Below are 49,286 nucleotides of genomic sequence, written 5' to 3'. Positions count from 1 at the left end.
CGCTATAGCGCTATAGTAGCGCTATAGCGACAATTCAGATCCGGGAAGTTCCCGAAGACGCGTACGAGGTGATTCGCAAGCGCGCTCGCGTCGCGGGCCGTTCCATCCAGTCCTACATGCGCGACTGGGTGATCGACTTCGCGAGCCGTCCTACTGCGGCAGAGGCGCTCGCCGCCATGGAAGCCGCGCGCGACGAAAGTAACACGCCAGGGGCGACCGTGGCGTCGATCCTGGCGGACCTGGCCGCGGACCGTCGTTGAACGACTACGTCATCGACGCGTCGGCGCTAGTGCTGGCCTTAGTCGGCAAGAATGCGGCTGCCGACGCGCTGCGGATGCAGCTGCCCGCGATGCGGCGGCACGCACCACACTTGATCGATGCCGAGGTCGGCAACGTGCTGCGCCGGACTGAACTCGTCGGACAAGACTCCGCATAGCGTTGTGCCGTGACTGCGGTGTGCGCTGTCGCCGGTTCGATCGCCGTGCGCCTACTCGGCTGTTCCGGCCCGGATGTGACGGGTCGCGCGGCAGACATCCCACGAGACCTGGCCGCCAGGCTCGCACCAGATCGCGCGGTGCCGGCGGCTAGGGTAAGCGCCGTGGCCGAGATTGCGCCGCTGCGCGTGCAGCTAATCGCCAAGACCGACTTCTTGGCGCTGCCGGACGTGCCCTGGACAACCGAGGCTGACGGGGGTTCTGCGCTAGTGGAGTTCGCCGGCCGAGCGTGTTACCAGAGCTGGTCCAAGCCCAACCCCCGGACCGCGACCAACGCTGGCTACATCAAACACATCATCGACGTCGGGCACTTTTCGGTGCTCGAGCACGCGAGCGTGTCGTTTTACGTCACCGGCATCTCGCGATCATGCACCCATGAGCTGATCCGACACCGGCATTTCTCCTACTCGCAGTTGTCGCAGCGCTATGTACCGGAAACCGCCGCGCACGTAGTTGTGCCACCGGGAATGGAGGACGATTCCGAACTACAGCAGATCCTGACCGCTGCGGCAGACGCCAGCCGGGCCACCTACATCGAGTTGCTGGCTAAGCTGGAAGCCAAGTTCGCCGACCAATCCAATGCGGTGTTGCGACGCAAGCAGGCGCGCCAGGCCGCTCGCGCCGTGCTGCCCAATGCCACCGAAACCCGCATTGTTGTGACCGGCAACTACCGTGCTTGGCGACACTTCATCGCCATGCGGGCCACCGAGCACGCCGACGTGGAGATCCGGCGCCTGGCCATCGAATGCCTGCGCCAGCTTGCCGACGTCGCACCCGCGGTGTTCGCCGACTTTGAGGTAACGACCCTGGCTGACGGCAGCGAGGTCGCGACGAGTCCGCTAGCGACCGAAGCCTAGGCTTCGGCCCGTCGATGTTCGCCCAGATCGACGTTTTGCCGACTCTCTCTCGCGCTTTGTCTGCAAAACGTCGATGTCGGCTTGACTGGGACTAGTTCACGGTCCCACGAGCGTCCGGAGGAACACGTGGCGCTGCCAAAGAGGTTGGTAGCGACAGGTAACCTTGGGAACCGTGAGCTCCGTCGGATTCGACGCCCCCGCGCGCCTGGGAACATTGCTGACCGCGATGGTTACACCGTTCGGCGCCGACGGCTCCCTGGACACCGCCACCGCGGCACGTCTGGCAAACCGCCTGGTGGACCAGGGGTGCGACGGCCTCGTCGTCTCGGGCACCACCGGCGAGTCGCCGACCACCACCGACGCCGAGAAGCTTGAGCTGTTGCGTGTCGCGCTGGAGGCAGTGGGCGACCGGGCCCGGGTCATCGCCGGCGCCGGTACCTACGACACCGCGCACAGCATCCGGCTGGCCAAATCCTGCGCTACCGAAGGCGCACACGGGCTGCTGGTGGTCACCCCGTACTACTCCAAGCCGCCGCAGGCCGGCCTGCTGGCACACTTCACTGCCGTCGCCGATGCGACCGAGCTGCCGATACTGCTCTACGACATTCCTGGGCGCTCGGGGGTGCCGATCGAGCCCGTCACCCTCCGGGCGCTGGCCGCCCATCCCAACATCGTCGGAGTCAAGGACGCCAAGGCCGACCTGCCCAGCAGCGCCCAGATCATGGCTGAAACCGGACTGGCCTATTATTCCGGAGATGACGCGCTCAACCTGCCCTGGCTGGCCATGGGTGCCATCGGTTTTGTCAGTGTGATCGGTCATCTGGCCGCTGGTCAGCTTCGAGAGTTGTTGTCCGCCTTCCAATCCGGCGACATCGCCACCGCCCGGAAGATCAACACCGCGGTGAGCCCGCTGTACCAGGCGATGAGCCGACTGGGCGGAGTGACATTGTCCAAGGCGGGACTGCGGCTGCAGGGCATCGACGCCGGCGAGCCCCGGCTGCCGCAGCTGGCCGCAACCCCAGAGCAGATCGACGCGCTGGCCGCCGACATGCGCGCGGCATCGGTCCTTCGGTGAGCCCCGGGTGAGTTTCAGGTGAACGAACACCTTCGCCCGCCAGGGCCTTTGACCGCGGGAGGGCTGCGGGTCACCGCGCTGGGCGGCGTCAACGAAATCGGCCGCAACATGACGGTTTTCGAACATCTGGGCCGGCTGCTGATCATCGACTGCGGGGTGCTATTCCCCAACCACGACGAGCCCGGCGTCGACCTGATCCTGCCTGATCTGCGTCATATCGAAGACCGGCTCGATGACATCGAGGGGCTGGTGCTGACCCACGCACATGAGGACCACATCGGGGCAATCCCGTTTCTGCTCAAGCTGCGCCCCGATATTCCCGTCGTCGGCTCCAAGTTCACCTTGGCACTGGTCGCCGCGAAATGTCGTGAGCATCGCATTAAACCGGTGCTCGTGCAGGTCGCCGAAGGGCAATCCAGCCGGCACGGCGTCTTCGAGTGCGAGTACTTCGCCGTCAACCACTCCGTCCCCGACGCGCTGGCTATCGCCGTCTACACCGGCGCGGGAACCGTCCTGCACACCGGCGATATCAAACTCGATCAACTACCGCTTGACGGACGTCCTACCGACTTGCCGGGCATGTCACGACTTGGCGACGCCGGCGTCGATCTGCTGTTGTGCGATTCAACCAATGCCGAGATTCCCGGTGTCGGACCATCGGAAAGCGAAGTGGGCCCCGCGCTACACCGGTTGATCCGAGGCGCCGCGGGACGCGTCATCGTGGCATGCTTCGCCTCCAATGTGGATCGGGTACAGCAGATCATCGATGCGGCAGTGGCATTGGGCCGGCGGGTATCGTTCGTGGGGCGATCCATGGTGCGCAATATGGGGATCGCCAGGGAATTAGGCTTCTTGCGGGTGGCCGACTCCGACCTGATCGACATCGCCGCCGCCGAGATGATGCCGCCCGACCAGGTAGTGCTCATCACCACCGGCACCCAAGGCGAGCCGATGTCGGCCCTGTCCCGGATGTCGCGCGGCGAGCATCGCAGCATCACGCTCACCTCAGGTGATCTGATCGTGTTGTCCTCATCGCTGATTCCGGGCAACGAGGAGGCGGTTTACGGCGTCATCGATGCGCTGGCCAAGATCGGAGCCCGCGTTGTCACCAATGCCCAAGCGCGGGTGCATGTTTCCGGCCACGCATGCGCCGGTGAGCTGCTTTTCCTGTACAACGGGGTGCGGCCGCGCCACGTGATGCCGGTCCATGGGACCTGGCGAATGTTGCGCGTCAACGCCAAGTTGGCTGCTAGCACCGGAGTGCCGGTGGAATCAATCTTGTTGGCTGAGAACGGTGTCAGCGTCGACTTGGTCGCCGGAAAAGCGTCGATTGCCGGCGCCGTCCCGGTCGGCAAGATGTTCGTCGACGGCTTGATCACCGGTGACGTCGGTGAAATCACTTTGGGTGAACGGCTCATCCTGTCGTCCGGCTTTGTCGCAGTGACCGTCGTGGTCCAGCGTGGCACCGGGCGTCCGGTCGTTGCGCCACACCTGCAGTCGCGTGGCTTCTCCGAAGATCCCAAGGCGCTGGAACCCGCTGTCCGCAAGGTCGAAGCGGAGCTGGAATCGCTGGTTGCCGCCAATATCACTGACCCGATCCGGATCGCGCAGGGTGTGCGTCGCACGGTCGGCAAATGGGTGGGCGAAGTTTACCGCCGCCAGCCCATGATCGTGCCCACAGTCATCGAAGTCTGATTCGGCGGCACCGAGACGCGCCCGGAGATTGCTTCACCATGTGCCGTGAGCGTGCCGGAATCCGCGGCGCGAACGCCGTCGCGGCAAGCGATGGAACATAAACGGGCGCCGGCAGTCGCAGCGAAGCGCTGATATGGACCTGCGTTAGGGGGTTTCGGTTGCCATTGCGGGTACCTACGGCGGATGACGCTGGACCACTAGACAATCGGCTCGCGTTCAACGATCAAGCGAAGTGTGTCGCTATGCGCTCAACTGTCTCGTCGGACATCGATATCGCTACCTGCGCCCGTCCGCACGCTGAGTTGATCGATTGGGCGGATGAAGGCGCACCGTTACCTGTCGATCCGGAACGTGGGCCGGGTTGGGTTGCGGATGCGGGCCGCGGATACACTGAAAGACTTCGATGACCGGCGTGCGCGGCTAGGAAGACTGCCCGTCCGATCGGTTGACTGCTGCTGGCGCATCGGAGATCTTCTCGGCGTAGGCCAACCATTCAATCTGCGAGGCCTTGAGTTTGCGGCCGGTGGGCTCGACGTAGCGTTGCACTAGCTCGGCGGGCCCGGCCTGTTCCAATAGCCGCCACCCGTACTGGGCGAGAAACTCCGAGACCTCCTCGGGCAGCAACCCGAAGTGCCACAGTTGACGCCGTCGTCGGACTGAGCGGTAGAGCATCCGGGTGCCATACCGATTCGCTCCGTCGATGAAATCGCGGCGGACGTAGGTGAACACCAAGCGACTGCCCACACCCGCCGCGCGCAAACCCTCCAGAGTTCGCCGGACGCCACGTTCGGTCAGGTATTGGGTGAGGCCCTCGCAGACGAAGAAGGCGCGGTAATCGGGCAGATAACCGTGCTCGGCCAGCGCGGTGAGCAGGTCGTCGTGCTCGAAATCCAAAGCCACCAGCCGAACCGACAACGGCAGCTCACCGAGCACCCGGCGCACCGTCTTGGCCTTCCGGGCGATATTGACCGGCAGGTCCACCTCGAAAATCGGAATGCGGACCTGCCGAGTCAATCGGTAGGCGCGGGTGTCCAACCCAGCGCCGAGGATGACAATCGTGTCTACGTCGTCGAGCGCTTCGGCCAGTTTGTCGCCGATGAATCGCTTGCGGCAGACGAGGTTCGCCCACAGCCCGCGGCCGGCCCACTCCGACACGTTGATCAGCCGGCGCCTGACCGCCGCGGGCCTGGTGGCACCCACGAACCAGCGCAGCGGCCGGGGCAAGAACGAGTCGGCAAGGTCGTCGTCCACCAGGCGCGCATCGGCTGGCTCGTTCTGTTCGACAGCCGACAGCACCATCGGGCCTAAAGCGGTCCGGGCGGCGGGATTTCGAGCCATCAGCTACCTCTTTTTCGCAAAGCCCGCATCGGCTGGCGAGACGCCCCGCCGATCAAGGCGATTCGGCCTTCCGCGGCTGGCCCATCAAGGGCGAAGCTGCCCTTTGCCAGGTTCGCCCGCGGGGATCGGCTGCAGCATCTTGATGTCGGGTGCTCCTACCAGGTGCTCGCCGACCGCTGTAAACATCCTGGTGACCGCCGGCGCCGTGCCGTGAACCTTGAGCGCTTTGGCGTCGGCCCATTGCTCCACGAACACAAACGTTTCGCCCATCTGGTGCAGCGAGTACAGCTCACAACCAGGTTCGGCGTGCACCTCTGCGACGGTGGTGGTGAGGATGTCGCGGACCGTCTCGACCGCCTCGGGCTTGACGGTCAGCGTGGCGACGACAACGACGGGCATGCTAGGCCTCCTACTGGCTCCGACGCATTTGGTGGGTGGCATGACCTTCGTCACCTGCTCGCCACCCTACCTACGCCTGCCGACACCCAGCCGGCAACATGGCCGCCGAAGCTGGCGTTACCAGTGTGGCATGTGGTGCACAAGATGTGGTTGGGACTAGGCTTGCCGGCATGGCCAATAGGACCGTCGCCCGCTCCGGAACCCGAACGAGCAGGTCGAAAGCCACTTCGCGGGGCGCGGCCCGAAGTGGGAGATCGAGCGCCCCAAGAAAGACATCCGGCAAGCCGGTCAATCGGGCAAGTAGGCCTGCCCGGCGGCGTAATCAAGCCCTGCTGGTCGCTGCCGGGCTTACCGTCGGCCGGGCCATGCGCGCCACCTGGATGATGGTTGCCAAAGGTACCGGCGGGGCGGCGCGGTCGATCGGGCGCGCGCGTGACATCGAGCCGGGACATCGCCGGGACGGTTTAGCGCTGGTCCTGCTGGGCCTTGCCGTGATCGTTGCCGCCGGTTCGTGGTTTCACGCCGCCCGACCCGTGGGTGCGTGGGTCGATGCGGTGCTGCGGACGTTCATCGGATCGGCCGTCGTGCTGCTGCCGATCGTGCTCGCCGCCACAGCGATCGTGCTGATGCGGACCCAACCCAACCCCGAAACTCGGCCACGGCTGATCCTTGGAACCAGCCTGATCGTCTCGTCCTTCCTGGGGCTGCGGCACCTGTGGGCCGGTTCGCCGGAAACCCCCGCGTCGCGCCAGCACGCGGCGGGATTCATCGGTTTCGCGATCGGCGGGCCGTTGGCCGACGGGTTGACCGCGTGGATCGCCGCGCCGTTACTGTTCATCGGCGCACTATTCGGACTGTTGCTGCTGACCGGAACCACCATCCGCGAGGTACCCGACGCCCTGCGCGCCATGTTCGGCACCCGGATATTGCAGCGTGACTACCACGACGATGCCGACGAGGACTATCACGATTTCGCTGGCGACGACGCAGACACGGTCGAGGTCGCGCGCGAGGACTATTCCGATGGCTACTACGACGAGGCGCCGCCGGGCCCCCAGCACCAGGCGCCGGTGTGGTCGCCAGCCGGCGACGACGAACCGACCATTCCTGACCCCGTCTTGGCACCCAGCTCCGCTCGACGGAGCCGCGGCTCCCGGGCCGTGAAGCAGAACACCCAAGCCCTGGACCGCGTCGTGGAAGGTCCCTACACACTGCCCTCGTTGGAGCTGCTGGTGGCCGGCGATCCACCCAAGAAGCGAAGTGCCGCCAACAACCACATGGCCGCCGCGATCGGCGAGGTGCTCAACCAGTTCAAGGTCGACGCGGCCGTCACCGGGTGCACCCGCGGCCCCACCGTCACCCGCTACGAGGTGGAGCTGGGTCCCGGCGTCAAGGTAGAGAAGATCACCGCGTTGCAGAAAAACATCGCATACGTGGTGGCCACCGAGAGTGTGCGGATGCTGGCGCCGATTCCGGGCAAGTCGGCCGTCGGCATCGAGGTGCCCAACACCGACCGCGAAATGGTGCGGCTGGCCGACGTGCTCACCGCGCCGTCGACCCGTCGCGACCATCACCCGCTGGTGATCGGGCTGGGCAAGGACATCGAAGGCGATTTCATCTCCGCCAACCTGGCCAAGATGCCGCATCTGCTGGTGGCGGGCTCCACCGGATCTGGCAAGTCCAGCTTCGTCAACTCCATGCTGATTTCGCTGTTGACCCGAGCCACCCCGGAAGAAGTCAGGATGATCCTGATCGACCCCAAAATGGTGGAGCTCACGCCCTATGAAGGCATCCCGCACCTAATCACGCCGATCATCACCCAACCCAAGAAGGCCGCAGCCGCGCTGGCGTGGCTGGTCGAGGAAATGGAGCAGCGCTATCAGGACATGCAGGCGTCGCGGGTGCGCCACATCGACGACTTCAACGAGAAGGTGCGAACCGGGGCAATCACGGCACCCTTGGGCAGCCAGCGGGTGTATCAGCCCTACCCCTACGTCGTCGCGATCGTCGACGAGCTGGCCGACCTGATGATGACCGCGCCGCGCGACGTCGAGGACGCCATCGTCCGGATCACCCAGAAGGCCCGCGCGGCCGGCATCCACCTGGTGCTGGCCACCCAGCGGCCGTCCGTTGACGTGGTCACCGGGCTGATCAAGACCAACGTGCCGTCGCGGCTGGCGTTTGCGACATCGTCGCTCACCGACAGCCGGGTGATCCTCGATCAGGCGGGTGCGGAAAAGCTGATCGGCATGGGCGACGGCTTGTTCCTACCGATGGGCGCGAGCAAACCGATCCGCCTGCAAGGCGCCTACATCACTGACGAGGAGATCCAGGCCGTCGTCGCCTCGTGCAAAGAGCAGGCCGAGCCGGAGTACACCGAGGGTGTCACGACCGCCAAGCCCACCGGGGAACGCGCCGACTCGGATGGTCGGGACCCAGATATTGGCGATGACATGGACGTCTTCCTGCAAGCCGTGGAGCTGGTGGTGTCTAGCCAGTTCGGCTCCACTTCGATGTTGCAGCGCAAGCTGCGGGTCGGGTTCGCCAAAGCCGGCCGGTTGATGGACCTGATGGAGACCCGCGGCATCGTGGGTCCCAGCGAGGGTTCCAAGGCTCGGGAGGTGCTGGTCAAGTCCGACGAGCTGGCGGGAACGCTGGCGTTGATCCGGGGCGGGGCCGCGAGCGTCGACGACGTCGACGAGCAGACGTAGACTCGTCCGATTTTCCGGCGTGTCGGAGGATTCTGTGTCTGCTCGCCCGGCCGAAGCTAGAGCTAGAGCACAAGCAGCATCCGCGAGTTACCCAAGATGTTGGGCTTGACGTAGCTTAGGTCGAGGAATTCCGCGACACCGATGTCGTAGGAGCGGCACATCTCCTCGAACACCTCCGCGGTAACCGGCGTGCCTTCGATTTCGGTGAAGCCGTGCTGGGCAAAGAATGCGGTCTCAAAAGTCAACACGAACACCCGTTCCAGCTGTAGTTCCCGCGCAACCTCGAGCAGCCGATCGACGATCGCATGGCCAATGCCGTTGCCGGTCACTGTGGGGTCGACTGCGACGGTACGGATTTCACCCAGATCCGACCACAACACGTGCAACGCGCCGCAGCCCACCACGTCTCCCGGGACGTCGGGCTGTTCGGCCACCCAAAATTCTTGCACCGCTTCATAAAGCGTTACCAGGTTCTTTTCCAGCAGGATCTTTCCTGCATAGGTGTCGACGAGTTTCTTGATCGCAGGCACGTCGGACGTCCGGGCGCGCCGGACTACCGGTCGGAAATCTCGTGGACTTTCGGTCACGTGGGAACAGTATCGGGTGGGCTGGTCAACCGTTATTCTGTTGCCGTGTCAGGGCAGCCGCAAACAGGTCAGGTACCAGGAACTGCCCGTATCGCCAACCTCGCGAATATTCTGACCGGCCTGCGACTGGTGTTGGTTCCGATATTCTTGTATGCCCTGTTCTACGACGGCGGCCACCATACGACTGCCCGAGTAGTGGCATGGGCGATATTCGCGGTTGCCAGCATTACCGATCGGTTCGATGGGCTACTGGCCCGCAACTACGGCATGGCCACGGAATTCGGCGCATTCGTCGATCCGATTGCCGACAAGACTCTGATCGGAGCAGCGCTGATCGGCTTGTCGATGTTGGGCGATGTGCCCTGGTGGGTCACGATATTGATCCTGACGCGCGAACTCGGGGTGACGGTGTTGCGGCTGGCTGTGATTCGCCACGGCGTCATTCCTGCGAGTCGGGGCGGCAAGCTCAAGACGGTCGTGCAGGCGGTGGCGATCGGCTTGTACGTATTGCCGCTCTCCGGCCCGCTACATGTGGCGGCGGTAGTGATCATGGCCGCAGCCATCGTGCTCACCGTGGTGACCGGTATCGATTACGTGGCATCGACAGTCAAGGAAATTCACTGGGCGAACCGCGGGTCGTAATGCACGGGAACCACACCACCCGGCTCGGCGTTGAGCTAAAGACCACTGCTTGTTGACGAGGTGTCTGCGCGTGACCGGGGTGAAGGAGAGAGCACGATGACATCATTGGTTCGCGAAGTCGTCGGCGACGTGTTGCGCGGCGCTCGGACTTCGCAGGGCCGGACGCTGCGGGAGGTGTCCGATTCGGCTCGCGTAAGCCTGGGCTACCTATCGGAAGTCGAACGTGGTCGCAAGGAGCCCTCCAGCGAGTTGCTCAACGCTATTTGCGAGGCGTTACATGTCCCGCTGTCGGAGGTACTCATCGTCGCGGGTGAACGGATGGCCCGCCAGGAACGCGGGACAGCCGCGGCCGTATCAACTGGGGACGTCATCGACCCCAGCACCAAGGTCGTCATCCCTCCTGTTGCGTCGCTGGCGGTGGCCTGACCAAACGGGGGGCCAAACCGAGCGCCGGCCGGTTACCCAACCATGGGGTGGGTAGATCGACAGTGACCCGATAAATTGAGCGGCAGGGCAAGCGGTGTGGGCTACACGGGGCCCATCCGGCACACAACGAAACGAAAGCGGAGCTAACCGATGGCCAATCCGTTCGTCAAGGCGTGGAAGTACCTGATGGCGCTGTTTAGTTCCAAGGTCGACGAGTACGCCGACCCCAAAGTGCAAATCCAGCAAGCCATCGAGGAAGCGCAGCGCACCCATCAAGCGCTGACCCAACAGGCGGCGCAAGTGATCGGCAACCAGCGGCAACTGGAGATGCGGCTCAATCGGCAGCTCGCCGACATCGAAAAGCTCCAGGTCAATGTGCGTCAAGCGCTGACCTTGGCCGACCAGGCCCTCGCGGCCGGAGACGGCGCCAAAGCAACCGAATACAACAACGCCGCCGAGGCGTTCGCCGCTCAGCTGGTAACCGCCGAGCAGAGCGTCGAAGACCTCAAGGCGCTACATGACCAGGCGCTGAGTGCGGCGGCTCAGGCCAAAAAAGCGGTCGAACAGAACTCCATGGTGCTGCAGCAGAAGATTGCGGAACGCACCAAGCTGCTCAGCCAGCTCGAGCAGGCGAAGATGCAGGAGCAGGTCAGTGCATCGCTGCGGTCGATGAGCGAGCTCGCCGCGCCGGGCAATGTTCCCAGCCTCGATGAGGTGCGCGACAAGATAGAACGCCGCTACGCCACCGCTCTAGGTCAGGCCGAGCTTGCCCAAAGCTCAGTGCAGGGCCGCATGCTCGAAGTCCAGCAGGCCGGCGTGCAGATGGCGGGTCATTCCCGGCTAGAGCAGATCCGGGCGTCCATGCGGGGAGAAGCTTTGCCCGCCGGCGGCGCGACCACTCCAGGCGTTACCCCGGCCAGCGAGACCGGTGGCCAGATTACCGAGAAACCGTTTGGGCAGCAGTAAGGCAGCAGATGGCGGTGAAGTCGATTCAACGTGGGCAGTGGCGTGCATTGCTGCAGCGTGGATTCGACATCGTCGCCGATTTTACCGACTTCGCTGCCCAGCAGATCAGCGCCGCGACCGACCCGCGGGCCCGGTTGCTGCGCCGGCGCCGACGGGCGTTGCGGTGGGCGCTGATCTTCAGCGCCGGGTGCGTGTTCTGGGCAGGGGTAACCGCGGTGCTGGCGGCTTGGGGTTGGTTCGCGTTGCTGCTGCAGATCACCGGTGCCGTTGCGGTGGTGCAGGTCATCCCCGCGACGTTGTTGTTTTTCCGCTATCACTGGCTGAGGTCCGAGCCGCTGCCGGCGCAGCGCCCGGGTAACACTCGCCGGCTGCCACCGCCCGGTTCGGCGGCCAGACCTGCGATGTCCGCGCTGGGAGCCTCAGAACGCGGGTTCTTTTCGCTGTTGGGCGTGCTGGAGCGAGGGGCCATGCTGCCGGCCGAGGAGATCCGCGACTTGACGGCCGCCGCTCAGCAGACCTCGGCGGCGATGGCAGCCACAGCTGCCGAGGTGGTGTCGATGGAGCGGGCGGCGCAACACTCGGCAGCATCACGGTCGTATCTGGTGCCCACGATCAACGCGTTCACCGCGCAGCTGAGCGCCGGCGTCCGCCAGTACAACGAAATAGTCACCGCCGCAGCGCAATTGGTCTCATCAGCTAACGGCGGCGCGGTGGGTGAGGCGGCGGCGCAACAGCGCTACCGTGCCGAGCTGGTCGGTGCCACCGATCGTTTGGTCGGGTGGGCGCAGGCGTTCGACGAACTTGGCGGATTGCCACGCCGTTGAGCTGTCCGCTCGTTACATTGTTGCTTTCAGCGACGGGATCACCAGGGACGCCAGGCCGCGCAACAGAGCCTTTGTCATGTCGTAGAAATCGAAATAGTCGCGCCAGAGCGTGATTTTGCCGTTGCGCACCTCGAACACGCCGCACACCCAGAACTGCAGCCGCAGCGGGCCGAAGATCAGCGCGTCGGTGCGTTCAGTGAGTACCGCGGCGCCGTCGGCGGCAATGCGGTGGATCTTGACCTCGAACCCGAGGCGCCTTTCCATCTTGCGGAGCAGCCTCACGGTTCTGTGGCCGCCGCGGATCCGCGAAAATCCGACGTTCTCGTAGACGAGGTTGTCGTCCAGGACCGCAGCTACGGTGTCGAAGTCCGCATTCTGCAGCGCGTTCAGGAAATTCTCGACCGTGCGGGTGTTATCGGCGGTGGTGTGGGTCAGCTCGGTCATGCTTGCCAGCGTAGGCGAGTGTGGCCGGGTGGCGCTGTGGCAGGGTAGGGCGGGTGCGCGTCGCCGTGGTTGCTGGGCCGGATCCCGGACACTCGTTTCCGGCGATTGCGCTGTGCCAACGCCTGCAGGCAGCCGGCGATACGCCGACGTTGTTCACCGGGGTGGATTGGTTGGATACTGCCCGGGCGGCCGGAGTCGACGCACTCGAGCTGGACGGGTTGGCGGCCACCGACGACGACCTCGACGCCGGTGCCAGGATTCACCGGCGAGCCGCTCAGATGGCGGTGCTTAATGCCCCGGCGCTGCATGCCCTGGCTCCCGATCTGGTGGTCTCCGACGTGATCACCGCATGTGGTGGTATGGCCGCCGAGCTGTTGGGGATTCCCTGGATCGAGCTCAATCCGCACCCGTTGTACCTGCCGTCCAAGGGTCTGCCGCCGATTGGCAGCGGCTTGGCAGCGGGCACGGGCATTCGCGGCCGGCTGCGCGATGCCACCATGCGGGCGCTGACGGCACGGTCTTGGCGTGCGGGGCTGCGTCAGCGTGCGGCCGTCCGGGTCGAGATCGGACTGCCGGCCCGCGACCCTGGGCCGCTGCGGCGGCTGATCGCCACGCTTCCCGCCCTGGAAGTTCCGCGTCCGGACTGGCCGCCGGAGGCCGTCGTGGTAGGACCGTTGCATTTCGAGCCGACCGATCGGGTAATGACGATCCCGACCGGTCCCGGGCCCGTGCTAGTCGTCGCGCCGTCCACCGCGGCGACCGGAGCGGCCGGGCTGGCGGAGATGGCGCTGCAATGCCTGACGCCGGGTGAGACGGTGCCGCCGGGGTCTCGTGTGGTGGTCTCCCGGCTGGGCGGCGAGGACCTAGCGGTGCCGTCCTGGGCCGTGGTCGGACTGGGCAGCCAGACCGAACTCTTGACCCACGCCGATGTGGTGATCTGCGGCGGCGGTCACGGGATGGTAGCCAAGACACTGCTGGCCGCGGTGCCGCTGGTGGTGGTTCCCGGCGGTGGAGACCAGTGGGAGATCGCCAACCGAGTGGTACGGCAGGGTAGCGCGCGACTGATTCGCCCGTTGACCGCCGATGCGCTGGTGGCAGCAGTGAACGAGGTGTTGTCGTCGCCGCGCTACGGCGCGGCCGCACAGCAGGCTGCGGCCAGCATCGCCGGAGTTGCCGATCCGGTGCAGGTGTGTCATGAAGCGCTCATTTCGGCGCGGTGACTGGCTGGGTATGTTGGCTGGCGTGCGGCGAACGGAGTTCCACGATCGGGTCACCCTTCGATTCGGCGTTGCTTACGGCGCCTCGGTGCTGGTGGACCACGTGTTGAGCGGCTTCGGTGGCCGTACCGCAGCCCAGGCGATCGAGGACGGAGTCGACCCCCGTGACGTGTGGCGGGCGCTGTGTGCGGACTTCGACGTTCCGCGCGATCAGTGGTGATATTGCTCGGATCGAACGTGCACCCAGGGCGATCCCGCGCGGCGTGTCGTCACCGTCAGCGCACGCTAGAGCGGGCAGTCGCCGCATTTCGATCCGGCAGGCGCGCGGTAGCAGAGGCAACAGCTGCGACGCCTGAAGCCCAGTCCGGTGAGCACGCGCTCTGGGGACGGCGAGACGCGCTCGCCGACGGGTTCGGGCAGCCTGAGCTGCGCCGCGTCGTCGGCGCGCTGCAGCTCGCTCAGGTCCGGCACCATGCCGTGACCCAACACGCACGCGAGCACGGGCGACCACAGCCGGGCCGCGTGGCCGAGGTGGACCAGGGAGGCGCCGACCCGCGGCTCGGTGCGGTAGTGCTGGACGGTTGCGTCGATCAAGTCCGCGAAGCCAGCGGCGTACGACTGGCTGACCGGATGCCATCCGGCTGCCGCGCCGCGTCCGGTCCACGCGAAAAAGCCACCATACGAGGATATTTCGGATAATTCCGCGGAGATGTCCATGTGTTCTTCGGTAGCTGATAATGCCGCGTCCGGCGTGTCAACTTGAGTCGAACAGATGTTCGGCTACTGTGGTGGGCATTCGGAGATGTCGACTTGTCGGTGGCCTTCTCTAGTGTCACAGCCAACCGACCGATACCGGTCAACCGAACACCGACTATAGGAGAGGCACCATGGCGCAAGTCCCCGACCGTGAGAAAGCTCTCGAACTGGCGATGGCCCAGATCGAGAAGAGTTATGGCAAAGGCTCGGTGATGCGCCTCGGCGACGAGGTGCGTCAGCCGATTTCAGTCATTCCGACCGGGTCCATCGCCCTGGATGTCGCCCTGGGCATCGGCGGCCTGCCGCGTGGCCGGGTGGTGGAGATATACGGCCCGGAATCCTCGGGTAAGACCACCGTGGCACTGCACGCGGTGGCCAACGCCCAGGCCGCCGGCGGTGTCGCGGCGTTCATCGACGCCGAGCACGCGCTGGATCCCGAATATGCCAAAAAGCTCGGTGTGGATACCGATTCTCTGCTGGTCAGCCAGCCGGACACCGGCGAACAGGCACTCGAGATCGCCGACATGCTGATCCGCTCGGGCGCGCTCGACATCGTGGTCATCGACTCGGTGGCCGCGCTGGTGCCGCGCGCGGAACTCGAAGGCGAGATGGGGGACAGCCACGTCGGCCTGCAGGCCCGGTTGATGAGCCAGGCGCTGCGGAAAATGACTGGTGCACTGAATAATTCGGGAACCACGGCGATCTTCATCAACCAGCTCCGGGACAAGATCGGGGTGATGTTCGGATGTGGGTCCTGGTACACCAACGTCATCCTGGCCGACGGATCGACTGAGAAGCTCGGCAAGATTGTGAATCAAAAGATGGACGTCGAGGTCTTGTCATACGACTTCGAATCCGGACAAATTGTGCCGCGCAGGGTCACCAATTGGTTTAACAACGGGAAAACGGAAGAGTTCCTGCACTTCAAGGTTGATCGAGCAGGAAGCGGGACGGGACGTGGGCATGCCAGCCTGGCGATGACTCGCAACCATCTCATTCGAACCCCTGTTGGCTGGCGCGAAGCTGAAGACATAGATGTCGGCGATCGAGTGATGTTGGCACAGCCGCGTCTGCTCAGTGATCAGCAGTGGGAAGTTGTGCTGGGTTCGCTGATGGGCGATGGTTGTCTATCCCCGCCAGTTCGACAGGATTCCGAGAGCGCGCGGCTCCGCATCGGACACGGAGCGCAGCAGTCGGCCTATCTTGATTGGAAAGTCTCTCTGCTGGGAAACATCTCGCACAGTCGCACCGTTAACGGCAAAGGCGCAGTGTTCGTCGACTTCTCCCCGCTCGCGGAACTCCATGAATTGCGAAGCGCGGTGTATTTGGGAGATGGAAAGAAGTTCCTCTCCGAGGAATACCTCAAGGGGCTCACCCCATTGTCGTTAGCGATCTGGTACATGGACGACGGTTCATTTAGCCTCCGCTCCAAGGGCCTGCAACAGCGCACACAAGGGGGAAGTGGGCGAATCGAGATCTGTGTTGAGGCGATGAGCGAAGGTTCGCAAGTGCGGCTTCGTGACTATCTGCACGACACCCACGGCCTCGATCTGCGACTTCGGAAGGCCGGCGCGGCCGCCAAGGCAGTCTTGGTGTTTTCTACCGCAGCTACTGCGAAGTTTCAGCAACTAGTGGCGCCCTACATGGCGCCATGCATGGCGTACAAGCTATTACCGCGGTTTCATGGCCGCAGCATAGTGACGCCACAGTTCGTTGAACCAACGATGGAACTAATGCCGGCTCGTGTCACCGAGATTGAATCAAAGAATGATTACCCCATCATGAGTCGCTTCGATATCGAGGTCGAGGGGTCGCACAATTATTTTGCGGACGGAGTGATGGTGCACAATTCACCCGAGACGACAACCGGCGGAAAGGCGCTGAAGTTCTACGCCTCGGTCCGCATGGACGTCCGGCGGATCGAGACGCTCAAGGACGGCACCAACGCGGTCGGCAACCGCACCCGGGTCAAGATCGTCAAGAACAAGGTGTCGCCGCCGTTCAAGCAGGCCGAGTTCGACATTCTCTACGGCAAGGGCATCAGCAGAGAGGGCTCGCTGATCGATATGGGCGTGGACCAGGGCTTTATCCGCAAGTCCGGGGCCTGGTTCACCTACGAGGGTGAGCAGCTGGGCCAGGGCAAGGAGAATGCCCGCAACTTCTTGATGGAGAACGCCGACGTGGCTAACGAGATCGAGAAGAAGATCAAGGAAAAGCTTGGCATTGGCGCAGTGGTGACCGATGACCCCGCAAATGGCGATGTCTTGCCCGCCCCCCTCGACTTCTGAGCCCTCCCGCGAGGAGCAGGCGCGGGCGTTGTGCCTGCGCCTGCTCACCGCGCGAGGACGGACCAGGGCCGAGTTGGCTGGCCAGCTTGCGAAACGCGGATACCCCGACGAGACCAGCAACCGGGTGCTGGATCGGCTGGCGGCTGTCGGCCTGGTGGACGACGCCGATTTCGCCGAACACTGGGTGCAGTCCCGGCGAACCAACGCGGGAAAGAGCAAGCGCGTGTTAGCCGCCGAGTTACATACCAAGGGTGTCGACAACGACGTGATCACTGCGGCGCTTGCCGGAATCGATGCCGGTGCCGAGCGAGCGCGGGCCGAGCAGTTGGTACGGGTCAGGTTGCGGCGTGAGTCGCTGGGCGACGACGAAACTCGGGTCAGCCGCCGGCTGGTGGGGATGCTGGCCCGCCGCGGGTACAGCCAGACGGTGGCGTGTGAGGTGGTCGTCGCTGAGTTGGCCGCCGAACGGGAGCGCCGGCGGGTCTAGGCGGGTCGCAGCGCGGACCGGCCGGTCGCCGTACCATGGCCCCGTGACTTCGACGGTGGCGCAACACGCCGAGGCTCCGGACAGGGCCAAAATCGCCGCGCCCGCAGCGGCGCGCACCTATCAAGTACGCACCTACGGGTGCCAGATGAACGTGCACGACTCCGAGCGGTTGGCGGGTGTGCTGGAAGCCGCCGGCTACCGGCGTGCGGCTGAGGGCTCAGGTGTTGAAGACGCCGATGTTGTGGTCTTCAACACCTGCGCGGTGCGCGAGAACGCCGACAACAAGCTGTACGGCAACCTCAGCCACCTGGCTCCGCGCAAGCGGGCCAACCCGGACATGCAAATTGCAGTCGGCGGTTGCCTGGCCCAAAAGGATCGCGACGCCGTGCTGCGCAGGGCGCCCTGGGTCGATGTCGTCTTCGGCACCCACAACCTGGGGTCGCTACCTACGTTGCTCGAGCGGGCTCGGCACAACAAAGTCGCTCAGGTCGAAATCGCCGAGTCGCTGCGGCAATTTCCGTCATCGCTGCCAACTGTCCGCGAATCCGCTTATGCCGCTTGGGTTTCCATCTCCGTTGGGTGCAACAACAGCTGTACCTTCTGCATTGTTCCGTCGCTGCGAGGCAAAGAGATCGACCGCAGCCCGGCCGACATCCTGGCCGAGGTTCAATCGCTGGTGGATACTGGTGTGCTCGAAGTCACTTTGCTGGGCCAAAACGTCAACGCCTATGGGGTGTCGTTCGCCGACCCCGCACAACCCCGCAATCGGGGCGCCTTCGCCGAGCTGCTGCGCGCCTGTGGGCGTATGCCAGGACTCGAACGGGTCCGGTTCACCTCCCCGCATCCCGCCGAGTTCACCGACGACGTGATCGAGGCGATGGCGCAGACACCCAACGTCTGTCCTGCGCTGCACATGCCGCTGCAATCCGGCTCGGACCGGGTTTTGCGGGCGATGCGGCGGTCCTACCGTGCCGAGCGCTACCTCGGCATCATCGAGCGGGTTCGCGCCGCGATGCCGCAAGCCGCCATCACCACCGACCTGATCGTGGGATTCCCCGGTGAGACCGAGGAGGACTTCGCGGCCACCCTCGACGTGGTGCGCCAGGCTCGATTCGCGGCCGCGTTCACCTTCCAGTACTCCAAACGCCCTGGCACGCCGGCCGCCGAACTCGATGGGCAGTTGCCCAAAGCCGTTGTGCAGGAACGTTATGAACGGCTGATCGAGCTGCAGGAGCAGATCTCGCTGCAGGGAAACAGAGCCGTCGTCGGGCAGACCGTCGAGGTGCTGGTTGCTACTGGTGAAGGACGCAAGGACATCCGCACCTCGCGGATGAGCGGACGAGCACGTGACGGACGGTTGGTTCATTTCCGTGCGGGTGACCAGCAGGTGCGACCCGGCGACGTCCTTACCACCACGATCACCGACGCGGCTCCGCACCATCTCATCGCTGACGCTGACATTCTGACCCATCGCCGTACCCGCGCCGGCGACGCTCATGCCGCCGCACAGCGGTCGCCTGGTGTCGGCCTGGGCATGCCGGGTTTCGGGCGGCCCGACGTCGCGCCGGAACCAATCGGGTGCCGAACTATGGTCCAGTGAACGGAGAAGTTGACATGGCCGATTTCGACGCCTACCGGTCCGAGATTGAAGCGGCGGAGCGCCGGGTTGCCGGCGCGATAGAGCCAGGCATCAGAGCGTTCATCGTTGCGATCCTGGTGTTTGTTCTGCTCGGATCGTTCATCTTGCCGCACACCGGCAGCGTGCGGGGATGGGACGTGCTGTTCAGCAGCCATGGCGCTGCCGCCGCCGCGGTGGCCCTACCCTCGCGGGTTTTTGCCTGGTTGGCGCTGATTTTCGGGGTCGGCTTCTCCATGCTGGCACTGATGACTCGCCGGTGGGCGTTGGCCTGGACGGCGTTGGCGGGCTCGGCGCTGGCCAGTGCCACCGGGCTGTTGGCTGTTTGGTCACGCCAGACCGTGGCCGCCGGGCACCCCGGTCCGGGGATCGGGCTCGTCGTCTCGTGGATCACCGTGATGCTGCTGACATTCCACTGGGCCCGCGTGGTATGGCAGCGCACCATCGTGCAACTCGCCGCGGAGGAACAGCGTCGCCGCTACGCTGCAGAGCAACAATCCAAAACCTTGTTGGACAGCGTGGACAATCCTGACGCGCCACGCGACGGCTCTGCCGCCACCGATGGGGCCCGCTAGGACCTACGAGTTAGTGCGTGGGCTGCAGCGTCGGCCCACTGCCGCCATTGTTCGGCGTTCGCATTGGCCTCAGCGGCTTCCTTGGTCTTGCCAGCTGCGGCCGCCTTCGCGGCCTGCTGCTCGAACTGCTCTGCACGGGAGCGGAATTGCTCGGCGCGGGCTTGAGCCTGGGGATCCGACCAATCCGATTCGCCGCTATCACGTACTTTCTTTTCGACCGCGCGCAGCCGGCGCTCCAACTCGGCGGACCGTTCCCGCGGCACTCGCCCGATCGCGTCCCACTTCTCGGTGATCGTGCGCAGCGTCGTTCTGGCAGCGTCGTGATTAGTGGTGTCGAGTGATTCTGCCTGGGCCAGCAGCGCTTCTTTGGCGGCGGCATTGGCCCGCAACTCGGCATCTTTTTCCGCTGTCGCGGCATTGCGGGCGGAAAAGAAGCAGTCTTGCGCGGCTTTGAAACGCCGCCACAAGGCGTCGTCGACATCCCTGCTGGCTCGTCCCGCGGCCTTCCAGTCGGTGAGCAACTTCCGGAACTCCGTACTGGTGGCGGTCCAGTCCGTCGAGTCGGACAATTCCTCGGCGCGTTCGCAGAGCCGTTCTTTGGTCTGCCGGACACCAGTGCGCTCCCGGTCGAGTTCCGCGAAGTGGGATCCACGTCTACGGTTAAAGGTCTCCCGCGCTGCCGAGTACCGCTTCCACAGCGCGTCGTCGACCTTGCGGTCCAGACCGGTGATCGTCTTCCATTCGTCGAGGATGGCCCGCATCCGGTCGCCGGCGACCTTCCACTGGGTTGAGTTGGCCGCCAGCTCCTCAGCTTCGACGGCCAATGCCTCCTTGCGCGTGGTCTGCGCGGCTCGGTGCTCTTCGCGTCTGGAGCGATCCGCGGCGGCCACAGCGTCGGCCTGCTCGCGAAGGCCGGTCAATCTCTGCGTCAGAGCATCGATATCGCCAAGCACGCACGCTGTCAGCAATGTTTCGGCCAGGGCTATCGCGTTGGCTTTAATCTTGCGAGCATCGCCGGTACCGGACGCCAGCCGCTCTTCCATCAGGGTGACTTCGGTGCTCAGGTCATCGAATCGTCTGCCGAAATGCGCGAATGCCGCCTCCGGGTCGCCGGCCTGCCAAGAGCCGACGATGCGTTCGCCGGCCGATGTGATCAGCCACACCGTGCCGTCGTCGTCAACACGTCCGAAGCGGTGCGGATCGCTGGGTGGGGGAGTTGCGACCGGGTGGCCGGCAGGCCGCGACATCGGCCGCGGACCCGGCCGCGGTCCGGGCCGGGGCACCGGTCCTGGAATCGGTCCCGGAAGCGGTGGGTGCAGATCGTTGCCCTGGGACTCATCCGCCTTCATGCGCTTGTCACCTGCCTTTTGCACCCTTCGCGCGGTCGATATCCGCGCGCCTGCCGCGCGAAGCGGCACCCGTACAGTCGGTTGTCTGATGGGGCCATAAGCCGTCACCTGACTTTGCGACCGGTTCTAACAGTATTGAAGCAGCTTGCGAGGCTGTGCGTGGCCGCCTTCCTATCACCAGTGCTTCTTCGACCACCAGGCGTACAGCTGGTCGAGGTTGGGTCCCTGTGGATCTCCCTGGGCCCTGGCACCGTTTTCGACAAAGGGTCACTTTGTGATCAAGCGCACAACAGCCATTATTAAACAGCAACGGCGTAACCAATCGTTCATCTGCCAGTTATCGGGCGGCCGTCGGAGGGAGCTCACCGTGGCAAATGTCGGAGTGGCGACGTTGCTGGCACTGGGCGCTGCGTTGCTGGCAGGCGTCGGCTATGTGGTCCTGCAGCGCTCAGCCCAGCAGGTCACCGACAAGGTAGTCGGGCACGTTACGTTGTTCCATCTCTCACTGCGCCATGCCCAGTGGTGGATGGGTAGCTTGGCGGCGCTGGGCAGTTTCGGTCTGCAGGCAGTGGCGCTGACCATGGGTTCGGTGGTGCTAGTGCAGTCTTTGCAGGCCACCGCTTTGCTGTTCGCGCTGCCGATCGATGCCCGCCTGACCCATCGTCGGTGCACTGCAAAGGAATTGGCGTGGGCGATGCTGCTGGCTGGCGGGGTGGCGATCTTGGTCCTGGCGGGTGATCCGACGGCGGGCTACGCCCGCGCCCCACTGTCGTCCTGGGTCATGGTTGCCATCGTCCTGGTCCCGGCGGTAATCCTCTGTGTGGTGGGTGCCCGGGTCTGGTCGGGTCCGTTATCGGCGGTCCTGCTGGCGTTGGCGTCGTCGGCGTCATTGGCTGTATTTACCGTGCTGACCAAAGGGGTGGTGGCCGAGCTCGGCAAAGGATTCGAGCCGATGTTTCGGTGTCCGGAGTTTTACGTCTGGATTGTGGTCCTGTCGATCGGACTGATGCTTCAGCAATCGTCGCTGCGGGCCGGTTCGCTGACGGCCTCGTTACCGACGATAACCGTGGCCAGACCGGTGATCGCGTCAGTTCTGGGAATCACCGTGCTCGGCGAGGTCCTGCATGCCGGTGAGGGGCAGTTGGTCACGTTGGCCGCGACGGTGGCGGTGGTGATTGTTGCGACGCTGGCGTTGGCTCGCGACGCGGCCGCTATGATGGCGGCACCCGCCAGTGAGCTGGATGTTGCTGGCCGCCTTATGGTCTCTTGATAAAAGTCGCGGCCGCTCGAAGCACCCGCGATCACCCCAGCGACGGATAACGGTTCGGTTGCCGTTAAGCGCGCCCCCATGACGACTTCCGCTGGCCCGGTAGCGTGGCGGGAACATCGACTGTTCGGCGGAAAGCGGCCGCATGAGACGGATAGATCGATGGCACCCTTGTCGCAGCTGCTACGGGCTCGGCCAAGTTCGGGTGCGTGGGCAGCGCATACAGTGGTCAGTGAACTACCAGCGAACACCAGGTGTACTTGCGGCTGACCCGGGGAAACGCTGGTGGCGAGCTGGGATGTGGAGGGTCGGGCATGTCCAAGGTCGAGATTGCCGCCGTAATCGCCTTGTGCGCGGCGCTGGCATCGGCGGCTGGTGACGTAATCCGCCAGCGGTCGGCGCAGGAAATCACCGACAAACAGGTCGGGCATCTGACGCTGTTCGGCATGTCGTTGCGCGACGGCCGTTGGTGGTTGGGCGGCATGGCAGCGGTCCTCAACTACAGCCTGCAAGCCCTGGCCCTGGCGTGGGCGTCGGTGATGCTGGTGACAGCCCTGCAGGTGACCGCGTTGCTGTTCGCGTTGCCGATGTACGCGCGATTTGCCCATCACCGGATCACCCGCTGGGAGTGGCTATGGGCCGTGGTGCTGGCAGCCGCTTTAGCAGTGGTCATCATCGTCGGCGACCCCAGAGCGGGCCACCCGCGCGCATCGTTGGGAACCTGGATCATCGTCGGCGCGATCATGGGCCCGATTTTGGTGGGGTGTGTGCTAGCGGCGCGCGTGTGGTTGGGGCGCCCCCAAGCGGCGGTGCTGCTGGCGGTGGTATCGGGTTCATCACTGGCGCTGTTCGCCGTACTGACCAAGGGAGTTGTCGAGGTCGCCGAAGAAGACCTGGGCGCGGTGCTGCGTGCGCCAGAGTTCTACCCCTGGCTAGTGGTGGCGTTGGCCGGGATGATCTTCCAGCAGTCGGCTTTTCGCGCTGGGGCGCTAACCGCCTCGCTACCGACGATGATCGTGGCAAAGCCCGTGGTGGCCACGGTGTTGGGGATCACCGTGCTTGGCGAGACGCTGGCAGCCAGTGGCCCGGAAATAATTGTGCTGGTTCTCGCGGTGGCGGTGGTTATCACTGCGACTGTGGCGCTGGCCCGGGGCGAGGCCGCGACAATGGTTGGTCTGAGTGGGCGCGACGCGGTACGAGAAGTGCGGTTGGTCAACGGCATGCCCGGTAGCCAGGCGGGTCATGGCGCTGATCCCGTGATAACCGTAGATGGCCCGGCGTTGGGATCGTCCTCCGCGTAAGCCTGATCGATCCTGCCGGGTCAGCCTCGTTGACACGTTAGTTTGATGGCGTGTTAAGCGCGATCGCGATCGTTCCGTCCGCACCGGTGCTCGTTCCCGAACTCGCCGGAGCGGCTGCCGCCGAGGTGGCCGACCTGACAGCGGCGGTGATGGCGGCGGCTGCCGTACTGCCGCCGCGCTGGGTGGCTGTCGGAGCGGGCCGCGCCGACGAGGTAGTCGACTCCGATGCGGTTGGTACTTTCGCGGGCTTCGGCGTTGACCTGCGGGTACGACTCTCGGAGCGCGGCGATGGGCCGCCGCTGCCGGCCGTGCTGCCCCTGTGTGCGCTGATGGCGGCCTGGATACGGGGCCAAGCAAAGTCGGCGGCTACTGCCCAGGTGCGCGTTTACGCCGCCGACCACGATGCCGACGCCGCGGTGCGGCGTGGTCGCGGGCTGCGTGCCGAGGTCGACGCGGTGTCTGATCCGATCGGCGTGCTGGTCGTCGCCGACGGTGTCAACACCCTGACTCCCAGGGCCCCAGGCGGTTTCGACCCCAGCGGCGCCGGCGCGCAGTTGGCCCTCTACGACGCGCTGGCCACTGGCGATGTACCGGCCCTCGCCCAGTTGCCCAGTTCGGTTCGCGGGCGGGTCGCGTTTCAGGTGTTGGCCGGGCTCAGCCGAGCCGGGCCGCGAATGGCCAAGGAGCTTTATCGGGGGGCGCCCTATGGAGTCGGGTACTTCGTCGGGGTTTGGCAGCTGTGAGGGCAGCCGTGCGACCGCTGACGATTATCGGTCCGACGGGAACCGGCAAATCGCAACTGGCGCTCGACGTCGCTGAGCGGCTCGCCAGTGAGGTAGATGTAGAAATCGTCAACGCCGACGCGATGCAGCTATACCGGGGCATGGACATCGGAACCGCGAAACTGTCTGTCGCCGAGCGCTGCGGAATCCCGCATCATCAGCTCGACGTCCTCGACGTGACTCAAACGGCGACGGTCGCCCGCTACCAGCAAGCCGCGGCCGCCGACATCGAGGCGATCTTGGCCCGCGCAGCGTTGCCCATCGTGGTCGGCGGTTCCATGCTCTATGTTCAGTCGCTGCTCGATGACTGGTCATTTCCAGCAACCGATCCAGTAGTGCGCGCCAGCTGGGAACAGCGTCTTGCCGAGGTCGGGGCGGAGGAGCTGCACGCCGAGCTGGCTCGCCGTGACCCGGCCGCAGCCGCCGTGATCTTGTCCACCGATGGCCGGCGCACGGTCCGTGCCCTTGAGGTGGTCGAGCTCAGCGGGCAGCCGTTCGCCGCGTCCGCGCCGCGCATCGGCACGCCTCGATGGGATACCGCCATCGTCGGGTTAGATTGTGACACCGCGATTCTCGATGAGAGACTGGCTCGTCGGACCGACGCCATGTTCGACCAGGGGCTGGTTGAGGAAGTGCGCGCGTTGCTCGGCGAGGGCCTGCGGGACGGGGTCACCGCCTCGCGCGCGCTGGGATACGCCCAGGTGATCGGGGCTTTGGATGCCGGCGGCACCTCCGCCTTAGTGCGAGACGCGCGCCAGCAGACTTACCTGGGCACTCGCCGCTATGTGCGACGGCAGCGATCCTGGTTCCGTCGCGACCACCGCGTGCACTGGCTGGATGCCGCCGCAACTGCCGGCACCACCGAGGCCGCCGTGCGGGTGTGGCGAGACGTAACCTGATCTGGTGATCTTCGCCAAGGGCCACGGCACCCAGAACGATTTCGTGTTGCTGCCCGACATCGAAGCCCGGGTAGTGCTTTCAGCTGCCCAAGTGGCCGCATTGTGCGATCGCCGCCGTGGTTTGGGCGCCGACGGGCTGCTGCGGGTCACCACAGCCGACGCCGCGATGGCGGCCGGTGTGCTGGACCGATTGCCTGCCGGTGTCGGCGCCGCCGACTGGTACATGGACTACCGCAACGCCGACGGGTCGACTGCGCAGATGTGCGGCAATGGTGTACGGGTGTTCGCCCACTACCTGCGTGCCAGTGGGTTGGAACACCGCGAGGAGTTTGTCGTCGGTTCGCTGGCCGGCCCGCGACCGGTGACCGTGCACCATGCAGACCAAACCAACGCCGACGTCACCGTCGATATGGGCAAGGCCAACCGGCTGGGGGAAGGGAAAGCTGTGGTGGGGGGCAGGCGATTCAGCGGGCTCGCTGTCGACGTGGGCAACCCGCACCTGGCATGCCTTGACCCGCACTTGACCGCAGCGGGTCTTGCGGCACTGGACGTTGCTGCCCCAGTGCAGTTCGACCACGCGCAGTTTCCCGGCGGCGTCAATGTCGAGGTGCTGACCGCGCCAGCCGGTGGGGTGATCTGTATGCGTGTTCATGAACGCGGCGTGGGTGAAACGCGTTCGTGCGGCACCGGCACCGTGGCTGCCGCAGTCGCTGCGTTGGCGGGGACGGGAGCAACAACGGGCACGCTCACCGTGCGCGTGGCCGGCGGTGACGTCATAGTGACGATCACCCATGCCACCAGCTTCTTGCGCGGCCCGTCGGTGCTCGTGGCAACCGGTGACGTTAGTGGGGAATGGTGGCATGCCCAGCAGCGTTAATTCAGGTGCACGTCACCGATTCAACGTGCACTATTGCTAATTGCCTATGAAACATCCCGAATTCCCACACCAAGACCCCTTAGGGCCCAGCGCCGGCGAACTTGCGCTCGAAGACCGATCGGCGCTGCGCCGGGTCGCGGGCCTGTCGACCGAGCTGGCCGACATCACCGAGGTCGAGTATCGCCAGCTGCGCCTGGAGCGCGTGGTGTTGGTGGGCGTGTGGACCGACGGCAGCGCCGCCGACAACCAGGCCAGCCTGGCCGAGCTGGCGGCGCTAGCAGAAACCGCCGGCTCGCAGGTCCTGGAAGGTCTCATCCAGCGCCGCGACAAACCTGACCCGTCAACCTATATCGGGTCCGGCAAGGCCGCCGAGCTCCGCGAGGTGGTGCTGGCGACCGGTGCCGACACTGTCATCTGTGACGGGGAGCTTTCCCCAGCCCAGCTGACCGCGTTGGAGAAGGCCGTCAAGGTCAAGGTCATTGACCGCACCGCGCTGATCCTCGACATCTTCGCCCAACACGCCACCAGCCGGGAAGGCAAGGCGCAGGTGTCGCTGGCCCAGATGGAGTACATGCTCCCGCGGCTACGCGGCTGGGGTGAATCGATGTCGCGGCAGGCCGGTGGCCGCGCCGGCGGTAGCGGCGGTGGCGTGGGACTGCGCGGCCCTGGGGAGACCAAAATCGAGACTGATCGGCGGCGTATTCGCGAGCGGATGGCCAAGCTGCGACGCGATATTCGAGAGATGAAACAGGTTCGTGATACCCAGCGCAGCCGCCGGTTGCACAGCGATCTGCCGGCGATCGCGATCGTCGGCTACACCAACGCCGGCAAGTCCAGCCTGCTCAATGCGCTGACCGGGGCCGGGGTGCTGGTGCAGGACGCGTTGTTTGCCACGCTAGAACCCACCACCCGGCGCGCGGAGTTCGATGATGGTCGGCCATTCGTGCTAACAGACACCGTCGGTTTCGTGCGCCACCTGCCCACCCAGCTGATCGAGGCGTTTCGCTCCACGCTGGAAGAGGTGGTGGACGCCGATCTGTTGGTGCACGTCGTCGACGGTGCTGACCCGAACCCACTGGCCCAGATCAACGCGGTTCGTCAGGTGATCGCTGACGTGATCGCTGGCTACGGGGCCACCGACGGAGATTCGCCGCCGGAGCTGCTGGTGGTGAACAAGGTCGACGCTGCCAGCGATCTGGCGTTAGCCAAATTGCGTCACGCGCTGCCCGGCGCGGTATTCGTCTCGGCCCGCATTGGAGACGGTATCGATGCGCTGCGGCAGCGGATGGCCGAGCTCGCCGTTCCCGCTGATACCGCCGTGGATGTATTGATCCCGTACCACCGGGGCGATCTGGTGGCCCGCGTTCACGCGGACGGACGAGTGCAGGAGGCCGAGCATCAGCCGGAAGGCACTCGGATCAAGGCGCGGGTGCCCGAAGCCTTGGCGGCTAGCCTACGGGCGTTTTCTGCGGCCGCATCCAGGGTGCAGGCCTAACGCCGGGCTAACGCTGCCGACCAACCGTCTGGTTGGTATATGTTGGGCAGCAGAGTTCTCTTCGCCGGAGGTTAGCCATGGGCAGTGCCATCAAGTATCAGCGCACTCTGTTCGAACCCGAGCATGAGTTGTTTCGCGAGTCCTACCGGGCCTTCCTCGACCGTCACGTAGCGCCATGCCACGAGGAATGGGAAAGAGCAAAGATCGTCGACCGCGGGGTATGGCTGGAGGCCGGCAAGCAGGGGTTCCTCGGCATGGCAGTGCCTGAAGAGTACGGCGGCGGCGGTAATCCCGACTTCCGGTACAACACCATCGTTACCGAGGAAACCACCGCCGGTCGCTACAACGGCATCGGCTTCGGCCTGCACAACGACATCGTGGCGCCCTACCTGATGGCACTGGCCACCGACGAGCAGAAGCAGCGCTGGTTACCCAAGTTCTGCACCGGTGAGCTGATCACGGCAATCGCGATGACCGAGCCGGGAACCGGCAGTGACTTGCAGGGCATCAAGACCCGTGCAGTCAAACACGATGATCACTATGTACTGAATGGTTCGAAGACGTTCATCACCAACGGGATCAACTCCGACCTGGTGATCGTGGTGGCTCAAACCGATCCGGACAAAGGCGCCCAAGGGTTTTCGCTGCTCGTCGTCGAGCGCGGCATGGAAGGTTTCGAACGCGGCCGCCATCTGGACAAGATCGGGCTGGACGCCCAAGACACCGCCGAATTGTCATTCACCGACGTGCGGGTTCCCGTCGAAAACCTGCTCGGGCAGGAGGGCATGGGATTCATCTACCTGATGCAGAACCTGCCGCAGGAACGAATCTCGATCGCCGTCATGGCTGCCGCGGCTATGGAGAGCGTGCTGGCAGACACGTTGGAATACACCAGAGAGCGTAAGGCATTTGGCAAGCCGATCGGCAGCTTCCAGAACAGCCGGTTCGTGCTGGCCGAGCTGGCCACCGAGGCCACCGTGGTGCGGATCATGGTCGACGAGTTCATTGCGCTGCACCTGGAGGGCAAGTTGACGGCCGAACAGGCGGCTATGGCCAAGTGGTATTCCACCGAGAAACAGGTACACCTGGTCGACCGCTGCTTGCAGCTGCACGGTGGCTACGGCTACATGCGCGAATACTCGGTGGCTCGCGCTTATCTCGATGCGCGGGTGCAGACCATCTATGGCGGCACGACAGAAATCATGAAGGAGATCGTCGGCCGCAGTTTGGGCGTCTAGCCGGCGGGACCGTTTACCCGTACGCTTCGTGTGCATCGTGGGCCCTGCGCAGCAGCGCACCCAACTCTTCTTCCTGACTGATCTGTGTGCGCTGTTTCGTTGGGAGCGAGTCGATCTCGCGTTCGGCAGCTAGCAGTGCGGCGAAAATCTTCTCGCGTTCGGCGGGGTCGGTCTCGTAGTGCAGGTCCAGATACTCAAGCGCGTGCCGCCGTGCCCGGGCAACGACGTTCTGCCTGCGCCCCCGCACCCAAAACAGCGATGCCGCAGTGGTGATCAACAGGACGACGACGATCACCGTCAACGACGCCTTAGTGCTGATTTCCACGACCGGTACCGGCCGGCCATGGTTGATAATGGGAATGTTGTTGTCGTGCAATGCTTCCAGCATCAATTTGACACCGATGAAACCAAGAATCGTCGCCAGCCCGTAGGACAAATAGATCAGCCGGTCCAGCAGATTGTCAATGAGGAAGTACAACTGGCGCAGGCCCAACAACGAGAATGCGGTTGCGGTGAACACCAGGTAGACGTTTTGGGTCAGACCAAACACCGCGGGTACCGAATCGAACGCGAACAGCACATCGCTGCCGCCGACCGCGATCATAACCAGCACCAACGGCGTCATGACCCGGTTTCCGTTCTCCGTGATGAATAATCGGTCGCCGTCGTAGTTTTGGGAGGTCCGCAAGAATCGGCTGGCCAGCCGGATGACCAGGCTGTCGGCGCTACGGCGTTCTGCGTCTGCAGGTTTGGCAAGGTTGCCCGCCAGGACCAGCAGGGTCAAGCCGAACACGTAGAACGCCGAGTTGAAGTTTTCGATAAACGCCGCCCCAAGGAGGATGAAGCCGGTGCGCGCCACCAGAGCGAAAGCGATGCCGAACAGCAGCACCTTCTGCTGAGCGACCCGTGGCACCCCAAAGCTGCTGACAATGACCAGGAATACGAACAAGTTGTCGACGGATAGGGCCTCGTTGCTCAGGTAGCCCGCGAAGTATTCGATGCCCATGTTGGCACTGCCGAAGATGACTACCCCAGCACCGAACAGGACCGCAATCCCGATGTAGAGCGCCGACGAGAGCGCCGACTCCCGCAGCGTCGGCACATGGGTCTGTCGAACGTGGAAGACGTAATCGAACACCATCAGGGCCGCGATCACGACGATCGTGAGGATCCAGTCAAGTCCGGAACCACCCATCTCAGCTGGGTTTCCTCTCCCGGGTCGGTCGGGCTCAGTTGTTCGGCACGGTAGCCTAATCCGGATGCTGGCCGCACTGCAGTTTCTTGCGACACGAGTGCGTCTCGGCATCATTTTGGAATCAGCTGCGTATCCGTTTTTGTAATATTCATGATTTGACTTCGCATTTTGCGTTCGCTAAAGCAAAGTAATGCGAGCCCGGCAACGACGCGGATCGTAGCTGGGGATGGCCCAGGGTGGGAGGATCCACCGGCTCGCGGGGCCGGGCAGGGCGGCGGCTGGGAGGCTTGGTGAACGGGCAGAGAGGTCAATTGAGCAGGCTGGTTGGGCGGGCGTTGCTGAGCTTGGCGGCTACGGCAGTGGCCGTGGTACTGCTGGCGCCCACTGCGGCGGCATCCCCCATAGGTGATGCCGAGGCCGCCATGATGGCCGCGTGGGAGAAGGCTGGTGGCGACACGTCGACGCTGGGCGCCAGGAAGGGTGACGTCTACCCCGTCGGCGATGGGTTCGCCCTGGACTTCGACGGTGGCAAGATGTTCTACACCACCGATACCGGCGCCAAGTACTTGTATGGCCCGATTCTGGCCAAGTACGAGGCACTGGGCGGCCCCGCCGACAGTGATCTGGGTTTTCCGGCCATCAATGAAGTCCCGGGCCTCGCCGGCCCGGACAGTCGGGTAAGTACGTTTGCCGCCAGCGACAGTCCCGTCATTTTCTGGACGCCCGACCACGGCGCGTTCGTCGTACGCGGCGCGATGAACGCCGCGTGGGACAAGCTCGGCAGCTCTGGGGGCGTCCTGGGCGCGCCGGTGGGAGATGAAACATACGACGGCGAGGTGACGTCGCAGAAGTTCACTGGCGGCGAGATTTCTTGGAATCGGAAAACCAAGGAGTTCGCGACCAACCCGGCGGTGCTGGCTGATCAGTTGAAGGGCTTGCAGGTGGCGATCGACCCCACCGCGGCCATCAACATGGCCTGGCGTGCTGCCGGCGGCGCCGCCGGCCCGCTGGGCGCCAAGAAGGGGGCGCAATACCCGATTGGCGGTGACGGTATCGCCCAGGACTGCGTCGGCGGCAAGATCTTCTTCAGCCCGGCAACCGGCGCGAATGCCGTCGAGGGCGAAATCCTGGCGAAATATGAGTCGCTGGGTGGGCCGGTCAGCAGCGATCTCGGTTTCCCGGTCGCCAACGAGTCCGATGGCGGATTGGGGCCCACCAGCCGGATCGCGACCTTCTCGGCAGCTGACAAGCCGGTGATCTTCTGGACGTCCGACCACGGCGCCTTTGTTGTGCGCGGAGCCATGAAGGCCGCCTGGGACAAGCTCAAGGGAGCCACCGGCAAGCTCGGTGCGCCGGTCGCCGACCAAACTGTCGACGGGGATGTGGTGTCCCAGAAGTTCACCGGAGGCAAGATCTCCTGGAACCGCGCGAGTAACACCTTCAGCACCGATCCGGCGAACTTGGCGCCCTTGCTATCCGGCTTGCAGGTGTCCGGACAGAATCAGCCCAGCACGTCGGCGGCTCCGCCGCATGGCAAGAAGTTCACCTGGCATTGGTGGTGGCTGGTGGCCGCCGTACCGGTGGTGGTGCTGATGGTGATGTTTGTGCTGGTGGTGCTGGGTGTGCGTCGGCGCCGCACCGGCCGCACCGCAACGACATACGAGCAGGATCTTGACCGCGAAATGGAGCCTGGCTACGGGGCCGAAGGTGGGCACTGGCCACAAGACGAGACCGATTTCGGCTCTGAACGCTTCCCACTTGACGACCAGCCGGATCGTCTGGCGCCCGATGCCGGGTTCGCCCAACGTCTCGGCTGGCCCAACGCCGGGGGCGGTGCTGGCGCGGCGCAGTATGCCCGTGGTAGCAGGGGATACGGCAGCGATGTGCCGCCCAGTTCCGACGAGGGCTTTGAGTTTGAATTTGAAGAGGTGGACCCCGACGCGGTGGACACCGCGCCAACGCCCGTCGTGTTGCCGGCCGACCTCGAGGAGGCAGCGGTTCCGGAGCCCGTCGTCCCGGAAACCGTGGCGACAGAAACCTTCGGTGTTCCAGAAAGCTATGTGCCGGAAACTGCGGTTCCGGAGGCAGTGACTGCAGAGACAGACATCGCGGAAACCGCAGTGTCCGATGCTGCGTTCCCGGACATTGTCGCGCCGCACGTTACCGCTCGCGATGCTGGCCGTGCTTTTCCAGAAGCCGGTCCGGAAGCCGTCCCGGAGGCAGTGGCTCCCCGCGGCAGAGCGGGTCGGCACGCCGCGGCGGAGCCCGAAGAGTACGACCAAGCTCCGGTCTCGCTGGACGCCACGGACGCGGCTCACGCGCCCGCAGCCGGCCCCGGCCGGGCTGTGCGACCAACGATCCACCTGCCCCTAGACCACGACCCGTACCAGGCCCCGCAGGGATATCCGATCAAGGCCAGTGCGCGCTTCGGCTTGTATTACACGCCGAGCAGCGCGCTGTACTACGACACGCTTGCCGAAATTTGGTTCGCCAGCGAGGAGGCCGCGCAAGCCAACGGTTTCATCAAGGCGGACTGACCGGGGTCGGTGCTATATCTTGCGGATCACGGTGACGACCTTGCCCAGCACCGTAGCCTCGTTGCCTGGGATCGGATCGAACGCCGGGTTGTGGGGCATCAGCCAGACTTGACCTCGGGCGCGCTTGAAGGTCTTGACGGTGGCCTCGCCGTCTAGCATTGCTGCCACGATGTCGCCGTTTTCGGCGACGTTCTGCTGTCGCACGACCACCCAGTCGCCATCGCAGATCGCGGCTTCGACCATCGAGTCGCCGACCACCTTGAGCAGAAACAGCGTGCCCTCGCCGACGAGCTCGCGGGGCAAGGGGAACACATCCTCGACAGCTTCCTCGGCCAGGATTGGGCCGCCGGCCGCGATGCGCCCAAGTACTGGCACAAAGGTGGGCTCGGGTAATGCGTCCGAGCCAGCGACCTCGGTGGCCGGTGCCGGTGTCACGACGTCGTCGACACCGCGCACATCGACGGCACGGGGACGGTTCGGATCGCGGCGCAGGTAGCCTTTGCGTTCCAGTGTGCGCAGTTGGTGGGCCACCGAGGACGTTGACGTCAGGCCGACGGCGTCGCCGATCTCGCGGATGCTCGGTGGATATCCGCGATTGGTGACCGACGTGCGAATGACGTTCAAAATAGTGCGCTGCCGCTCAGTCAAGGCCGCGCCGCCGTCGCTGCTGGCAACCGGGATGTCGTTGCTGTGGCTCATGGCACTGAATGTAGCCGCACCCTGACCAAGAATCAAACATTTGTTCGACGGCGTGTTGCACCCAGGGCGCGCGACCGGAGCCGGTCCGAAACGTTGGGCAGAGTCGATGTCGGTGGCGTGGTCTAGCGTTGCGCTCGAGGCGACACGCTTCGATCAAATGTTCGGATGTCGAACACATAAGCGAGTAGTGTGTCGAACACACGAGCGACAACCCTTCGGTCGGAGGACTCAACATGACACTCATGCAGGCGATCCCGCCACGCACTTGCCGCAGCGTGCGGGGGCCGGTCAACGGGCCGGTCCCCGCGTCCGTCCCGAGCCAGGGCAAGCTGGCTTCCGCGCGGCGGCCCGGGCCGTCGCGGCCGGTCGGTGCCCCGCTGCGTTACCGGGGCACCGGTGTGGCGATTTCGAGGGCGCCGCACCGTCGCCGTCCCGTCCCGCTCGCGACCACGGTGGGTCTGGCGCTGTTGGCGGGGCTGGTCACGTTCTGGCTGGGCTTGGTAGCGCATTTCGGGGCGATGGTCAGCGGTGGCTTCGCCGATTCGCCGGCCCCGGTACCCGACAAGCTTGCCGTGGTGCGGGTGGAGGCCGGGGAGTCGCTCTCGGACGTCGCGGCTCGGGTCGCGCCCGACGCGCCGGTTAAGCAGGTTGTCGACCGCATCCGCGAACTGAACGCCCTGGATTCGTCGTCGCCGGCCGCGGGGCAGACATTGATCGCGCCAGTCGGCTGACATCATGTTTCGCGGCGAAAGCGGCTCCACGACAACGTCCCTCGGGCACCTCGGGTTCCTTGAGTTCCTTGGGGTTGAGCACGCGTGGATTGCGACGGCGTTGGCAGTGCGGCGAGGCGCGCAGGTACTCTCGGAGAGGTCCGAAATACCGGGACGTCGAGATGGCGAAGGAGCGGCCATGCACTGCCCGTTCTGCCGGCATCCCGATTCCCGCGTCATCGACTCGCGGGAAACCGATGAAGGACAAGCTATTCGCCGTCGCCGATCGTGCCCGGAGTGCGGGCGGCGATTCACCACGGTGGAAACCGCGGTCCTGGCTGTAGTCAAACGCAGCGGTGTCTCAGAGCCGTTCAGCAGGGAAAAGGTGATCAGCGGGGTGCGCCGGGCATGCCAGGGGCGGCACGTGGACGACGACGCGTTGAACCTGCTTGCCCAGCAGGTGGAGGACACCGTACGGGCCGCAGGATCGCCGGAGGTGCCCAGTCACGAAGTCGGTTTGGCCATCCTTGGGCCGCTGCGTGAACTTGACGAGGTGGCTTACCTGCGGTTTGCGTCGGTGTACCGGTCATTTTCGTCGGCCGAGGATTTTGAGCGCGAGATCGAGGCGCTACGCGCGCACCGCAACGTGTCGACTGCACCCTGATTCGGCGAAGCCCGGCTAGGATTCCATCCGTGTCTGCGGAGTTGCACCCCGAACTCAAGGAGCTCGCGCCCCTGCTGGGAACCTGGGTGGGCCGCGGTTCGGGCGACTATCCGACGGCCGAGCCCTTTGAGTACTTCGTGGAAGTCGTGTTCTCCCATGTGGGTAAGTCGTTTCTCGTGTACGGGCACAAGACCAGGGCGGCCGACGATGGCAGGCCGTTGCACGCCGAAACGGGGTACCTGCGTGTGCCGCAACCGGGTCACGCTGAGTTGGTTCTGGCTCATCCGAGCGGCATTGCCGAAATTGAGCTGGGCAGGTATTCAGTGGATCACCACGACGTCGTCCACGTCGATTTCGCCACCACTTCCATCGGATTGACCCCCACCGCTAAAGAGGTGACCTCGATTGCCCGCTCCTTCCGCTTCGCGGACGACAACTTCTCTTACTCGTTGCAGATAGCCGCGCTCGGGCACCCGCTTCAGTATCACACTGCCGCAGAATTACGTCGTCAACCCTGACATCAGGCCTGCGTTACGCCGTCGCGCACCGCGCGTCCAGCAACGGTGACCCAGCCCTCTGGGCTCCACCTGGTTGTCAGCACCGATCCCCTGCCCTGGGTGATGGTCAGGTCGCGGCTGAGATAGTCAGTGATGCGCATGGCCGCCGAACCGGTTGCTTCGTCTTCGTGCACCCCTAAATGTGATGCAAATACTCGGGCCCTGACGGCGCCGGTGGACTCGTCGGTCCAAGTCCATAGGAAGTGTGCGGTGTCGTCGGAAAAGTCAGCCGGGTCCGAGGCCGCGAGGGCATCGTGCGAGTCGACGTAGTGGATGGCGAATTCGGGTGCCCATTCTGCCCGTGCGCTGATCGCAATGAGGTCGTCCTGATAGCTCACCTGGACCAGGCCGGCGGGCACGTGCAGCGTGTTGATCGGGGTTCCCCGCTCGCGTAGCCACCACGCCACTCCGACAGTCGGGTGTCCAGCGAACGGAATCTCGGTGCGGGGGGTGTAGATGGTGGCGTGCGCGGTGTGCGAGCCGGCGGCGGGAAGTTCGACGAATATGGTTTCGCTGTAGGCCAATAGGGTCGCGAGCTGTTGCCGGTCGCGAGTAGCAACGCGGCTAGCGTCAACCACGCCCAGTGGATTCCCGAAATTGCCTTTTGAGTCGGTGAAAACCCGCAAGACCGTCACCTCGATGCTCATGGCCCGACTGTACGACGCTGTGTGACGTCATGAGGGCCCGGCTGATCAGGTGGCGCTGCGTTCGTCGGAACCCATTGCGCTGAGCACGGCGACGCGGGTATCGACCGGGCCCGAAACGGTTCGCTCGCCGCCTCCGCTCCGGAGCAATTCACGAAGCGCGGCCTGATCGTATTCAGGTGGTTCGGTGGAATCGATGAAGCGCTGCACCAGGTCGAGAAACCGGGCGGGGTCGTCATGGAATGGGAAATGCCCTGAGCCCGCGAAGATCTCCAACCGGGAGCCGGGCATCGCGGCGTGCGCCATCCGGGCGTGTCGGACGGGGACGACCGAGTCTCGGCTGCCCCAGATGATGAGCACCGGGATCGCCTGAGTCAAATAACATCGGTCCAGCATCGTGACGATCTGCCCTCGCCAATCCACCACGGCCCGCAAAGTGCGAGTAAATGCAGACGAAGCCGTCGGCTCCGGCAGATCGTCAAGTATGCGCAACACATTGGGCAGGTCCTGCCCAATGGCGGTGGAGCCTATCGCCAGGCCCAGCAACCGCCCGGCCAGCTGAACAGCCGGCAATACCAGGGGCAACCGCAACAGCGCCAACGCCTCGGCGCCCATCGGCAGCGATGCCAATCGGAAGACGACGTTGACATCCTTGGTGACACCACCTGCGCCGACCAATATCAGCCGGTCCACCAGATGCGGAAACTGGTAGGCGAATTGCATCGCCACCCCGCCGCCCAGTGAATGACCGATGATGGTGACCCGCTCAATGTCCAGCACGCTGAGCAGGTCCCGCATGCCATTGGCGTAGGCAGCAACCGAGTAGTCGGCCCGCGGCTTATCGGACTTTCCGTGGCCCAGCAAGTCGGGAGCGATGACGGTGAAGCGCTGGGCGAGCTGAGCGTGGATGCACGTCCAGGTGGTGGAGTTGTCCCCGATACCGTGGATCAGCAGAATTGCCGGACCGGACCCGGCGATCCGGAAGGCCCGCTTATAGCCATGGATGGTGCGGAACTGAAGCGAAGGCGCGGTCACCTCCCGCACTGGGCGAAGATTGCGCTTCCGCTCGGTCATTCTCGCCCACCTCGTTGTCGGCCGATTATGGCGCTTAGGGATGTCAAGCCTGGTCGTCGTCGTCGAACTTCTTTTCTGCCTGTTGAGCCAGGAATCGCTCGAACTCTGCGCCTAACTCGTCGCCGCTCGGCAGATCCTCGTCGCGCGCTAGTAACGATCTGTTCTCCTGAGCGTCGATGAAGGCATCGTACTGGCGCTCGAGAGCGGCCACCACTTGGGCGACTTCTGCGCTGGCCTGAACTTGTTCGTCGATCTTGGCCCTAATCTCGGCCGCCGATTCCGCCAATGCCGCCAGGGGTAGCTCCAGTGCTCCGGTTTTGGCCACCTGCTCCAGCAGCGCGTGTGCAGCTGCTGGGTAGTCGGTCTGCGTCAGGTAGTGAGGGACGTGCACGGTGAATCCGACGACCTCATGACCATGCTGGGCCATTCGGTACTCCAGAAGATTGGAAGCGCTTGCCGGGACCTGAATTTCGGAGATCCACGGCTGGAAGTCGGCAATCAGTACGGCATTGTTGGAGTGCGCGGTCATCGTGATCGGCCGGGTGTGGGGGACGGCCATGGGAACGGTGCCCAAACCGATGGTCTGCCGCACCCCCAGGCGCTCGGCCAGCAGGCGTACAGCGGTGATGAAACGCTCCCACTTGAGGTCGGGCTCCATACCGGCAAGCAACAGAAACGGGGTACCGACGCTGTCGCGCAGTGTGTAGAGGCTGAGTTCTGGATCGTCGTAGTTGGTGAAGTGATCAGTTTTGAAGGTCATCAGCGGCCGTCGCGAGCGATAATCCAGCAATTCGTCAATCGCAAACGACGCGACCAGCTCGGCGTCCAGGGCCGCCTTGAGGTGGACGGCGGCCAGCCGGATCGCGTGACCTGCATCGGAAAAGCCCTCCAAAGCGTGCACCAACACTGGTCCACGGCCATCGGACGTCGACAATTGCGGCGCCGGGAACTCAAGCTCGTACATGCCCTGTTGCCCCGGCTGGTAGTCCTGGGCCTCGCCCGGGTCATGATCGTGCGCCATGGGTGTTGCCTCCTCTCCGAGGGTCTAACCAGGGTGCCCTCACTAGTGTCTCGCACATCGACGGGCCCCCACGATCTCACAGCGAACTCGTTTGTTCGCACATCTGCATAACGCCACACCGTCGGGCCGTATTCACCGGCGAGCCCCGCGACCCGACGGCTCGATCAGCGGCGAAACTGGTTGAGCGCCCGAACCTTGTTCATCACGTCGAGCGCGGCCACTTTGTAGGCTTCGGAAAATGTCGGGTAGTTGAAGACCGCGTCGACCAGGTACTCGACGGTGCCTCCGCATCCCATGACGGCCTGTCCGATGTGCACCATCTCGGTGGCACTGGTGCCGAAAATGTGCGCACCGAGCAACGTGAGATCTTCGGTGGACACCAGCAGTTTGAGCATGCCGTATGAGTCACCGGCGATTTGGCCGCGGGCCAGCTCACGGTAGCGTGCCACGCCCACTTCGTACGGGATGGAGTCCTTGGTCAGTTCCACTTCGGTGGCGCCGACGTAGGAGATCTCGGGGATGGAGTAGATGCCGATCGGCTGCAGATCGGTGATGCCGTCGGTCGGTTCTCCGAATGCGTGGTAGGCGGCAAGTCGGCCCTGTTCCATCGACGTCGCCGCCAGCGCCGGGAAGCCGATGACGTCGCCGACCGCGTAGATGTGGTCGACCTTGGTCTTGAACTTCTCGTCGACCCAGATGCGGCCGCGGCTTTCGACCTGCAGACCGGCGTTGTCTAGGTCTAGGTGGTCGGTCTGGCCTTGGCGTCCCGCGGAGTACATCACCGTCTCGGCGGGAATTTGCTTGCCGCTGGCCAACGTAGTCACTGTGCCTGCCGAGCCGACGTCGACGGCGGTGACCTCTTCGCCAAACCGGAATGTCACCGCCAGGTCGCGTAGGTGGAATTTCAGTGCCTCAATGACCTCGGGGTCACAGAAGTCCAGCATGTTTTCCCGCTTCTCGACGACGGTGACCTTGGTGCCCAGCGCCGCGAACATCGAGGCATACTCGATGCCGATCACGCCGGCACCTACCACGACCATCGAGGCCGGTAGTGACTTGAGGTCAAGTATCCCGTCAGAGTCGAGGACCTTTTCTTCGTCGAACTCGACGCCGGACGGCCGGGCCGGCCTGGTACCTGTGGCGATGACGATGTAATCGCCACTGACTGTGGTCATTTCTCGGCGGCCCGGGTCTTCGATGACGATGGTGTGCGGATCGGTGAACCGACCGTGCCCGACCAGCAGGTCGACCCGGTTGCGCATTAGCTGGTTGCGCACCACGTCGACTTCTCTGCCGATCACATGCTGGGTCCTTGCCAGCAGGTCGGCGGGGGTGATCCGATCCTTGACACGGTAGCTCGCGCCGTACAGTTCGCGCTGGTTCATGCCGGTGAGGTAAAGCACCGCTTCGCGCAACGTCTTGGACGGGATGGTGCCCGTGTTCACGCAGACGCCGCCCAGCATTCGGCCGCGTTCGATAATCGCTACGGACTTGCCTAATTTGGCCGAGGCGATGGCGGCCTTCTGGCCGCCGGGCCCAGACCCGAGAACCACCATGTCGTACTCGCGCATGGACCCCATGAGATAGACAGTAGAACGCACAGTGGCGACTTCGTCCACAGTTGGGCTACTCTGCCGCCGGATGTGCGCACCGGCTGACAGTGGCGATCGTCAGCGTTGGTGCTTATGACGAAGCATCGACCTGATTATGAACTGAATCGCCCTGGTGCGTTGATCGCCGCGCTACCGGCCATCCTCGGCTTCGTGCCGGAGAAATCGTTGGTCCTGATTTCGATAGCCGATGGCGAACTTGGGTCGGTGCTGCGCGCCGATCTCTCAGAGGATCTTGCCGACCGGGTTGAGCAGCTCGCAGACGTGGCCGCCGCAGCAGCTCCCGAGGCTGCGATCGCGGTGATCGTCGACGCGGGCGGAGCGCAGTGTCCAGGCTGCAATGAAGAGTACCGAAAGCTGTGCGATGCGGTGACCGCGGCACTGTCGCAGCGCGACATCGCACTTTGGGCAGCGCACATCGTGGACCAGATCGCTATAGACGGGCGCTGGCATTGTGTCGACGGCTGCGGATCAGGCGGTGCTATCGACGACCCGGCCGCGTCACCGCTTGCAGTGGCGGCGGTGTTAGCGGGTCGGCGACTTTATTCGCAGCGTGCCGAGCTGCAGGCCATCGTCGCAGTCGACGACTCGGCAGGCACGGGCGAGCTGATCGCCGCGGTACAGCGAGCGGCCGCCGAGCGGGAGACCGAACATCGCAATGATCCTGTGGCTCGCAGCCGCTGCGACGTGGAGAACGCGATGGCCGCCGCCGCGCGGGTGGCTGACGGGCAACCGCTGTCCGAAGCGGAGTTGGGGCAGCTGGGCTGCGCGCTGACCGACGTGCAGGTGCGTGACACGTTGTATGCCCTTGCGGTCGGCGAGAACGCCGGCGAGGCAGAGTCGTTATGGGCGGTGCTGGCCCGCACGCTCCCAGCGCCGTGGCGGGTGGAGGCGCTGGTATTGCTGGCCTTCAGCGCCTACGCTCGCGGCGACGGCCCCCTGGCCGGGGTATCACTGGAGGCCGCGCTGCGCTGCGCGCCTGGCCACCGCATGGCAGGAATGCTGGACACAGCGCTGCAGTCCGGCCTTCGGCCCGAACACATCCGTGAACTCGCGACCACCGGCTACCGACTGGCCGAACAACTCGGCGTACGGCTACCACCACGACGTGCACCTGGGCCATTTGGTCGGCGCGCGGGGTAGTCAGACTTTCTCAACCTTAACCGCGTGCGCCATCGCATGCGGCAGCGTGACATTTTCATGCCCGGCGATGAGGATAGTCACGCCGCCGCCGGGGTTGATTTCGACGGTCACCCGTGCGTTGGGCACCACACCGGCATCTTTCAGGCGCGTGATCAGGTCGATGTCACCCTGAACATGCTCGGTGAGCTGGCGGACTACGACCGCTACCGGCGAGCCTGCCGGCAGTTCCGTCAACCGCACTAGGTTCACGTCGCCAGCGCCGGATTCCTGCCCCACGCCGAGGTCCAGCAAACCCGGAATGGGATTGCCGAACGGGGAGGTGGTCGGATGGTTGAGCACCTTGACCAACCGGCGCTCCACGTCCTCGCTCATCACGTGCTCCCACCGGCATGCCTCAGCGTGGACTTCTTCCCACGGCAAGCCGATGACATCCACCAGCAGGCGTTCCGCAAGGCGGTGCTTGCGCATCACGGCGACCGCCATCGCTCGGCCCTTGTCGGTGAGTTCCAGGTGGCGGTCACCGGCTACGCGGAGCAACCCGTCGCGCTCCATCCGCGACACCGTCTGGCTGACCGTCGGGCCGCTCTGCTCGAGTCGCTCGGCGATCCGGGCGCGCAACGGCGTGACGCCTTCTTCCTCGAGGTCGTAGATCGTCCGCAGGTACATCTCGGTGGTATCAACCAAGTCGTTCATTCGCCCATCCTCCGTCGCCGCCGAGTCTACTTGGCCAGCTGCGGCCGTGGCTGGCCTGAAACGCCCCACGGCAGCAGTATGCCCGCCGCTGACCGCGGCGGGCACACCGTCTGGTACCTAGCTTCTCAAACCAGTTTCTGGTCGGCTCCTCAACTGGCGTACGACCGCAGCCGGTCAGCGCGCTCGCCGTGGCGCAACTTGCCCATCACGTCCCGCTCGATCTGGCGTACCCGCTCGCGGGACAAGCCGAACAGCTTGCCAATCTGATCGAGGGTGCGCGGCTGGCCGTCGTCCAGACCGAAGCGCAGCCGGATCACCTGATGCTCTCGTTCGTCGAGAGTGGCCAGCACACTGCGAATGTCGGTGTGCAACAGTTCGGCAATGACCGCGTTCTCCGCGGACATGGCTTCGGCGTCCTCGATGAAATCACCCAAAGGAGCTTCCTCTTCGGAGCCGACCGGCATATCCAGGCTCACCGGGTCACGGCTGTGCTCAAGCAGATCGTTGATCTTGTCGACCGGAATGCCGGATTCGGCGGCCAGTTCCTCATCGGTGGCTTCGCGGCCCAGATTTTGGTGCATCTCCCGCTTGATCCGCGCCAACTTGTTGACCTGCTCAACCAGATGCACAGGCAGCCGAATGGTGCGGCTCTGGTCGGCCATCCCGCGGGTGATGGCCTGACGTATCCACCACGTGGCATATGTGGAGAACTTGAATCCCTTTGTGTAGTCAAACTTCTCCATCGCACGGATCAGGCCTAGATTGCCTTCCTGGATAAGGTCCAGCAGCGGCATGCCTCGTCCTGTGTAGCGCTTGGCCAGCGACACCACCAGCCGAAGGTTGGCTTCGAGGAGGTGACGGCGTGCTGCCTCACCATCGCGCAACACGGCGGCCAGTTCGCGTTTCCTGTTCTCGCCCAACCGCTTCCGAGTTTCCAGCAGATGCTCCGCATAGAGCCCGGCTTCGATGCGCTTAGCCAGTTCGACTTCGTCAGCGGCGTTGAGCAGCGCAGTCTTACCGATGCCGTTCAGATATACGCGCACCAAATCAGCCGCGGGGCTTTGAGCATCCAAATCGCTGTCAGCCCGGCTTGTGGTGGCCCTTGTGGTGGCTTCGGCCATTGCGCCCTCCCGATTGGGTTGTGTTGTCATGGGGTTTAACGACAGGCCCAGGCTCAGAGTTCCCACCGGACCGTCACCTCACACCCCATGACGTGCACAGATGTGCCGTTGACCTGAGAATGTCCTAAGAAGAGCCCGGCGGGCCGGCGAACCGGAGTCCGGGCTTAGACCCAGCCGTCGAAGTCTCGCGAGTCCGATTGCGGCGCAGCGTCTCGTCGAGCCTCGAGCGACGGCCGCTCAGCAGTCGGGAACAGCGGGGTGTGTCGTCGGGCGTCGTCGAAGCGTCGCGGCTCATCGGCGCTGCGTGGTGGTCTGTCGTTGGCGATGAGCACCGCCATCCATGGCAGCGGAATCGAGACAGCCACAATCATGAGCGAGATCAAGCCGTTATGCCAGGCGCCGTAGGCGATCGCGGCCAGGATCAGCGCCGGAATGCGGAATGCCATCAGTGTCAAATACTTGCGCACCCGCGCCCGATGTTGCTCTTCATAAGACGGTGCGGCCGCGGTGATCAGTACCGGGCGGCTCTGATCATCGAAGTCGTCGAAACTTGGCTCGGAGCCGCGCTTCATCCTTCTACTGTCCCACATCCGATCGTGTCCCACATCCAACCGATTCCGGCAGGGCCGCGTCAGGAGGCACAATGTCTGTATGCAGACGCAGACGATCGAACGCACCGATGCCGAGGAACGCGTCGACGACGGGACCGGTAGCGATACTCCGAAGTACTTCCATTACGTCAAGAAGGACAAGATCGCCGAGAGCGCGGTTATGGGTAGCCACGTGGTGGCGTTGTGCGGCGAGGTCTTTCCCGTCACCCGGGCTGCTAAACCGGGTTCGCCGGTGTGCCCGGACTGCAAGCAGATCTACGATCGGCTGAAGCAGGGCTAATCAGGACGGTGGCTCGACCGCCGCGGGATCGGGCTGCGACTGCGGCGTTGACGCTGTATCCGTCGTTGCGCTCATCGCAGCGGCGCGCGCTTTCAGCCAGTTGCGCAGCCGGTGCGCATGCGTGGCGGGTGCCGGCCATTCCTCCTGGATGGCGGCGTTGAGTTCGGCGCCGATCATGATCGCGAAGCCGCCAAAGAAGGCAAACAACAGGAAGGCGATCGGCGTGGACAGCGCGCCGTAGGTGTAGCCAGTGCTAGTGATCCACGTCAGGTAGAACCGCAGGCCCAGGGTTGCCACCAGGAATACCGCCGTCGCCAGCATGGCACCATAGACCAGTCGGTGCGTAGGCAGCGGTACGGGCAGCGCGACGCGGTAGAGGATGATCACTCCGATGGTCACGCCCACGATCAGTGCCGGGTAATAGCCGTAGTGCAAGACGTTAGACAAGTTGTCCGGGATATGTTCGCTGACCTTGCGGGGGCCGATCACCGCTACCGGCGCGGTGGCCACCACGAACACCAGCATCACGACATACAGGAAGAGCGCGAAGAATCGCTGCCGCACCGGATGGCGCAACGGGGTCTGGTCGTGCGCCTCCACCACGGCGTCCACGTAGGACGAAATGGCCGACGAGCCCGCCCACAGCGAAATCAAGAAACCCAGTGACACTACCTCGCCGCGCGCATTGGCGGTGATGTCGCGGATGGTCGGTTCGATGATCTCGTTGACCACGCTGATAGAGAAAAAGCTACGGGCGGTGGAAATGATGCGCGTCTCGATCGCCGGCAATGTGTCCGGTCCGAACAGCGGAGCTACGTAAACCAAGCTGCCCAGCATGCCCAAGAGCAGCGGCGGTAGGGACAGGGCAGACCAAAAACCTGCTTGCGCGGACTCGGAGAAGATCGAATCGTCCCAGCTCTTGGACAGCGTGCGACGGCTGATTCGCCAGATGTGGTGCCGGGACGGCTTAGCGGGTTGGTCGCTCATCGTGTCCAGCATTGCCGAAGACCGGTCACCCGTCGCGCATTGGCCCCTGCTTCAGGTGTCGAGTCTGCCCCGAAGCTAGTTTCCGCTGACCTGCAGCACGGCCGATAACTCAATCAGTTTTGCCTCGTGCTTGTTGGCGTGATGCTGGCAGAAGAGGAGTTCGGCTCCGGAGGGTAGCTTCGCACGGACGCGGGCTGCTGCGCTGCAGCGGTCGCAGCGGTCAGCTCTGGTCAGTTCGGGACCGGTCAACGTTGCGTTCATGGCTGCTCCATATCTACGTGAGTTCACTGTCTCAGACGTTCCCCGTTTTCGCCTTGTTCCCCAGTTGGTATCAGGTGTGTCGTTTCTCACCCAATTCGGCCCGCAGCTCGGGCAAGCTAGCTAGCATGTCGCCCACTTCAGCCAAGCTGGTGCATATGTGCGGGATCCAAGAATGGTCACGTGCCCGGCACCGCGGCAGCATCCTTGCCGAACCAGGTGTCAGCTTCATCCACCTCTCCACGCCGGAGCAGGTGCAGCTACCGGCCAATCGGCTGTTCCGCGGCCGCCGTGACATGGTTTTGCTGCACATCGACCCCGCGGCACTTGACTCGCCGCTGCGCTGGGAGCCCGGCGTTGCGACCGACCCAGCGTCGATGCTGTTTCCTCATCTGTACGGCCCGCTGCCAATTCGTGCCATCGTCAGGGTCACCGCCTACCAGCCGGCTCTTGACGGCAGTTTCTCGCCGGCCTCAGGAGCCCCTCAGCGGTCTAGGTAGGCGTCTGCCTCGATCTCCACCATCAGCGCGCGGTCTATTAGCGCCGAAACCTCGACCATCGTAGCGGCCGGACGGATATTGCCGAAAACCTGCTCATGCACCTCGCCCACCTCACGCCAGCGTGAAATATCGGTCACGTAAATCCGGGTGCGTACCACCTCGGCGAGGGTCGCGCCCGCCTGTTCGAGCGCTATTTCGATGCGGCGCAAGGCGTCTCTGGTCTGGGCGGCGATGTCACCGGCCGGTCCGGCCCCAGTTGTTCCGGCCACTGCGATGTGCTGGCCGACGCGCACCGCACGCGAGTAGCCGACCGTCGCCTCGAAGTCCGATTCCGACGAGATGAGCCTGCGCGTTGTTGTCATGCGGGTGACAGTACGGTGGTCGCCGCATCGATGTCTGTGGCGCATCGGTGTTCAGTCGGGGCAGCTGAATGTGTTGTGCTGCGGGAACAACCCTGTGGCTGTTCGGCTAAGTGGGCGTAGGGCCCGGAGGCCGTGCGGGCGAGGCTGGCTCAGCTAACCGGGGTAACCAGGCTTGATGGGAAAATTCGGGTTGAGGCGCATGAGCGCGCGGCTCCACGCCATGTCGTAGGGCAGAAAGGCCAGATAGAGCGCAACGAGCATGCCAGCGACATGGCTAAGCCTGAAGACCGCCCAAGTCGTCCCAGCTACCAATGCGGCATAGGGGAAAAGGTAGCTGTAGGCCCAATCGATGCGTCGGCAGCGAAACAGCAGGTAGTTCCAGAAGCTGTCGGTAAGCAGGACCGCCACGACAAGCGCAAACGCTGGTCGGCCCGACGCACCTGAGCGCAACGCGGTCGCGGCAGCGGTGGTCATGATCACGTAGAAGACGCCTCCGATGACCATCCAGCCCCAGGACGGCAGCGCCCATTTTGGCTGCTGGAGCGAGGCGAGGAGCAGAAAAGGCCTGGGCCCCGATAACCAGGCCTCGAGCACTGCGCAAATCGCGGCAACGACGATAGCGGTTACCCATGCCACGGCGACAAAGCTTATCGCGCGGCCTGAATTCGTACCTCGCTGCCGTAACTGCGTCTGTCGCTCAGTCCAGGTAGTCCCGCAAGACCTGAGAACGGCTGGGGTGACGCAACTTTGACATGGTCTTCGATTCGATCTGCCGGATCCGTTCGCGGGTCACGCCGTACACCTGGCCGATTTCGTCAAGGGTACGCGGCTGGCCGTCGGTGAGGCCGAAGCGCAGCCGCACGACGCCTGCCTCGCGCTCGGAGAGCGTGTCCAGCACCGACTGCAGCTGGTCTTGCAGCAGCGTGAACGACACTGCGTCTACGGCGACCACCGCTTCGCTGTCCTCGATGAAGTCACCCAGCTGGCTATCGCCCTCGTCGCCGATGGTTTGGTCCAGCGAGATGGGTTCGCGGGCGTACTGCTGGATTTCCAGTACCTTCTCCGGCGTGATGTCCATCTCCTTGGCCAGCTCCTCGGGCGTGGGCTCGCGGCCCAGGTCCTGCAGCAGCTCGCGCTGAATCCGGCCCAACTTGTTGATCACCTCGACCATGTGCACCGGAATGCGGATGGTGCGAGCCTGGTCGGCCATGGCGCGGGTGATGGCCTGGCGAATCCACCACGTGGCGTAGGTGGAAAACTTATAGCCCTTCGTGTAGTCGAACTTCTCGACCGCGCGGATCAGGCCCAAGTTGCCTTCTTGTATCAAATCCAGGAACGCCATCCCGCGCCCGGTGTAGCGCTTGGCCAGCGACACCACTAGCCGCAAGTTGGCTTCCAGCAAGTGGTTTTTCGCGCGATCGCCGTCGCGGCAAATCCACATCATGTCGCGGCGCTGGGCGGCGGGCAGCTTCTCGCCGCGCTCTGTCAGCTCAGCCATGAGCTGCGTGGCGTACAGACCGGCCTCGATGCGCTTGGCCAGCTCGACCTCTTCTTCGGCGTTGAGCAGCGCCACTTTGCCGATCTGCTTGAGATAGGCGCGAACCGAGTCCGCGGACGCGGTGAGCTCGGCGTCTTTGCGCGCCTGTCGTAATGCCTCCGACTCGTCCTCGTCCCACACGAAGTCGCCGGAGGCCTTGTCCTTTTCGGTGGGCTCGGCGATCTCTTCATCCTCATCGGCGGCAGTCCCGGGCGCGGCGACCGAGGGAGACGCGATGTCCTCGCTTTCCTCGGCGTCAGCCGGATCGAGGTCGGCGTCATCATCGACGACTTCCACTACGTCTTCCAGATCGTCTAGACCGAGGTCGAGGTCCTCGCTCGGGTCGACGTCGAGCTCTGGTTCATCGTCGAGGTTTGCGGCAGCATCCAGCGCAATTTCCGGATCCGCGATGGCCCCTTCCGGGCTATCGACGGCTACCTTGGCTTGGCTGCCGGATACCTTCGGGGCTTTGACCGAGGCCCGGCTCTTCTTCGGGCTGACGCTGGCTACGGCGTCCTCGGAGCCCCCGACTGGGGTTGCCCGGCCTGCCTCCTTCGTAGCCCGCTTTGCAGGCGCAGCTCCGTTGGCTGACTTTGCCGCCGTGCGCTTAGCGCCGGCTTTGGCCGGGGACTTGGTGGCGGTGCGTTTCACCGGCTCTCCGGTCGCCGAGCTGGCCTTGGTCGCTGCCACATAAACCCCTTCGGTGGTACTCACTTCCGGTATGAGTTCTGGGCGTGCTGAACCGAAAGTGTCTGCTATGTCGAATGTCGGCGCTGATATCGGCGTAGATACTCGCGTGCTATCGGTTGGGCTGTCGCCGATGACCATTGTAACTTCACTGCGCACGTGTACTGCCCGTGCCGCAAAATTTAGTGGGTGACATCCTCGGTGGATGCCATCGCCGCGCCGACTATACCGGCGGCGTTCTGCAAGGTTGCCGGCACTACACGGGTGCGGTTCGCTAAGAGGTGCACCCACTTGTCGGCTTTGCGGCTGATGCCGCCGCCGGCGATGAACAGGTCAGGCCACAACGCGTTTTCAATCGCGACGAGGACCCTGGTCACCTCCTTGGCCCACCTCTCGTAACTCCAGTCCTTTCTCTCTTTGACCGACGAGGCTGCCCGGTGCTCGGCCTCCTTGCCTCCAACCTCGAGGTGCCCGAACTCGGTGTTGGGGATCAGCCTGCCGTTATGGATGACCGCCGAGCCGATCCCGGTGCCGAAGGTAAGCAGGATGACCAGACCGGAGTTGTCCTTGCCGGCTCCGTAGCGTTCTTCGGCAAGCCCGGCCGCATCTGCGTCGTTGAGAACCGTCACTTCTTGCCCATTCAGTTCGGCACCGATGACGTCGCGAGCGTTGGTTCCGATCCATGACTTGTCCACGTTGGCGGCTGTCTGAACAATGCCGCGAGTGACAACACCGGGATAGGTCACTCCGAGCGGGCCGGTCCAGCCGAATTCGTTCACCACCTTGGCGATGGTCTTCGCGACCGCCGACGGAGTGGCCGGTTGCGGGGTCAGCAGCTTGATCCGGTCCCCGATGAGCTGGCCGCTATCCAGGTCGACGATGCCACCTTTGATGCCGGTGCCGCCGACATCAATGCCGAAGCCGCGACGTTGCTGGGTGGCACCGGCTGTTTCGGATGCGGGGTCAGTCATCGAATCTCCTCGGCGAGGCGTGACGGGGGTGTGTGCGATCACCTTAGCCCGCAGCGCGTCGCGGAGCGTGAATTTGAACCGCCTGGCGGCGATATCGCCTGAGCTGGCTGAGGGGCAGAGCATCCAACCCGGTTGGCGACGCTACGCGTTAGTCGGCACTTGTGATGCGATAGGGCAGTGACACCAACTGATAGCGAGCCCGCGCGGCTGCGCTCGGTAGCTGAAACCCTCGCCACTGAGGCTGCCGAGTTCGTGCGCGGTCGGCGTGCAGAGATATTCGGTGTCCATCCAGCCGGCGCTGGTAGCGGGAGCGCGGTGCGCGCCAAGACCACGCCGACCGACCCGGTCACGGTCGTCGACACCGATACCGAGCGCCTGTTGCGCACGCGTTTGGCCCAGCTCCGGCCTGGGGACCCGATCCTGGGGGAGGAGGGCGGTGGGCCCAGCGCCTCGACGGCCACGGCTGCTGGCGCCGTTACCTGGGTGCTTGACCCTATCGACGGGACCGTGAATTTCGTTTACAGCATACCGGCGTACGCGGTGTCGGTCGGCGCTCAGGTCGGCGGTGTATCGGTGGCCGGTGCGGTCGCGGATGTCGTCGGCGGCAAAGTCTATTCGGCTGCGGTTGGCCGCGGTGCGCACGTGACCGACGCGCAGGGCAGCCGCGAGTTGCGCTGCACCGGCGTCGACGAGTTGTCGATGTCATTGTTGGGCACCGGCTTTGGCTATTCAACGCGACGCCGCGCAGCCCAGGCGGCAGTGCTGGCCGGGATGCTGCCGATGGTCCGCGATGTGCGCCG

General features: G+C 64.4%; 52 protein-coding genes. 31 read left to right on the top strand and 21 right to left on the bottom strand.

Features of this window, described 5'->3' with window-relative positions:
- Positions 1-23: 23 nt before the first annotated feature.
- From F0Q45_RS04345 to F0Q45_RS04325, 5 genes are all read left to right on the top strand, one after another.
- Positions 24-260: a FitA-like ribbon-helix-helix domain-containing protein gene (locus tag F0Q45_RS04345; RefSeq protein WP_149652754.1), complete on the top strand. Its 237-nt coding sequence runs from the start codon at positions 24-26 to the stop codon at positions 258-260.
- Positions 257-436, top strand: a complete 180-nt coding sequence (locus tag F0Q45_RS04340; protein ID WP_188112784.1) for a hypothetical protein — start codon at positions 257-259, stop codon at positions 434-436. Before F0Q45_RS04345 ends, F0Q45_RS04340 begins: the two co-directional genes overlap by 4 nt.
- A 162-nt stretch (positions 437-598) precedes the next feature.
- Positions 599-1,351, top strand: a complete 753-nt coding sequence (gene thyX / locus F0Q45_RS04335) for an FAD-dependent thymidylate synthase (RefSeq protein WP_149652764.1) — start codon at positions 599-601, stop codon at positions 1,349-1,351.
- 172 nt (positions 1,352-1,523) lie between these two features.
- A complete protein-coding gene (gene dapA / locus F0Q45_RS04330; RefSeq protein ID WP_149652753.1) occupies positions 1,524-2,426 on the top strand; it encodes a 4-hydroxy-tetrahydrodipicolinate synthase in 903 nt (300 codons plus the stop codon).
- Between the two features lie 18 nt (positions 2,427-2,444).
- Positions 2,445-4,121, top strand: coding sequence for a ribonuclease J (locus F0Q45_RS04325; RefSeq protein ID WP_149652752.1), 1,677 nt, complete (start codon positions 2,445-2,447; stop codon positions 4,119-4,121).
- A 420-nt stretch (positions 4,122-4,541) separates the two neighbouring features.
- Here the strand turns inward: F0Q45_RS04325 and F0Q45_RS04320 are convergent, their stop codons facing one another.
- Entirely contained in the window at positions 4,542-5,459 is a 918-nt protein-coding gene (locus F0Q45_RS04320) for an SAM-dependent methyltransferase (protein WP_149652751.1), read from the bottom strand.
- 84 nt (positions 5,460-5,543) lie between these two features.
- Complete coding sequence (locus F0Q45_RS04315; RefSeq protein ID WP_149652750.1) at positions 5,544-5,858, bottom strand: putative quinol monooxygenase; 315 nt, start codon at positions 5,856-5,858, stop codon at positions 5,544-5,546.
- A gap of 98 nt (positions 5,859-5,956) precedes the next feature.
- Between F0Q45_RS04315 and F0Q45_RS04310 the strand changes: the two genes are divergently transcribed.
- Complete coding sequence (locus F0Q45_RS04310) at positions 5,957-8,569, top strand: FtsK/SpoIIIE family DNA translocase (RefSeq protein WP_149652749.1); 2,613 nt, start codon at positions 5,957-5,959, stop codon at positions 8,567-8,569.
- A gap of 62 nt (positions 8,570-8,631) precedes the next feature.
- Here the strand turns inward: F0Q45_RS04310 and F0Q45_RS04305 are convergent, their stop codons facing one another.
- Positions 8,632-9,156 carry an amino-acid N-acetyltransferase gene (locus tag F0Q45_RS04305; RefSeq protein ID WP_149652748.1) on the bottom strand — a complete coding sequence of 175 codons (525 nt, stop codon included), beginning with the start codon at positions 9,154-9,156 and terminating at the stop codon, positions 8,632-8,634.
- Between the two features lie 45 nt (positions 9,157-9,201).
- Between F0Q45_RS04305 and pgsA the strand changes: the two genes are divergently transcribed.
- From pgsA to pspM, 4 genes are all read left to right on the top strand, one after another.
- Positions 9,202-9,798 (top strand): CDP-diacylglycerol--glycerol-3-phosphate 3-phosphatidyltransferase, encoded by a 597-nt coding sequence (gene pgsA, locus F0Q45_RS04300; protein ID WP_188112783.1) that lies wholly within the window; start codon positions 9,202-9,204, stop codon positions 9,796-9,798.
- Positions 9,799-9,894: 96 nt separating this feature from the next.
- Entirely contained in the window at positions 9,895-10,224 is a 330-nt protein-coding gene (gene clgR, locus F0Q45_RS04295; protein ID WP_149652747.1) for a transcriptional regulator ClgR, read from the top strand.
- A gap of 150 nt (positions 10,225-10,374) precedes the next feature.
- Entirely contained in the window at positions 10,375-11,190 is an 816-nt protein-coding gene (gene pspA / locus F0Q45_RS04290) for a phage shock protein PspA (RefSeq protein WP_149652746.1), read from the top strand.
- An 8-nt stretch (positions 11,191-11,198) separates the two neighbouring features.
- The gene (gene pspM, locus F0Q45_RS04285) at positions 11,199-12,014 is read left to right on the top strand and encodes a phage shock envelope stress response protein PspM (protein WP_149652745.1); all 816 of its coding nucleotides are present in this window, start codon (positions 11,199-11,201) and stop codon (positions 12,012-12,014) included.
- 12 nt (positions 12,015-12,026) lie between these two features.
- Here pspM and F0Q45_RS04280 read toward each other — a convergent pair whose 3' ends face one another.
- A complete protein-coding gene (locus tag F0Q45_RS04280; protein ID WP_373424918.1) occupies positions 12,027-12,458 on the bottom strand; it encodes a limonene-1,2-epoxide hydrolase family protein in 432 nt (143 codons plus the stop codon).
- A 53-nt stretch (positions 12,459-12,511) separates the two neighbouring features.
- Between F0Q45_RS04280 and F0Q45_RS04275 the strand changes: the two genes are divergently transcribed.
- Positions 12,512-13,678: a glycosyltransferase gene (locus F0Q45_RS04275; RefSeq protein WP_149652743.1), complete on the top strand. Its 1,167-nt coding sequence runs from the start codon at positions 12,512-12,514 to the stop codon at positions 13,676-13,678.
- Positions 13,679-13,700: 22 nt separating this feature from the next.
- Complete coding sequence (locus tag F0Q45_RS04270) at positions 13,701-13,895, top strand: DUF3046 domain-containing protein (protein ID WP_444875253.1); 195 nt, start codon at positions 13,701-13,703, stop codon at positions 13,893-13,895.
- 65 nt (positions 13,896-13,960) lie between these two features.
- On the opposite strand, the gene F0Q45_RS29015 is transcribed toward F0Q45_RS04270, so the two are convergent.
- Positions 13,961-14,392: a (2Fe-2S)-binding protein gene (locus F0Q45_RS29015; protein WP_262490863.1), complete on the bottom strand. Its 432-nt coding sequence runs from the start codon at positions 14,390-14,392 to the stop codon at positions 13,961-13,963.
- A gap of 170 nt (positions 14,393-14,562) precedes the next feature.
- Between F0Q45_RS29015 and recA the strand changes: the two genes are divergently transcribed.
- Genes recA through F0Q45_RS04245 form a run of 4 tightly spaced genes read left to right on the top strand, consistent with a single transcriptional unit; the run spans position 14,563 to position 19,417 of the window.
- Positions 14,563-16,719 carry an intein-containing recombinase RecA gene (gene recA, locus F0Q45_RS04260; RefSeq protein ID WP_149652742.1) on the top strand — a complete coding sequence of 719 codons (2,157 nt, stop codon included), beginning with the start codon at positions 14,563-14,565 and terminating at the stop codon, positions 16,717-16,719.
- On the top strand, positions 16,685-17,206 hold the full coding sequence (gene recX / locus F0Q45_RS04255) for a recombination regulator RecX (protein ID WP_149652760.1): 522 nt from the start codon (positions 16,685-16,687) through the stop codon (positions 17,204-17,206). Before recA ends, recX begins: the two co-directional genes overlap by 35 nt.
- Before the next feature lie 43 nt (positions 17,207-17,249).
- Positions 17,250-18,806: a tRNA (N6-isopentenyl adenosine(37)-C2)-methylthiotransferase MiaB gene (miaB, locus tag F0Q45_RS04250; protein WP_149652741.1), complete on the top strand. Its 1,557-nt coding sequence runs from the start codon at positions 17,250-17,252 to the stop codon at positions 18,804-18,806.
- Positions 18,807-18,820: 14 nt separating this feature from the next.
- Entirely contained in the window at positions 18,821-19,417 is a 597-nt protein-coding gene (locus F0Q45_RS04245; RefSeq protein WP_149652759.1) for an Rv2732c family membrane protein, read from the top strand.
- Here the strand turns inward: F0Q45_RS04245 and F0Q45_RS04240 are convergent.
- Positions 19,414-20,766, bottom strand: a complete 1,353-nt coding sequence (locus F0Q45_RS04240) for a DUF349 domain-containing protein (protein WP_149652740.1) — start codon at positions 20,764-20,766, stop codon at positions 19,414-19,416. The two genes, F0Q45_RS04245 and F0Q45_RS04240, sit on opposite strands and share 4 nt — an antisense overlap.
- 367 nt (positions 20,767-21,133) lie before the next feature.
- On the opposite strand from F0Q45_RS04240, the gene F0Q45_RS04235 reads away from it, so the two are divergent.
- The 7 genes from F0Q45_RS04235 to F0Q45_RS04205 all read left to right on the top strand — a co-directional run bounded on the left by F0Q45_RS04235 (position 21,134) and on the right by F0Q45_RS04205 (position 28,625).
- Complete coding sequence (locus tag F0Q45_RS04235; protein WP_149652739.1) at positions 21,134-22,036, top strand: DMT family transporter; 903 nt, start codon at positions 21,134-21,136, stop codon at positions 22,034-22,036.
- A gap of 311 nt (positions 22,037-22,347) precedes the next feature.
- On the top strand, positions 22,348-23,334 hold the full coding sequence (locus tag F0Q45_RS04230; protein ID WP_188112782.1) for a DMT family transporter: 987 nt from the start codon (positions 22,348-22,350) through the stop codon (positions 23,332-23,334).
- Positions 23,335-23,384: 50 nt separating this feature from the next.
- Complete coding sequence (locus F0Q45_RS04225) at positions 23,385-24,077, top strand: hypothetical protein (protein WP_149652738.1); 693 nt, start codon at positions 23,385-23,387, stop codon at positions 24,075-24,077.
- Positions 24,078-24,085: 8 nt separating this feature from the next.
- Positions 24,086-25,015, top strand: a complete 930-nt coding sequence (miaA, locus tag F0Q45_RS04220; protein WP_149652758.1) for a tRNA (adenosine(37)-N6)-dimethylallyltransferase MiaA — start codon at positions 24,086-24,088, stop codon at positions 25,013-25,015.
- A 4-nt stretch (positions 25,016-25,019) separates the two neighbouring features.
- Complete coding sequence (gene dapF / locus F0Q45_RS04215) at positions 25,020-25,892, top strand: diaminopimelate epimerase (protein ID WP_149652737.1); 873 nt, start codon at positions 25,020-25,022, stop codon at positions 25,890-25,892.
- A 46-nt stretch (positions 25,893-25,938) separates the two neighbouring features.
- A complete protein-coding gene (gene hflX, locus F0Q45_RS04210) occupies positions 25,939-27,387 on the top strand; it encodes a GTPase HflX (RefSeq protein WP_149652736.1) in 1,449 nt (482 codons plus the stop codon).
- A gap of 77 nt (positions 27,388-27,464) precedes the next feature.
- Entirely contained in the window at positions 27,465-28,625 is a 1,161-nt protein-coding gene (locus F0Q45_RS04205) for an acyl-CoA dehydrogenase family protein (protein WP_149652735.1), read from the top strand.
- Between the two features lie 13 nt (positions 28,626-28,638).
- On the opposite strand, the gene F0Q45_RS04200 is transcribed toward F0Q45_RS04205, so the two are convergent.
- The gene (locus F0Q45_RS04200; RefSeq protein ID WP_149652734.1) at positions 28,639-29,820 is read right to left on the bottom strand and encodes a TerC/Alx family metal homeostasis membrane protein; all 1,182 of its coding nucleotides are present in this window, start codon (positions 29,818-29,820) and stop codon (positions 28,639-28,641) included.
- A 290-nt stretch (positions 29,821-30,110) separates the two neighbouring features.
- On the opposite strand from F0Q45_RS04200, the gene F0Q45_RS04195 reads away from it, so the two are divergent.
- Positions 30,111-32,357 (top strand): LGFP repeat-containing protein, encoded by a 2,247-nt coding sequence (locus tag F0Q45_RS04195; protein WP_149652733.1) that lies wholly within the window; start codon positions 30,111-30,113, stop codon positions 32,355-32,357.
- A gap of 12 nt (positions 32,358-32,369) precedes the next feature.
- Here the strand turns inward: F0Q45_RS04195 and lexA are convergent, their stop codons facing one another.
- Entirely contained in the window at positions 32,370-33,056 is a 687-nt protein-coding gene (lexA, locus tag F0Q45_RS04190) for a transcriptional repressor LexA (RefSeq protein WP_149652732.1), read from the bottom strand.
- A gap of 233 nt (positions 33,057-33,289) precedes the next feature.
- Here lexA and F0Q45_RS04185 point away from each other — a divergent pair, with 233 nt between their 5' ends.
- The 3 genes from F0Q45_RS04185 (at position 33,290) to F0Q45_RS04175 (ending at position 34,948) form a co-directional block, all read left to right on the top strand.
- A complete protein-coding gene (locus tag F0Q45_RS04185; protein ID WP_149652731.1) occupies positions 33,290-33,787 on the top strand; it encodes a LysM peptidoglycan-binding domain-containing protein in 498 nt (165 codons plus the stop codon).
- Between the two features lie 178 nt (positions 33,788-33,965).
- Positions 33,966-34,430 carry a transcriptional regulator NrdR gene (gene nrdR, locus F0Q45_RS04180; RefSeq protein WP_149652730.1) on the top strand — a complete coding sequence of 155 codons (465 nt, stop codon included), beginning with the start codon at positions 33,966-33,968 and terminating at the stop codon, positions 34,428-34,430.
- Positions 34,431-34,459: 29 nt separating this feature from the next.
- Positions 34,460-34,948 (top strand): peroxynitrite isomerase, encoded by a 489-nt coding sequence (locus tag F0Q45_RS04175; RefSeq protein ID WP_149652729.1) that lies wholly within the window; start codon positions 34,460-34,462, stop codon positions 34,946-34,948.
- A 2-nt stretch (positions 34,949-34,950) separates the two neighbouring features.
- On the opposite strand, the gene F0Q45_RS04170 is transcribed toward F0Q45_RS04175, so the two are convergent.
- From F0Q45_RS04170 to sthA, 4 genes are all read right to left on the bottom strand, one after another.
- Positions 34,951-35,634, bottom strand: coding sequence for a PhzF family phenazine biosynthesis protein (locus F0Q45_RS04170; protein WP_149652728.1), 684 nt, complete (start codon positions 35,632-35,634; stop codon positions 34,951-34,953).
- 45 nt (positions 35,635-35,679) lie between these two features.
- A complete protein-coding gene (locus F0Q45_RS04165; protein ID WP_149652727.1) occupies positions 35,680-36,705 on the bottom strand; it encodes an alpha/beta fold hydrolase in 1,026 nt (341 codons plus the stop codon).
- 43 nt (positions 36,706-36,748) lie between these two features.
- Positions 36,749-37,726, bottom strand: a complete 978-nt coding sequence (locus F0Q45_RS04160) for a PAC2 family protein (protein ID WP_149652726.1) — start codon at positions 37,724-37,726, stop codon at positions 36,749-36,751.
- Between the two features lie 164 nt (positions 37,727-37,890).
- A complete protein-coding gene (sthA, locus tag F0Q45_RS04155) occupies positions 37,891-39,297 on the bottom strand; it encodes a Si-specific NAD(P)(+) transhydrogenase (RefSeq protein ID WP_149652757.1) in 1,407 nt (468 codons plus the stop codon).
- 114 nt (positions 39,298-39,411) lie between these two features.
- On the opposite strand from sthA, the gene F0Q45_RS04150 reads away from it, so the two are divergent.
- The gene (locus F0Q45_RS04150; RefSeq protein WP_149652725.1) at positions 39,412-40,479 is read left to right on the top strand and encodes a DUF4192 domain-containing protein; all 1,068 of its coding nucleotides are present in this window, start codon (positions 39,412-39,414) and stop codon (positions 40,477-40,479) included.
- Here the strand turns inward: F0Q45_RS04150 and F0Q45_RS04145 are convergent, their stop codons facing one another.
- The 3 genes from F0Q45_RS04145 to F0Q45_RS04135 all read right to left on the bottom strand — a co-directional run bounded on the left by F0Q45_RS04145 (position 40,480) and on the right by F0Q45_RS04135 (position 42,883).
- The gene (locus F0Q45_RS04145; RefSeq protein WP_149652724.1) at positions 40,480-41,172 is read right to left on the bottom strand and encodes a metal-dependent transcriptional regulator; all 693 of its coding nucleotides are present in this window, start codon (positions 41,170-41,172) and stop codon (positions 40,480-40,482) included.
- A gap of 149 nt (positions 41,173-41,321) precedes the next feature.
- On the bottom strand, positions 41,322-42,293 hold the full coding sequence (sigB, locus tag F0Q45_RS04140; protein ID WP_149652756.1) for a sigma-70 family RNA polymerase sigma factor SigB: 972 nt from the start codon (positions 42,291-42,293) through the stop codon (positions 41,322-41,324).
- Between the two features lie 164 nt (positions 42,294-42,457).
- Positions 42,458-42,883, bottom strand: a complete 426-nt coding sequence (locus tag F0Q45_RS04135) for a DUF3099 domain-containing protein (RefSeq protein ID WP_149652723.1) — start codon at positions 42,881-42,883, stop codon at positions 42,458-42,460.
- A gap of 61 nt (positions 42,884-42,944) precedes the next feature.
- Here F0Q45_RS04135 and F0Q45_RS04130 point away from each other — a divergent pair, with 61 nt between their 5' ends.
- The gene (locus tag F0Q45_RS04130; protein ID WP_149652722.1) at positions 42,945-43,184 is read left to right on the top strand and encodes a DUF3039 domain-containing protein; all 240 of its coding nucleotides are present in this window, start codon (positions 42,945-42,947) and stop codon (positions 43,182-43,184) included.
- Here the strand turns inward: F0Q45_RS04130 and F0Q45_RS04125 are convergent, their stop codons facing one another.
- Both F0Q45_RS04125 and F0Q45_RS04120 read right to left on the bottom strand, forming a co-directional pair.
- Positions 43,185-44,171, bottom strand: coding sequence for a YihY/virulence factor BrkB family protein (locus F0Q45_RS04125; protein ID WP_149652721.1), 987 nt, complete (start codon positions 44,169-44,171; stop codon positions 43,185-43,187).
- A gap of 75 nt (positions 44,172-44,246) precedes the next feature.
- Complete coding sequence (locus F0Q45_RS04120; protein WP_149652720.1) at positions 44,247-44,432, bottom strand: DUF7455 domain-containing protein; 186 nt, start codon at positions 44,430-44,432, stop codon at positions 44,247-44,249.
- 125 nt (positions 44,433-44,557) lie between these two features.
- Here F0Q45_RS04120 and F0Q45_RS04115 point away from each other — a divergent pair, with 125 nt between their 5' ends.
- The gene (locus F0Q45_RS04115) at positions 44,558-44,929 is read left to right on the top strand and encodes a DUF952 domain-containing protein (protein ID WP_149652719.1); all 372 of its coding nucleotides are present in this window, start codon (positions 44,558-44,560) and stop codon (positions 44,927-44,929) included.
- Here the strand turns inward: F0Q45_RS04115 and F0Q45_RS04110 are convergent.
- From F0Q45_RS04110 to ppgK, 4 genes are all read right to left on the bottom strand, one after another.
- Positions 44,914-45,291 carry a RidA family protein gene (locus F0Q45_RS04110; RefSeq protein WP_149652718.1) on the bottom strand — a complete coding sequence of 126 codons (378 nt, stop codon included), beginning with the start codon at positions 45,289-45,291 and terminating at the stop codon, positions 44,914-44,916. The genes F0Q45_RS04115 and F0Q45_RS04110 overlap by 16 nt on opposite strands.
- A 153-nt stretch (positions 45,292-45,444) precedes the next feature.
- Positions 45,445-45,927, bottom strand: coding sequence for a tryptophan-rich sensory protein (locus F0Q45_RS04105; RefSeq protein ID WP_188112781.1), 483 nt, complete (start codon positions 45,925-45,927; stop codon positions 45,445-45,447).
- 61 nt (positions 45,928-45,988) lie between these two features.
- On the bottom strand, positions 45,989-47,518 hold the full coding sequence (locus F0Q45_RS04100) for an RNA polymerase sigma factor (protein ID WP_149652755.1): 1,530 nt from the start codon (positions 47,516-47,518) through the stop codon (positions 45,989-45,991).
- Positions 47,519-47,697: 179 nt separating this feature from the next.
- Positions 47,698-48,486, bottom strand: a complete 789-nt coding sequence (ppgK, locus tag F0Q45_RS04095) for a polyphosphate--glucose phosphotransferase (RefSeq protein ID WP_149652716.1) — start codon at positions 48,484-48,486, stop codon at positions 47,698-47,700.
- A 177-nt stretch (positions 48,487-48,663) separates the two neighbouring features.
- On the opposite strand from ppgK, the gene F0Q45_RS04090 reads away from it, so the two are divergent.
- Positions 48,664-49,286, top strand: a 623-nt coding sequence (locus F0Q45_RS04090; protein ID WP_149652715.1) for an inositol monophosphatase family protein, incomplete at its 3' end; no start/stop codon positions are given.

Origin of the sequence: Mycobacterium simiae (genome assembly GCF_008370645.1) — a bacterium.
GTDB classification, from domain to species: Bacteria; Actinomycetota; Actinomycetes; order Mycobacteriales; family Mycobacteriaceae; genus Mycobacterium; species Mycobacterium simiae_A.
The sequence above is the reverse complement of the archived record's forward strand: the minus strand, read 5'-3'. Positions and strand labels throughout refer to the sequence as shown.

Excerpts from the sequence above, each read along its gene's own strand:
- F0Q45_RS04320 (WP_149652751.1), bottom strand. The coding sequence starts at position 5,459 with ATGGCTCGAAATCCCGCCGCCCGGACCGCTTTAGGCCCGATGGTGCTG.
- F0Q45_RS04315 (WP_149652750.1), bottom strand. The coding sequence starts at position 5,858 with ATGCCCGTCGTTGTCGTCGCCACGCTGACCGTCAAGCCCGAGGCGGTC.
- F0Q45_RS04310 (WP_149652749.1), top strand. The coding sequence starts at position 5,957 with ATGGCCGCCGAAGCTGGCGTTACCAGTGTGGCATGTGGTGCACAAGAT.
- clgR (WP_149652747.1), top strand. The coding sequence starts at position 9,895 with ATGACATCATTGGTTCGCGAAGTCGTCGGCGACGTGTTGCGCGGCGCT.
- pspA (WP_149652746.1), top strand. The coding sequence starts at position 10,375 with ATGGCCAATCCGTTCGTCAAGGCGTGGAAGTACCTGATGGCGCTGTTT.
- pspM (WP_149652745.1), top strand. The coding sequence starts at position 11,199 with ATGGCGGTGAAGTCGATTCAACGTGGGCAGTGGCGTGCATTGCTGCAG.
- F0Q45_RS04280 (WP_373424918.1), bottom strand. The coding sequence starts at position 12,458 with ATGACCGAGCTGACCCACACCACCGCCGATAACACCCGCACGGTCGAG.
- F0Q45_RS29015 (WP_262490863.1), bottom strand. The coding sequence starts at position 14,392 with ATGGACATCTCCGCGGAATTATCCGAAATATCCTCGTATGGTGGCTTT.
- recA (WP_149652742.1), top strand. The coding sequence starts at position 14,563 with ATGGCGCAAGTCCCCGACCGTGAGAAAGCTCTCGAACTGGCGATGGCC.
- recX (WP_149652760.1), top strand. The coding sequence starts at position 16,685 with ATGGCGATGTCTTGCCCGCCCCCCTCGACTTCTGAGCCCTCCCGCGAG.
- F0Q45_RS04245 (WP_149652759.1), top strand. The coding sequence starts at position 18,821 with ATGGCCGATTTCGACGCCTACCGGTCCGAGATTGAAGCGGCGGAGCGC.
- F0Q45_RS04240 (WP_149652740.1), bottom strand. The coding sequence starts at position 20,766 with ATGAAGGCGGATGAGTCCCAGGGCAACGATCTGCACCCACCGCTTCCG.
- F0Q45_RS04230 (WP_188112782.1), top strand. The coding sequence starts at position 22,348 with ATGTCCAAGGTCGAGATTGCCGCCGTAATCGCCTTGTGCGCGGCGCTG.
- hflX (WP_149652736.1), top strand. The coding sequence starts at position 25,939 with ATGAAACATCCCGAATTCCCACACCAAGACCCCTTAGGGCCCAGCGCC.
- F0Q45_RS04205 (WP_149652735.1), top strand. The coding sequence starts at position 27,465 with ATGGGCAGTGCCATCAAGTATCAGCGCACTCTGTTCGAACCCGAGCAT.
- F0Q45_RS04200 (WP_149652734.1), bottom strand. The coding sequence starts at position 29,820 with ATGGGTGGTTCCGGACTTGACTGGATCCTCACGATCGTCGTGATCGCG.
- lexA (WP_149652732.1), bottom strand. The coding sequence starts at position 33,056 with ATGAGCCACAGCAACGACATCCCGGTTGCCAGCAGCGACGGCGGCGCG.
- F0Q45_RS04185 (WP_149652731.1), top strand. The coding sequence starts at position 33,290 with ATGACACTCATGCAGGCGATCCCGCCACGCACTTGCCGCAGCGTGCGG.
- nrdR (WP_149652730.1), top strand. The coding sequence starts at position 33,966 with ATGCACTGCCCGTTCTGCCGGCATCCCGATTCCCGCGTCATCGACTCG.
- F0Q45_RS04170 (WP_149652728.1), bottom strand. The coding sequence starts at position 35,634 with ATGAGCATCGAGGTGACGGTCTTGCGGGTTTTCACCGACTCAAAAGGC.
- F0Q45_RS04165 (WP_149652727.1), bottom strand. The coding sequence starts at position 36,705 with ATGACCGAGCGGAAGCGCAATCTTCGCCCAGTGCGGGAGGTGACCGCG.
- F0Q45_RS04160 (WP_149652726.1), bottom strand. The coding sequence starts at position 37,726 with ATGGCGCACGATCATGACCCGGGCGAGGCCCAGGACTACCAGCCGGGG.
- sthA (WP_149652757.1), bottom strand. The coding sequence starts at position 39,297 with ATGCGCGAGTACGACATGGTGGTTCTCGGGTCTGGGCCCGGCGGCCAG.
- F0Q45_RS04150 (WP_149652725.1), top strand. The coding sequence starts at position 39,412 with ATGACGAAGCATCGACCTGATTATGAACTGAATCGCCCTGGTGCGTTG.
- F0Q45_RS04145 (WP_149652724.1), bottom strand. The coding sequence starts at position 41,172 with ATGAACGACTTGGTTGATACCACCGAGATGTACCTGCGGACGATCTAC.
- sigB (WP_149652756.1), bottom strand. The coding sequence starts at position 42,293 with ATGGCCGAAGCCACCACAAGGGCCACCACAAGCCGGGCTGACAGCGAT.
- F0Q45_RS04135 (WP_149652723.1), bottom strand. The coding sequence starts at position 42,883 with ATGTGGGACAGTAGAAGGATGAAGCGCGGCTCCGAGCCAAGTTTCGAC.
- F0Q45_RS04130 (WP_149652722.1), top strand. The coding sequence starts at position 42,945 with ATGCAGACGCAGACGATCGAACGCACCGATGCCGAGGAACGCGTCGAC.
- F0Q45_RS04125 (WP_149652721.1), bottom strand. The coding sequence starts at position 44,171 with ATGAGCGACCAACCCGCTAAGCCGTCCCGGCACCACATCTGGCGAATC.
- F0Q45_RS04120 (WP_149652720.1), bottom strand. The coding sequence starts at position 44,432 with ATGAACGCAACGTTGACCGGTCCCGAACTGACCAGAGCTGACCGCTGC.
- F0Q45_RS04115 (WP_149652719.1), top strand. The coding sequence starts at position 44,558 with ATGTCGCCCACTTCAGCCAAGCTGGTGCATATGTGCGGGATCCAAGAA.
- F0Q45_RS04110 (WP_149652718.1), bottom strand. The coding sequence starts at position 45,291 with ATGACAACAACGCGCAGGCTCATCTCGTCGGAATCGGACTTCGAGGCG.
- ppgK (WP_149652716.1), bottom strand. The coding sequence starts at position 48,486 with ATGACTGACCCCGCATCCGAAACAGCCGGTGCCACCCAGCAACGTCGC.